Source organism: Brachybacterium vulturis, from assembly GCF_002407185.1.
Lineage (GTDB): Bacteria > Actinomycetota > Actinomycetes > Actinomycetales > Dermabacteraceae > Brachybacterium > Brachybacterium vulturis.
In genome coordinates this window covers 2611744-2669414 of the sequence record NZ_CP023563.1, presented here as the reverse complement: position 1 = coordinate 2669414, position 57671 = coordinate 2611744, and the positions used below count along the sequence as shown (strand labels likewise).

Sequence of the window (57671 nt, the reverse complement as noted above, 5' to 3'; positions counted from 1 at the left end):
CCGCCGCAGCCGAGGCCGCCGCGGTGCCGGAGACCGATGCGCGCCGACGCACGGCGACGGTGCGCGGGATCGAGCTGGGCAGGGCCCGGCCCGAGATCATCGTCCCGCTGGTCGGCTCCGAGACCGAGGAGCTGCTGGCCCAGGCCGACGCCGCGGTCAGCACCCCTGCCCGGATCCTGGAATGGCGGCTGGACCGCTTCCGGTCCGACCTCGAGGACATCGGCGAGCATCGCGAGGCGGTGCTGGCCGCTCTGCCCGCGCTGCGGGCGCGACTGGGCCCGGACCGGGCGCTGCTGGTGACCTTCCGCACCGCGGCCGAGGGCGGCGCCCGAGCGATCGCCGACCGCGACCTGGGGATCCTGCTCGAGTCCCTGATCGCGGTCCGCCGCGCCGGCACCCAGTCCCCGGTGGACCTGGTCGACATCGAGACCTCCCGAGCTCCGGCGACGGTCGCTCGCGTCATCTCCGCGGCCCACCGTCACGGCACGGTGGTCGTCGGCTCCTTCCACGACATGGAGACGACCCCGTCCGAGGCGGAGCTGGTGGAGATCCTGCGCGCCCAGCGCCGGCTCGGCGCGGATGTCCCGAAGATCGCGGTGACCCCCCGCGGCCCCCGCGACGTCCTCACCCTGCTCTCGGCCAGCCTGACCGCCGCCGAGGATCTCTCGGGTCCCCATATCGCGATCAGCATGGGCCCGCTGGGCGCGAGCAGCCGCGTCGCCGCCGAGACCTTCGCCAGCGCCGCCACCTTCGCGACGGTCGGGGAGGGGTCCGCGCCGGGCCAGCTGCGAGCGCAGGACGTCGCAGGGATGCTCGAGCTGCTGCGACCCTGATCCCGGCCCGGGGCCGGCGCGGCGGGGCACCGGGCCCGGACGCGGCTCAGCGGCTCTCGCCCGCCGGATCCCCCTCGGCCGCCGGGTCGTCGTCACCGGACGGGCCGGCGTTCGGAGCCCGGTGCTCGGGCTCGGGCTCGGGCTCGTGGGAGCCGGGCAGCTCCTCGGCCGCGGCGGCCTCGAAGACGCGGTCCTCGTAGCCCGCGGGGTCGAGGTCCTCCGCCGCCGCATCATCGGCGAGGTCGTCGCTGTCCGGAGCGATCACGGGGATCGTGCCGGTCTCCAGGGCGACGCGCTCACGCTCGCGCTTGCGGGTCCGGCGCACCAGACGCTTCAGCTGCGCGGCGGACATCGTCACCTGCCACTCGCTGTGGCCGGGCAGCGTCCAGCGCCGCCACGCCGCGACGCCGGCGAGCAGCGAGCCGACGGCCACGGCGATCAGCACCAGCGGAGAGGGCAGGCCCAGCGCCACCACCGTCCAGGTGAGGATCGCGGTGACCAGCGCACCGGTCGCGTACAGCGGGCCGCCCCCGAAGATCGCGGGGATCCGCCCCACCAGCACGTCGCGGATCACCCCGCCGCCCACCGCGCTGGTGATGCCGAGCAGGATCGCCGGCAGCACGTCCAGTCCGTAGCCGAGGGACTTCGCGGTGCCGGTGGCCGCCCACAGCCCCATCGCGGTGATGTCCAGCACGGACACCAGGTGCCGCCACCAGGCGCCGTCCGCGGCGATGACGAAGCTGAAGCCGGCCCCGCCCAGCGCACAGGCGAGGTACCACGGATCCGCGAACGCTGCGGGGACGCCGTAGTCGAGGACCAGGTCACGCACGATGCCGCCGCCGAGGCCGGCGATGATGCCGATGACCGCGAAACCGACCGCGTCGAAGTTCAGCCGGGAGGCCAGCGCACCGGCCGCGACCCCCATCACGAACACGCCCAGCAGGTCCATGAAGCGCAGCACGTCATTGGTGATCAGCAGTTCGAGAGGGTCCACCCCGATACGGTACGACCCCGGCCTCACCAGCGGGAACCATCGCGTGATGGCTCTTACGGGGCCGTACCATCGGTGCATGCCCCACGCCACCTCACCGCTGCGCCTCGGCCTCACCGGCGGCATCGGCTCCGGGAAGTCCACCGTCGCCGATCTCTGGCGCCGCGCCGGGCTTCGCGTGATCGACCTCGACGCCCACTCCCGCCGGGTCCTGGACGTGCCCGGGGACGGGGTCGAGGACGCCGTCGCCCGCTTCGGCGAGCAGTTCCGCACCCTCGGCGGCACCATCGACCGCGCCGCCCTGGCCCGTCTGGTGTTCGCCGACGGCGACGCGCGAGCGGACCTCGAACGCCTCGTCCTGTCCCGGGTCGACATCGCCGTCGCCGCCGAGGAGGCGGAGGCGGCCCGGGCAGGGGAGCGGGTGGTCGTCCACGACAGCCCCCTGCTGCTCGAGAAGCACCACGAGGCAGAGTATCGGGGGGTCGTCGCCGTGCTCGCCCGGCGCGAGGACCGCATCGACCGGGTGGTCCGGGACCGCGGCAAGGACCGCGCCTACGTCGAATCGATCATGGCCGCGCAGGTCACCGACCTCGAGCGGATCCGCCGCGCCGATCGTCTGGTGCTCAACACCGCCGATCGGGAGACGCTCGCCGCCCGCGCCCGCCATGCCCTGGACGGGATGCTCGCCGTGCTCGGGACCGGTCCCGGGGATCCTGGGGATTCTGCCCTGCGCTGACCACGCCGCACGGCTGTGTCGCCCGTCGGCCGGGGGTCGTAGGCTCGGAACATGCGTCCCGTCACCGATCTGGTCCGCGCCGAACATCCCTTCGAGGTCGTCTCCGAGTACAACCCCTCGGGCGATCAGCCGACCGCCATCGCCGACCTCACCCGGCGGATCAACGACGGGGAGCAGGATGTGGTGCTGCTGGGCGCCACCGGCACCGGCAAGTCCGCGACCACGGCCTGGCTGATCGAGCAGGTGCAGCGGCCCACCCTGATCATGGCGCACAACAAGACCCTCGCCGCCCAGCTCGCCAGCGAGTTCCGCGAGCTGCTGCCGCACAACGCGGTGGAGTACTTCGTCTCCTACTACGACTACTACCAGCCCGAGGCGTACGTCCCGCAGTCGGACACCTACATCGAGAAGGACTCCTCGATCAACGCCGAGGTGGAGCGGCTGCGCCACAGCGCCACCAACTCGTTGCTGACCCGGCGGGACGTGGTGGTGGTCTCCTCCGTCTCCTGCATCTACGGCCTGGGCACCCCGCAGGAGTACGTGGACCGGATGGTGCAGCTCAGCACCGGCCAGGAGCTGGACCGCGACGAGCTGCTGACCCGCTTCGTGGACATGCAGTACGACCGCAACGACGTGGCCTTCGAGCGCGGCACCTTCCGGGTGCGCGGTGACACCGTGGAGATCATCCCGATGTACGAGGAGCTCGCGATACGCATCGAGTTCTTCGGCGACGAGATCGATGCGATCTTCACCCTGCATCCGATGACGGGGGAGGTGATCCGGCAGGAGGAGCACATCCACATCTTCCCCGCGTCCCACTACGTGGCGGGCCCGGAGCGGCTCTCCCGCGCGATCGGCACCATCGAGATCGAGCTCGCCGAGCGGCTCGAGGAGCTCGAGCACCAGAACAAGCTGCTGGAGGCGCAGCGGCTGCGGATGCGCACCACCCACGACCTCGAGATGCTGCGCCAGATGGGTTCCACCAACGGGGTGGAGAACTACTCCCGTCATCTGGACGGACGCGAGCCCGGCACCGCACCGAACACGCTCATGGACTACTTCCCCGAGGACTTCCTGCTGGTCATCGACGAGTCGCATGTGACCGTCCCGCAGATCGGGGCGATGTACGAGGGGGACCGCTCCCGCAAGCGCACCCTGGTCGACTTCGGCTTCCGCCTGCCCTCGGCGCTGGACAACCGGCCGCTGACCTTCTCCGAGTTCACCGAGCGCACCGGCCAGACCGTCTACCTCTCCGCCACCCCGGCCGCCTACGAGTTGGGCCGGGCCGACGGCTACGTCGAGCAGATCATCCGCCCGACGGGCCTGGTCGATCCCGAGGTCGTCGTCAAGCCGGTCAAGGGCCAGATCGACGATCTGCGCGAGGAGATCGAGAAGCGGGTCCAGCGCGACGAGCGCGTGCTGGTCACCACGCTCACCAAGCGGATGGCCGAGGACCTCACCGACTTCCTGCTGGAGAACGGGGTGCGGGTGCAGTATCTGCACTCCGACGTGGACACGCTGCGCCGCATCGAGCTGCTGCGCTCGCTGCGCCTCGGCGAGTTCGACGTCCTGGTGGGGATCAACCTGCTGCGGGAGGGTCTGGACCTGCCCGAGGTCTCGCTGGTGGCGATCCTCGATGCGGACAAGGAGGGCTTCCTGCGCTCCCGCACCTCCCTCATCCAGACCATCGGCCGCGCCGCCCGCAACGTCTCCGGCCAGGTGCACATGTACGCCGACCGGATCACCGATTCGATGCAGTCCGCGATCGACGAGACCAACCGGCGCCGCGAGAAGCAGATCGCGTACAACGAGGAGAACGGGATCGACCCCACTCCGCTGCGCAAACGGATCGCGGACGTCACCGACATGCTGGCCCGCGAGGACATCGACACCGACACCCTGATGGCCACGGACTACCGCTCCGGCAAGGAGCGGGTGGCCGCCGACCGGGCGCGCTCGAACGCCGTCGATGCGGTCAAGGGCCGCAGCGTGGACCTGGGGGATGATCCGGTGGGCGCACTGACCGGGATGATCGACGAGATGACCGCGCAGATGCACCAGGCCGCCGAGACCCTCCAGTTCGAGGTCGCCGGTCGGCTGCGCGACGAGGTGCAGGAGCTGAAGAAGGAGCTGCGGGCGGTGCAGCGGTCGAGCTGACCGGCACCCGCATCGCGGCCGCCGGGATCACCGCCCCGGACCTCCCCGGCGAGAGCTCCCCGACGATAGACGCTGCTGCGTCAGGGCGGCTCTCAGAACGCCCATCGGGAACGGGCCGACGGTGACCTCGTCACCGCCGCTGCTGCCGGTGATCCAGGTGCCGGCGCGGTCCGAAGTGATCGTGAGCGCGTCGCCATCGGGATCCGTGAGCTCGGTCGCGGTCACGAGCTCGTTCTCGGGTCGGCTCATGGGTGCGTCTGAGGTCCGGAGGGGCGGGGCGGGAGGGGAGAGGGCGGCACCGACGCCGGTTCCGTGCGGATGCCATGTCGGTGGGGTGAGGCTGGCCATGTGTGTTGCCCTTCTGGCGGCAGTGCCGAGCTCTGCGTCGGCGCGAGGCGTCGAGCGGACGGACCAGGATCGTTCCGCCGGGCGTACCGGGCCCGGCCACGTTCTCGTGTCGTCTCCATTGCACGACGGCTCCCTCAAGTCGATCGGTGGTTACCGGCGAGGATCAGCGCAAGATTCGGCGCAGATCCTCCACACATGTCTTGAGGTGTTCGTCCGCGGCGCGGCAGCAGGGCGGGTTCGGAGCCCGCGCGGAGCGACCGCTGACGCGCCGCGGTACCGCCCGCGCAGCGCCCGGGTGGTGCCTCAGAGGATCTTGTCCAGGAACGACTGCGTGCGCGTCTCCTGCGGATGGTCGAAGACCGTCGCCGGGACCCCCTCCTCCACGATCCTGCCCTCGTCCATGAAGATCAGCCGGTCGCCGACCTCGCGGGCGAAGCCCATCTCGTGGGTGACGACCACCATGGTCATGCCCTCCAGGGCGAGATCCTTCATCACCGCGAGCACCTCGCCGACCAGCTCCGGGTCGAGGGCGGAGGTCGGCTCGTCGAACAGCATGATCTTCGGCTCCATCGCGAGCGCCCGGGCGATCGCCACCCGCTGCTGCTGGCCGCCGGAGAGCCGGCTCGGGTACTCCAGCTCCTTGTCCGACAGGCCGACCTTGCGGAGCAGGGCCCGGGCCCGCTCACGCGCCTTCTCCGTGCCGAGACGGCGCACCATCTGCGGGGCGAGCATGATGTTCTCGATCACGGTCTTGTGCGGGAAGAGGTTGAACTGCTGGAACACCATGCCGATCTCGGCACGCATGGTGTCGATCTTGAGCTTGGGGTCGGTCAGTCGGTGACCGTCCACCACCACCTCCCCGCTGGTGATCTCCTCCAGCCGATTCATGCAGCGCAGCAAGGTGCTCTTGCCCGACCCGGACGGTCCGATCACGCAGACCACCTCGCCGTCGTCGACGGACAGGTCGATGGAGGTGAGGACCTCGTTCGTCCCGAACGACTTGTGCAGGTCCTGGATGTCGATGATCATGCCCGGAGCTCCAGACGCTTCTCGGTCAGGCGCAGCACGCCGGACAGGGTCAGTGTGATCGCCAGATAGCAGATGGCCACGGCCGTGTAGATCTCCACCGCATTGAACTGGTTCGAGGCGATGGTCCGGGCCTGGAACAGCAGCTCGGGCACGAGGATCACCGACAGCAGGGAGGTGTCCTTGATGCTGATGATGAACTGGTTGCCCAGGGGCGGGATCATCCGCTTGAACGCCTGTGGCCAGATCACCTTGCGCATGGTGACGTGGTGGGTCATCCCCAGGGAGCGGCCCGCCTCCATCTGGCCCCTGTCGATGGACTGGACGGCACCGCGGACGATCTCGGCGATGTACGCGCCGGAATTGACGCCGATCACGATGATGCCGGCGAGCACGGACGGCAGCGTGTAGTGGATGATCAGCGGCAGGGCGAAGAACAACCAGATCGCCTGCACCAGCAGGGGGGTTCCGCGCACCACTTCGATGTAGGCGGTGGCGATCCAGTTGATCACCGTGAACCGGCTCAGTCGCGCGAGTCCGAAGATCGCGCCCAGCACGAACCCGATCACCAGTCCGACGACCGAGATCAGCAGCGTGAACAGCATGCCCACGCCGAGCTGGGGCAGGAAATCGAGGACGCCGATCCAGTCGAAGCTCAGCAGAGTCCTCATACGGCACTCACCTTCTCCTCCGGGTGGGCCGGACCGGCCCACCCGTTCATGTTGAGGTTCATCCGAGGAGGGTCAGCTGACCTGGGACTCGGCCAGCTCGTCCAGCCATTCCGGCTCGCTGCCGAACCACTCCTTGTAGATCTCGGTGTAGGTGCCGTCCTCGATCATGGCTGCGAGGGCCTCGTTCATCGCCGCGAGCAGCTCCTCGTTCCCCTGGGAGACGGCGAGGCCGTAGTTCTGGGCCTCGAGCAGCTCACCGACGATCTTCAGGCTGTCGCCGCCGGTGGTCTTGATGTAGTACTCCACGTTCGGGGCGTCGTACAGCACCGCGTCCGAACCGCCGCCCTCGACCGACAGGTACGCCTGGTCGAGCTGCTCGTAGGTGTTCGCGGTCGCGCCCTCGATGTTGTTCTCGATGTAGTCGGCGCTGGTGGACCCGAGCCGGGTGGCGATGGTCAGACCCTCGAGGTCCTCCACGCTGGTGATGCTGGTGTTGTCGACCGGGACGCCGATGCGCAGGCCGGACTGGTAGTACGGGCTGGTGAAGTCCACGACCTCGGCCCGATCCTCGGTGATGGTGATGCCGGCGATCGCGATGTCGAAGGTCCCGGTCTGCAGGCCGGGGATGATCCCGTCGAAGTTGGTGGTCTCCAGCTCGATCTCGAATCCTGCCCGGTCGGCGATCTCGTTGACGATGTCGATGTCGAAGCCGACGTACTCACCGTCCTCCTTGAACTCGAAGGGCACGAACGAGGTGTCGGTGGCGACGACGTAGGTGTCCTGCAGGCCGCCGCTGCTCTCCTCGGCCGAGCCGCCGCAGGCGGCCAGAGTGCCTGCCATCAGAAGTGTCGTCGATACTGCCGCAATGGTCTTGAATCGCTTGATCAGGTTCACGGAGAGCCTTCCTGGGGAGCCAGTTTCGTATCCGGAGTCGTCATTGAAACGCGAGATCATGAAATGCGCGTGCTGGTGACGCTATGGTGCGTGGTCTGGGGAGTCAATTATTCGACGCATATACCGCGAAGTGTTCTCCAACCGTGATGTGGCGACGTTTCGCACGACGGGGAGAGCGTGCCCCGCGTCCCCAGCGGCCATGGTGCGGTGATCGACCGCTCGAGGCTCAGGCAGCCCGCTCCACCACCGTTCGGCAGAGCTCGTCCACACAGTCGGCGAGTCGGAAGCCGGCTCCGCCGGTGGTGGCGGCGATGCGGTCGGGCCGTTCGCCGACGGGGCCCGGAGCGCGGGTCGTCCGCTGATCGTCATCGGCGGCGCGGCACCGCTGCAGGTTCCGGGGACGGCGCGCATCGCGCTGGATGGTCCGGAGCGCTGATCCGGAGTGCGGAGCCCCGGCTCATCCGGGCTCGCGCTCCCAGGATTCGATGGCCCCGGGAACGACCGCGAAGAGCGGATGAGGTTCGGGGCCGGCGAGGACGTGCTCGCGCTGCCAGCGCTCGGGGCTGCGGTGCTCGAGCTTTGCGAGCAGATGCCTCCATTCGAGGGCGAGCTGCCCGTCGGTGACAGGGATCTGCGCAGTTCCCGCTCCGTCGGCGGGGGAGGAGTCGATCCTCGAGTGATCGAAGCGGTATCCGCGCGCCGTGGCCTCCTCGGCCAGGACGGCGAGATAGGCACCGACGGCGGCGAGCGGATCGTTCTGCGCGCGGAAGCGCTCGAGCTGGGGGTGGGCGCGATAGCCGGTCGTGCGTCCGGCCAGGACGGCCTGGGCCAGCAGCGACTCCCGCCAGCAGCCGGTGAGCCCTTGACGGTCGAGGTGGCGGGGGTGCAATGACCACAGTCGCATCTGCCCATCGTGCCGCACGACCGGTCGCCGCAGGGCACGGTCCCTGCGAAGGTCACCCCTGAGCGCGACGATCGTCGGTGCGCGGCGGAGGCTGCGGCTCGATAGCGTCGGGCCCCGATCGTCCGTCGCACCCTCCGTCGAGGAGCACCCAGGTGTCCCGCTCTCCGCAGTCCCGGATCATCTCGCTCGCCACCAGCGCCGTCCTGGCGACCGGGGTCGGGATGATCCCGCTCCACCGCCTGCCGTACGCAGTGCGGGCCGTCTACGTCGTGCTGCCGGCCGCCGCCGGCGCCGGGGTCGTCCTCGCCGCCCTGCGACGCGTTCCGGCCCGGCCCGCCGAGGAGGGTTCCGCGCCGGCAGCCCCTCGCCGGACGAGGCGACGACAGGTCACCCGGGCCGCCCTCCCGCTCGTGGTCGGCGGGCTCATCGCAGGCGCCGGCGCCGCGAGCCTCGTCATCGATCGCGGGATCGAGAACTCGCTGCGACGTCGCGGCGTGCCGGCTCCTCGGGTGGCGATGGGCCTCGCCTCCGGGGCGCTTTCGCTCGTGATGGACGTGCTGTCGGATCGCGGTGAGGGCCCCGAGCCCGCACCGGAGGGGGCGGAGCCTACTTCTGCGCCGAGCGCTCGCTGATCTTCAGATCCAGGGGGAAGTCGATCGCGCTGCCGGGGAACAGCAGGCGCCCGGCCGCATCGGCCGCCTCGCGGATCGCCGTCGCCGCGGCCTCGGCCTGCTCTGCGGGGGCGTGGACGATCACCTCGTCGTGGAGGAAGAACGCCAGGTGCGCACGACGCGAGAACACCGGACCCGATGCCGCGGCCGCCACTGTCTCCGGCACCTCCTCGAAGCGTGCGAGCTGCAGCCGCAGCGCCGCCATCCAGGACAGCGCCCATTCGGCCGCCGTGCCCTGCACCACGAAGTTCCGGGTGAACCTGCCCCGCTCCCGGGCGGAGCGTCGCGCCGCCTCCTGCTGTCCGGCCGCTGCATCGACCTGGTTCGCGGCGCGCTGCGCCTGTGACCACGACTCCTCGAGCGCGGGGGAGGAGCGGCCCAGCCAGGTGGTCACGGTCCCGCCGCGCTCCCCGGTCGCGGCCGCCCCGTCGACCAGCGCCATCGCCGCAGGGAAGTTCCGGCGCAGCCGCGGCACCACCCGTCCGCTGTCCCCGGTGGTGCCTCCGTACAGGGCCCCGAGCACCCCGATCTTCGCCTCCTGCCGGGTCTGCACGATGCCGGCCTCGACGATCCCGGAGTAGAGATCCTTCCCGGCCCCGGCGGCGATCATCGCGGTGTCACCGGACATCGCCGCGAGCACCCGGGGCTCCAGCTGGGAGACGTCGGCGCTGATCAGGCGCCAGCCCGGATCGGCGCGCAGGGCCGGCCGCAGCTGCCGCGGGATCTGCAGCGCTCCACCGCCGCTGCTGGCCCAGCGCCCGGTCACCACCCCGCCCGGCACGTACACCGGCCGGTAGCGGCCCTCGTGCACCCATTCGTCCAGCCAGGTCCATCCGTTGGCGGTGAGCAGGCGCGACATCTTCTTATAGCGCAGCAGCGGCTCGATCGCCGGGTGCTGGTGCTGCTGCAGCTCCCACTGCGAGGTGGAGGGGACGTCGATCCCGGCGCGGTGCAGGGCGCGCAGCAGCTTCGGCGGGGAATCGAGCGGCACCAGCGGGTCATCGAGCGCGGCGCGCACCTCGGCGCCGGCGGCCACCATCCGTGACGGCGGCGTGCCGGGAGCAGGGCGCGGCCCGAGCGCGGCGGTGAGGATCCGATCGTGCTCGGTCACGTCCCACGGGATCCCGGCCGCCTGCAGTTCGGCGGCGATCAGCGCCCCGGCCGATTCGGCGGCGACCAGCAGCCGCAGGCGGGCAGGATCCTCGGCCCGGGAGAGCGCAGTGCGCTGCCGGGCGTGCTCGGCCAGCGTCTCCTCGAGGTCGGAGGGCACCGCGCCGGAGCGCGGGGACGTCGCCTCGAGGTCGAACAGCGTCGCGCCCGCATCCCGCACCGGCTCCGGAGGATCCAGCGGGGTGTCCCACACGTCCGCCGCACGCAGTGCCTGCGCGTCATGCACGAGCGCCGAGTGGCGGAGGATCCGGTGCACCAGCCGCAGATCGTGGCAGCGCTGGACCCTCACCCCGGCGGCGAGCAGTCGCGGAGACCAGGCCGCCGCATCGCTCCACACCCAGCGCGGGGAGTGCTCCGCCTCCCACCGGGCCACGAGCGCCGGGAGACCGTCGGCCCCGGTCTCCTCCTCGTCGAGCCGCCCGCCGTCCGCATCCAGCGCCACCAGGCGCATGCGCTCGCCGTCCCCGCGACCGAGGACGCACCACGTGGGCGTCGCCGGCGCGGGAGGCACCGGGGCGGACGGCGGGGGAGCGGTCACCAGCCCCGCTCGCGCCAGGCCGGCAGCGAGGCGCGCTCGGCGCCGAGGGTGGTGTCGTCACCGTGCCCGGGGTACACCCAGGTCTCGTCCCCGAGCCGGTCGAAGAGCCGCTGCTCGACGTCGTCGATCAGCTGCGTGAAGCGCTGGGGATCCCGGTTCGTGTTGCCCACCCCGCCCGGGAACAGGGAGTCGCCGGTGAAGAGGTGGTCGCCCTCGTTCCCGGCTCGCAGCAGCACCGCGATCGAGCCGGGGGTGTGGCCGCGCAGATGGATGATCTCGACCTGCTGCTCGCCGAACCCGAGCACATCGCCATGCGCCAGGGGCACGTCGATCCGCTCCGTGATCTCCTTGGCGTCGGCCTCGCCGGCGGCGGTGCGGGCGCCGGTGGCCGCGATCATCTCCGCGAGCGCGCCCACGTGGTCGTGATGGCTGTGCGTGGTGACGATGAGATCGAGTCCGTTGTGCTCCCCGCCCGCGGCGACCATGCGGCGCAGCGCGTCGGTGTCCGCGGCGGCGTCGATCAGCAGCTGCGCTCGGCTCGACCGGCAGGTCAGCAGGTAGGCGTTGTTGTTCATCGGCCCCACGGAGAGCTTGCGGATCTGCACGTGGCGCAGGTCCCGCACCATCGGCTCGTCGCCGGGCTCGACATGTCCGGTGTACTCGTGATCGCTCATGGACCCAGTATGTCGCCCACCTCTCCTCCGAACAACTGTTCGAAGGGCGGGTTCCGCCTCTAGGATGGCCCGGTGAGTGAATCCCTGGTCGTCCGTGGTGCGCGCGAGCACAACCTCAAGAACATCGACATCGACATCCCCCGCAACAAGCTGGTGGTGTTCTCCGGGCTGTCCGGTTCCGGGAAGAGCTCCCTGGCCTTCGACACCATCTTCGCCGAGGGGCAGCGCCGGTACGTGGAGTCGCTGTCCGCCTACGCCCGGCAGTTCCTGGGCCAGATGGACAAGCCCTCCGTCGACCTCATCGAGGGGCTCTCCCCGGCGGTCTCGATCGACCAGAAGTCGACCAACCGCAACCCGCGCTCCACCGTCGGCACCATCACCGAGATCTACGACTACCTGCGCCTGCTGTTCTCCCGCACCGGCGAGCAGCACTGCCCGATCTGCGGGGAGAAGGTCAGCTCCTCCTCTGCGGAGCAGATCGTCGACACCCTGCTCGGCGAGGAGCCCGGCACCCGCTTCCAGCTGCTGGCCCCCGTGGTCCAGGGACGCAAGGGCGAGCACGTGGACCTCCTCAGCTCACTGCGCTCACAGGGCTTCGCCCGGGCCCGGATCGATGGGAAGAACCGTCGGCTCGACGAGGAGATCACCCTCGACAAGAAGTTCAAGCACACCCTCGAGGTGGTCGTGGACCGGCTCGCCGCGAAGCCGGACTCCCGGCGCCGGCTCACCGACTCGGTGGAGACCGCGCTGCGGCTCGCCGAGGGGATCCTGCTGGTGGACTTCGTGGACCTGGACGAGGACGATCCGGGCCGCACCCGCCGCTTCTCCGAGAAGCGCGCCTGCCCGAACGATCATCCGCTGGCGATCGACGACATCGAGCCGCGCACCTTCTCCTTCAATGCCCCCTACGGCGCCTGCCCGGAGTGCACGGGCCTCGGTCAGCGGCTCGAGGTCGATCCCGAGCTGGTGATCCCCGACGAGGACCTGACGCTGGCCGAGGGGGCGATCGCCCCCTGGGCCATGGGTCACACGGACCGCCACCTGGAGGTGATGGCCGGCCTCGCCGAGGAGCTCAGCTTCTCCATGGACTCCCCGTGGCGAGCTCTGCCGCAGCGCGCCCAGGAGGCGCTGCTGCACGGCAAGGACCACCAGGTCCATGTGAAGTACCGCAACCGCTTCGGCCGCGAGCGCACCTACTCCACCGGCTTCGAGGGCGTCATGCACTTCCTCGAGCGTCGCCACAACGACACCGAATCGAACTGGGCCAAGGAGCGCTACGAGCAGTTCATGCGCGAGGTCCCGTGCCCCGCCTGCCAGGGCGCGCGGCTGCGCCCCGAGGTGCTCGCGGTCACCGTGGGCGGTCGCTCCATCGCCGAGGTCACCGAGATGTCGATCCGGGAGGCCTTCGCCTTCCACGAGGGCCTCGAGCTCGGGGAGCGGGAGGCGAAGATCGCCGACGAGGTGCTGCGGGAGATCCGCTCCCGACTCGGCTTCCTGCTCGACGTGGGGCTGGACTACCTCAATCTCGCGCGCGCCGCCGGCACCCTGTCCGGCGGCGAGGCCCAGCGCATCCGGCTCGCCACCCAGATCGGCTCCGGCCTGGTCGGTGTGCTGTACGTGCTCGACGAGCCCTCGATCGGCCTGCACCAGCGGGACAACGCCCGGCTCATCGGCACGCTCGAGCGCCTGCGCGACCTCGGCAACACCCTGATCGTGGTCGAGCACGACGAGGACACCCTGAACTCCGCCGACTGGGTGGTGGACATCGGCCCCCTGGCCGGCGAGGACGGCGGCCGGGTGGTCCATTCCGGCGCGGTCGCGGACCTCAAGCGCAACCCCGACAGCCTGACCGGCCGCTACCTCTCCGGCGAGCTGGAGATCCCGCTGCCGGCGGAGCGCCGGCCGGTCGACGAGGAGCGGATGCTCACCGTCGTCGGTCCCCGCGCGAACAACCTCGCCGGGCAGGACGTCTCCTTCCCTCTCGGGGTGCTCACCGCGATCACCGGGGTCTCCGGTTCCGGGAAGTCCTCGCTCGTCAACGACATCCTGTTCTCGGTGCTCGCCAAGGAGCTCAACCGGGCCCGCATCGTGCCCGGTCGCCACAAGCGGGTCACCGGGCTCGAGCACCTCGACAAGGTGGTGCACGTGGACCAGTCGCCCATCGGCCGCACCCCGCGCTCGAACCCCGCCACCTACACCGGGGTGTGGGACCGGGTGCGCACCCTGTTCGCCCAGACCAACGAGGCGAAGATCCGCGGCTACACCGCGGGGCGCTTCTCCTTCAACGTCAAGGGCGGCCGCTGCGAGGCCTGCTCCGGCGACGGCACGCTGAAGATCGAGATGAACTTCCTGCCGGACGTCTACGTCCAGTGCGAGGTCTGCCACGGCCAGCGGTACAACCGCGAGACCCTCGAGGTGACGTTCAAGGACAAGAACGTCGCCGAGGTGCTCGGCATGTCGATCGCCGAGGCGCTGGTGTTCTTCGACGCGGTCCCCGCGATCCGCCGCCAGATGCAGACCCTGGTCGACGTGGGCCTCGGCTACGTCAAGCTCGGCCAGTCCGCGACCACCCTCTCCGGCGGCGAGGCGCAGCGCGTCAAGCTCTCCTCCGAGCTGCACAAGCGCTCCAACGGCCGCACCATCTACGTGCTGGACGAACCCACCACGGGCCTCCACTTCGAGGACGTCCGCAAACTGCTGGAGGTGCTGAACGGGCTGGTGGACAAGGGCAACACGGTGCTCGTGATCGAGCACAACCTCGATGTCATCAAGACCGCCGACCACGTCATCGACCTCGGCCCCGAGGGCGGCTCGGGCGGCGGACGGATCGTCGCCAGCGGCACCCCCGAACAGGTCGCCGAGACGCCCGGCTCCTATACCGGCCACTTCCTCGCCCCGATGGTGACCACCGGACGAGCGGGACTGCCCGGGAAGAGGTGACCGGATGATGGCCGATCCCGCGACCTACCGCCCCGCCACCGGCACCATCCCCACCCGCCCGGGGGTGTACAGGTTCCGGGACGAGCACGGCCGCGTCATCTACGTGGGCAAGGCGAAGAACCTCCGCCAGCGCCTGGTGAACTACTTCCAGGATCTCGCCGTCCTGCACGAGCGGACCCGGCGGATGGTGACCACCGCCGCGAGCATCGAGTGGACCGTGGTGGGCACGGAGGTCGAGGCGCTCACCCTGGAGTACACCTGGATCAAGGAGTTCGATCCGCGGTTCAACGTCAAGTTCCGCGACGACAAGTCCTACCCGTACCTGGTGATCACGATGGGGGAGACGGTGCCGCGGGTGCACATCACCCGCCGGCCCCGCGCCAAGGGGGACCGCATCTTCGGGCCCTACCCGCAGGTGGGCGCGATCCGAGAGACCCTCGACCTGATGCTGCGGGTGTTCCCGATCCGCTCCTGCACCGCCGGGGTGTACCGCCGCGCCGAGCGTTCCGGGCGGCCCTGCCTGCTGGGCTTCATCGGCAAGTGCGCCGCCCCCTGCGTGGGGGACATCTCCGAGGACGAGCACCGGAAGCTGGCCGAGCAGTTCGCCGATTTCATGGCCGGCAACACCTCGACCTACATCCGCCGCATCGAACGGCAGATGAAGGCCGCGGCCGCCGCGATGGACTTCGAGACCGCCGCGAGCCTGCGCGATGACCTGCGCGCGCTGGAGAAGGTGATGGAGAAGAACTCCGTCGTGCTCTCGGACGCCACTGACGCCGATCTCATCGGCTTCGCCCAGGACGAGCTCGAGGCCTCCGTGCAGGTCTTCCACGTGCGCGGGGGCCGGATCCGCGGCCAGCGGGGATGGACCGCCGAGATCCTCGACGACTCCGCCGCCCCCGACCTCATCGAGCGCGCGCTGACCACCCTGTACTCCGACGGCATCGCCCCCAAGGAGGTGCTGGTCCCGGTGCTGCCGACGAACCGGGCGCAGGTCCAGGAGCTGATGGGGGCGCGAGTGGACCTGCGGGTCCCGCAGCGCGGCGAGAAGAAGGATCTGCTGCTCACCGTCGGGGAGAACGCGACCGAGGCGCTGCGCCTGCATCGCCTGAAGCGCACCGGCGACCTCACCGCCCGCACCAAGGCGCTCGAGGACCTGGGGGAGGCGCTCGACCTCGCCGAGCCGCCGCTGCGCATCGAGTGCTTCGACATCTCCCATTCCTCGGGCACCAACGTCGTGGGGTCGCAGGTGGTGTTCGAGGACGGCCTGCCCAAGAAGAGCGAGTACCGCCGCTACTCCGTCAGCGGGGAGGCCGCCCGCGACGACACCGCCTCGATGTACGACGTCATCAGCCGCCGCCTGAAGCATCATCTGGATCCGCCGGAGAAGTCCGACGAGGACAAGCGGCGCTTCGCCTACCCGCCCTCCCTGCTCCTGGTCGACGGCGGCCCGCCCCAGGTCGCCGCCGCCCAGCGCGCCATGGACGACCTCGGCATCACCGACATCGCCCTGGCCGGGATCGCCAAGCGCCTCGAGGAGATCTGGCTGCCCGGCGACGAGCACCCGGTGATCCTGCCGCGCACCAGCGAGGCGCTGTTCCTGGTGCAGCGGCTGCGGGACGAGGCCCACCGCTTCGCGATCGCCTACCACCGCTCCAAACGGGGCCGTGCCATGCAGGCCAGCGCCCTGGACGGCATCCCCGGGCTGGGGCCCGCCCGTCGACGCGCCCTGCTGGACCGCTTCGTGACCGTCTCCGCGATCCGGGAGGCGAGCGAGGAGCAGCTGGCCGAGGTCGACGGGATCGGGCCCGCGTTGGCGGCGCAGATCGCGCTCGCGCTACGATCCGACCAGGGGAGCGCAGCGGCGTCGGACGAGAACGCGGAAGCGGGCACCGTCATCGAGGACGCGGCGCTCGGCGTCGCCGTGGACACGGCGACCGGCGAGATCATCGACCGCTGACCATCCCTGGCCTGCTGCCCCTGTCCTGGAAGGAGCGCCCGTGACCGAGGACCGAACCCCCGGCCCGTGCACCGACACCCGTGGCGACGTCGTCATCATCACCGGCCTCGCCGGGGCCGGGCGCGAGACGGCCGCCCACGCCCTGGAGGACATGGGCTGGTACGTCGTCTACAACATCGCCCCGCAGCTGATCGGCACGCTGTACGACCTCCGCGCCACCGCCGTGGGCCGGGAGAACCGCTTCGCGGTGGTGGTCGACCCCCGCTCCGGTCCGTTCTTCAACGAGCTCGCCGACGTGGTGGCCGAACTGCGCAAGGCCGATCTGCGGCTGCGGCTGCTCTTCCTCACCGCCGATGAGTCGACCCTGGTGCGGCGCTTCGACTCGGTGCGGCGCCCCCACCCGCTGCAGGGGGAGGAGGGCGTGCTGGAGGGCATCCGCCGGGAGCGGGAGATGCTGGCCCCGTACCGCCGGATGGCGGATCTGGTGGTGGACACCTCCCCGCTGAACGTGCACCAGCTGACCATGAAGATGCGCACCGTCTTCGGCACCAGCGAGGAGCAGCAGCTGACGGTGACCATGCTGTCCTTCGGGTTCAAGTACGGGATCCCGCTGGAGGCCGACCACGTCAGCGACGTCCGCTTCATCCCCAACCCCTACTGGGTGCCCGAGCTGAGACCGAAGCGCGGCACGGATCCCGAGGTCGCCGACTTCGTGCTGGGGGACGCGAATGCGGGCGAGTTCGTGAGCCGCTATCTCGAGATGATCACGCCCGTGCTGCGCGGCTACAGCACCGAGAACAAGCACTTCACCACGCTTGCGGTGGGCTGCACCGGTGGCAAGCACCGCAGCGTCGCGGTCTCCGAGAAGATCGGCGACGAGCTGCGCAGGGCCGGGCACGCCGTCCGGATCCGTCACCGCGATCTGGGGCGAGAATGAGCATCGCGCCCCGTTCCGGCGGCTTCCGCCTGCGCAGCGCGGACCGCTCCGCCAGCGCCCGCCGCGGCCGCCGCGGCGACCCCCAGCGACCGCTGCGCGTGGTCGCGCTCGGCGGCGGGCACGGCCTCGCCGCGAACCTGCGCGCGCTGCGGCTGCTGGCCGATGACATCACCGCCGTGGTCACGGTCGCGGACAACGGCGGCTCCTCCGGCCGGATCCGCACCGAGATGCCGGTGCTGCCGCCCGGCGACCTGCGGATGGCGCTCGCCGCGCTGTGCGAGGACTCCGACTGGGGCTCGATCTGGGGTGACGTCATCCAGCACCGCTTCGCCACCGACGGCGAGCTGGACGGGCACGCGCTGGGCAATCTGCTGATCGTCGCGCTCTGGCAGATCCTCGAGGATCCCATCGAGGGCCTGGACCAGATGGCCGAGCTGCTCGGCGCGCGCGGCCGCGTGCTGCCGATGGCGCTGGAGCCCCTGGACATCGAGGCCCACGTGCGCGGGGCCGATGGCGAGCTGCGCACGGTCTCCGGGCAGTGGCAGGTGGCCACCGCCGAGGGCCGCGTCGAGGACGTGCGCCTGATCCCCGAGCGTCCGCGGGTGCCGCAGGACGTCATCGACGCCCTGGGCCGGGCCGACTGGATCATCGTCGGCCCCGGCTCCTGGTACACCTCCGTGCTCCCGCACCTGATGATCCCGGAGATCGCCGAGGCGATCCGCACCAGCCCGGCACGGGTCTGCATCACCACGAACCTCTCGGTGGGGGCGCAGGAGGCGGAGGGGATGACCAGCCAGGACATGCTCGAAGTGCTGGTCAACGCCTCGCAGGGATGCCGTTTCGACGCGCTGCTGGCGGACCCCACCACGCTCGAGGACGCCCTGGACCTCGCGGAGGATGCCCGCTCCCGCGGCATCAGGACGCTCCTGCGCCAGGTGAGCGTGGGGGACGGCACGCCCCATCACGACCCGGTGCGCCTCGCCGCCGCGTACCGTGATCTCTTCGACGATGCCTACGGCGACGTCGAACCCGAGCACGAGGGGACCGCGCTCGGGGCAGCGGGGGCCGCGGCGGCTCCCGCGACGACGAGGACCGAGGAGGACACGCATGGCTCTGACGGGTGAGGCGAAGGAGGAGCTGAGCCATCTCGAGGTGAGCCGCCCCTCCGCCCGCAAGGCCGAGGCGGCGGCGATGCTCCGCTTCGCCGGCGGACTGCACCTGGTGGCAGGGCGGGTGGTGGTCGAGGCGGAACTGGACTCCGCGGCGGTCGCGCGCCGTCTGCACGGGATCATCGCCGACATGTACGGGCACCGCGCCGATCTGGCCGTCCTCGCCCCGTCCGGGATCCGGCGCACCACGCGCTACATCGTCCGGGTCGAGCGGGAGGGCGGGATGCTCGCGCGGCAGACCGGTCTGCTGGACGCGCGCGGCCGCCCGGTGCGCGGGATGCCGCCGTTCGTGGTCGGCGGTGCCTCGGTCGACGCGGAGGCCGCCTGGCGCGGCGCCTTCCTCGCCCGCGGCACGCTCACCGAGCCCGGCCGCTCCTCGGCGCTGGAGCTGTCCTGCCCGGGACCCGAGGTGGCGCTGGCGATGGTGGGGGCCGCCCGCCGCCTGGGCGTCGCCTCGAAGGCCCGCGAGGCCCGCGGGACGGACCGGGTGGTGCTGCGCGACGGCGACGCGATCTCGATGCTGCTGGCGCGCATGGGGGCCCCGGAGACCGTGAAGATCTGGGAGGAGCGACGCACCCGGCGCGAGGTGAAGGCCACCGCCCACCGGCTGGCCAACTTCGACGACGCGAACCTGCGACGCTCCGCCCGGGCGGCGGTGGCCGCGGGACAGCGGGTCCAGCGCGCGCTGGAGATCCTCGGCGACGAGGTGCCCGAGCATCTCCAGGCCGCGGGCACCCTCCGCCTGGAGCACCGCCAGTCGAGTCTGGAGGAGCTCGGACGCCTGGCGGACCCGCCGCTGACGAAGGACGCCGTGGCGGGCCGGATCCGGCGCCTGCTGGCGACCGCGGACAAGCGCGCGGAGGAGCTCGGCGTGCCGGGGACCGACCAAGGGGTGGACGAGGAGCGGCTCCCGCCGTCACCGGACCCCGGTCATTGATAGGATCGTGGAGGCCGTCGGGTGAGTCCGGCGCCGTCCGAGCGTACGAGGGCGTGCGCGCCATATCAGTACCGGAATTTCGCAGCTGGGCTGTGAATCTAGGAGGAACCCTTGACAGTCAAGGTTGGTATCAACGGATTCGGCCGCATCGGCCGTAACTTCCTGCGCGCCGCTCTCGAGCAGAAGGCGGACATCCAGATCGTCGGTGTGAACGACCTCACCGACAACGCGACGCTCGCGAACCTCATCAAGTACGACTCCATCGGCGGCGTCCTGGCCCACGACGTCTCCTTCGACGACGACTCGATCACCGTCGGCCAGAGCTCCTTCAAGGCGTTCGCCGAGCGCGATCCGAAGAACATCCCGTGGGGCGAGATCGGCGCGGACGTCGTCATCGAGTCCACCGGCATCTTCACCGACGCCGAGAAGGCCAAGGCCCACATCGAGGCCGGTGCCAAGAAGGTCATCATCTCCGCTCCGGCGAAGAACGAGGACGCGACCTTCGTGATCGGTGTGAACGAGGGCGAGTACGACCCCGCGAAGCACGACATCATCTCCAACGCGTCCTGCACCACCAACAGCCTCGCGCCGGTGGCGAAGGTGCTGAACGACGAGTTCGGCATCGTCAAGGGTCTGATGACCACGATCCACGCCTACACCTCGGACCAGTCGCTCCAGGACGGCCCGCACAAGGACCCGCGCCGTGCCCGCGCCGCCGCCCTGAACATCATCCCGACCACCACCGGGGCGGCCAAGGCCGTGGCGCTGGTGCTCCCGGAGCTCAAGGGCAAGCTGGACGGCTACTCGCTGCGCGTCCCGGTCCCCACCGGCTCGATCACCGACCTCGTCTTCGAGGCCTCGCGCGAGGTCTCCGCCGAGGAGATCAACGCCGCGCTGAAGAAGGCCGCCGAGGGTCCGCTCAAGGGCGTCCTGCGCTACACCGAGGATCCGATCGTCTCCAAGGACATCGAGGGCGATCCGCACTCCTCGATCGTCGATGGGCAGCTGACCAAGGTCAACGGCAACATGGTCAAGGTGTTCACCTGGTACGACAACGAGTGGGGCTTCTCGAACCGTCTCGTCGAGCTCTCGCAGCTCGTCGGCAAGTCCCTCTGATCCCGGCGTCGTCGTAGGACGACCAGGACAGTTCCGGAGCCCGCCGGCCGCCGCCCGAGAGGTCGGTGCCCGGCGGGCTCCGCTCGTCCCCAGAGCCGTCGGGCCGCCGCGCGGCACGACGGCACGATCCTGAAGGAGCACCACAGTGCTGAAGACCATCGATTCGCTCGGCGAGCTGCGCGGCAAGCGCGTGCTCGTCCGGGCAGACCTCAACGTCCCGCTGGACGGGACCACCATCACCGATGACGGCCGCATCCTCGCCGCGCTGCCCACGCTGACGCGTCTGGTCGAGGCCGGGGCGCGGGTCGTCGTGCTCTCCCATCTCGGCCGCCCGAAGGGCGCCCCGGAGGAGAAGTACTCCCTGCAGCCCGTCGTCGGTCGCCTCGGCGAGCTGCTGGGCCAGGACGTCGCCTTCGCGACCGACACCGTCGGCCCCGCCGCACAGGACGTCGTGGCCGGCCTGGCCGACGGCGGCGTCGCCGTCCTGGAGAACCTGCGCTTCAACGCGGGGGAGACCTCGAAGGACGACGCCGAGCGGCTCGCCTTCGCCACGGAGCTGGCTGCGCTCGGCGATGCCTTCGTCTCCGACGGCTTCGGGGTCGTCCACCGCAAGCAGGCCTCCGTCTTCGAGCTCGCGACCCTGCTGCCCGCGGCCGCCGGCGAACTGGTGCGCAGCGAGGTCGAGTCCCTGCAGAAGGTCACCGACCGGCCCGAGCGCCCCTTCGTGGTGGTCCTCGGCGGGGCGAAGATCGCCGACAAGCTCGGCGTGATCGACTCCCTGCTGGGCAAGGCCGATCGGATCCTCATCGGCGGCGGCATGGCCTACACCTTCCAGAAGGCGAAGGGCTTCGAGGTGGGGCGGTCCCTGCTGGACGAGTCCAAGCTCGACGTGGTCCGCGAGTACATGGAGCGCGCCGAGCGCGACGGCGTCGAGCTGGTGCTCCCGGTGGACACCGTGGTGGCCCCCGAGTTCTCCGCCGACGCCGCACCGACCGTGGTCCCCGTCGAGGAGATGCCCGCCGACCAGGAGGGCATGGACATCGGCCCGGAGACGGCGACGCTGTTCGGCGAGAAGATCTCCGATGCGGCGACCGTGTTCTGGAACGGCCCCATGGGCGTGTTCGAGTTCGAGAACTTCGCCCAGGGCACCATCGCGGTCGCGGAGACCCTCTCGAAGGCTCCCGGCTTCACCGTGGTCGGCGGTGGCGACTCCGCCGCCGCGGTCCGCACCCTCGGATTCGACGAATCCCTCTTCTCGCACATCTCCACCGGCGGCGGCGCGAGCCTCGAGCTCATCGAGGGCAAGGACCTGCCGGGCATCTCCATCCTCGAGGAGGACACCGAATGACCACCCCCCGCACCCCGCTGATGGCGGGCAACTGGAAGATGAACCTCGACTGGAAGCAGGGCCTCGCCCTCGTCGAGGAGCTCGGCGACCAGCTCAAGGGCTTCGACACCGACAAGGTCGAGACCGTCGTGCTGCCGCCCTTCGTGGACATCCGCACCGTCCAGGTGGCCGTCGACGCCGGCAAGCTGCCGATCGCCTACGGCGCGCAGGACATCTCCGCGCACGAGTCCGGCGCCTTCACCGGTGAGGTCTCCGGGGCGATGCTGAAGGCGCTGGGCGCGACCTATGTCGCCGTGGGCCACTCCGAGCGCCGCCAGTACCACGGCGAGGACGAGCAGGTCACAGGCGCCAAGGTGAAGGCCGCCTTCGCCGCGGGCCTGACCCCGATCCTGTGCGTCGGCGAGCCGCTCGAGGAGCGCAAGGCCGGCAACCACGTCCCGTACACCCTCGCGCAGCTCACCGGCGGCATCGAGGGTCTGACCGCCGAGCAGGCGGAAAAGATCGTCATCGCCTACGAGCCGGTCTGGGCGATCGGCACCGGCGAGGTCGCCGGCGCGGACGATGCGCAGGAGGTCTGCCACGCCCTCCGCGAGGCGCTGCGTGAGCAGTACGGCGACGTCGTCGCCGATGCGGTGCGCGTCCTGTACGGCGGCAGCGTGAAGTCCTCCAACGTGGTCGAGCTGATGGGCAAGGCCGACGTCGACGGCGCACTCGTGGGCGGCGCCTCGCTGAAGGCCGAGGAGTTCGCCAAGATCGCCGGGTACCAGGGGTGACCGCAGCGGGCTGACGCGGCCCGAGAGTAAGCCGTCCCACGCGGGCCGGGTCCTGAGCGGACCCGGCCCGTGGCGTATGCTGGATCGGTCCGCCCGTCCCATCGGAAGGTGCTCGTCCACGTGGATCTGTCTCTGCTGAAGCTCGTCCTTCAGATCCTGCTGGCCGTCCTCGGCCTGCTCACCATCATGTTCGTCCTGCTGCACAAGGGGCGCGGCGGTGGTCTGTCCGACATGTTCGGTGGTGGCGTCTCCTCGTCCGCGAGCGCGTCAGGGGTCGCCGAGCGCAACCTCAACCGGCTCACCGTCGGGGTCGCCGTGTCGTGGGGCCTGTGCGCTGTGGGTCTGGGCATCGTGGAGAAGCTGCTCTGACTCCATCTCATACCTGAGGAAGGGCCGGTCACCGTGAGGTGACCGGCCCTTCGTCCTGCAGGGAGGCGCTCAGCTCGGGATCTGCGCCGCCGCCTCGTCCAGATACCAGGTGGTCGACTCCAGGCCGCGCACGGACGACGCCGGAACCCGCCACGGATCGATCTGCCCGTGGGCGTCGCGGACGGCGCCGGCCTTCTCCGCCCCGGCGACCAGCAGCGCCACGTGCCGGGCCGAGTTCAGCACCGGCCAGGTCAGCGAGATCCGCTCCGACGGCGGTTTGGGCGAGTCGGTCACCCCGGCCGCGCTGGTGCTGACCCGGCGCTGACCGGGGTGCTGCGGGAACAGCGAGGCGATGTGCCCATCGGGCCCCACCCCGAGCAGCAGCACGTCGAAGAATGCCTGGCCCCGGGTGCTGAACGGCTCGTCGCCGCCCATCTGGTCGAGCTGCTGCCCGTACCAGGCGGCGGCGTCGTCCAGCGACATGCCGTCGGCGGGGGAGGGCATCACGTGGACGTGGCGGGCGGGCAGTCCGGCCGTCGACTGGAGCGGTGCGAGCAGCGACTCGCGCACACCGACCTCGTTGCGCTCCGCGGAGTCGGGGTCCACGTAGCGCTCATCGCCCCACCACAGATGCAGCCGGCTGCAGTCGACGCCCGCTGCGAGCAGGGCCTCCGGCAGTGCGGCCGCGGTCCTGGTGCCCACCGTCCCGCCCGTGAGCACGAGATGGGCCTGCGGGCGCTCCGCGAGCGCGGCGGCCAGCTGCGCGGCGGTGGCCGAGGCGGCGGCCGCCGCGACCGCGTCGGCATCGGGCCCCACCACATCCTGCGGCGCGGGCTTCCCGGTGGCGAAGGTCGCGGCGTCACCGATGCTGCTGTAGGTGCTGGCGAGGACCTCGCCGTACACCTCGTCCGGATCCAGCCGGCGCAGCTCCTCCGTGACCAGCTCGGGCAGGGTGCGACGCGGCATCGTCACGTGCTGACCGGTGTCGTCCCCGGGGAGCTTCATGATGATCGAGTCGTCGTCCACCCGGCTGAGCTCGATGGTGCCGTCCTCGCGGACCAGGCGCACGCTGTGCACCCCCGCGCAGTCCGGCGCCCCCTCGCGCGGGGGCAGCACCTCGACGTCGACGCCGAGCGCGTGCTGGAGCCAGCCGGCCATCAGCGTCACCGAGGGGTTGTCGGCGGTGCCGCTGACCTGGATCTGCTGGGGAACGGCGACGGGTGGGACCTCGTAGGCGCTGGCGACGAGTCCGCGCCAGCGGGTCAGTCGGCTCCACGCCAGGTCGGAGTCTCCGCTGGCGTAGCCGCGGCGCAGTCGCTTCAGCGTCCCCAGCGGATCGGCGCAGGCCGCCGCGTCGGTGATCCGGCGCTGGGACATGGAGCCCAGCACGTCGTGGACGGGCGAGGACGGCGCGTTCTCCGGCCACCAGGTCACGATCGGAGCATCGGGCAGCAGCAGCGCCATCACCAGGGTGTCCAGCGATGACAGCACGTCACCGCGGGCACGCAGGATCACGACCTCCGCGGCGCCGGCATCGCGTCCCACCCGGATCTCGGCATCGAGACCGGAGCTGGCGGCCTCGGGCTCCGCATCGACCACGATCACCCGCGCGGGATGCTCGTGGCTGGCCGCGACGGCCGCCTCCAGGGGCTTCTCGACGTCGCCGGTGGCGATGATGATGAGGGTCAGGACCCGGCCGATGGTGTTCTCGCCGAAGGTCTCCCGCATCTCGATCATCTGCTTGTTGATCGTCGATGCGGTGGTGTCGGTCAGGGTGGTGATCACGGTCGCCTCCAGGTACGCCCGTCACGGGCGAGCATCTCGTGCGCGGTGTCGGGGCCCCAGGTGCCGGGGCGGTACGGGGACGGGTCGAGGTTCTGCTCCCAGTACTCGGTGATCGGGTCGAGGATCTTCCAGGAGAGCTCGACCTCCTTCTGCCGCGGGAACAGCGGCGGATCACCGAGCAGCATGTCGAGGATCAGGCGCTCGTAGGCCTCCGGCGACTCCTCGGTGAAGTTCATGCCGTAGGCGAAGTCCATGGTCACGTCACGCACCTCCATCTGGGTGCCGGGGACCTTGGAGCCGAAGCGCATCGTCACGCCCTCATCGGGCTGGACGCGGATCACGATCGCGTTCTGCCCGAGATCCGCGGTGTCCGTGGAGCGGAAGGGCAGGAACGGGGCGCGCTTGAAGACCACGGCGATCTCGGTGACCCGGCGGCCCAGGCGCTTTCCTGCGCGCAGGTAGAAGGGCACGCCCGCCCAGCGGCGGGTGGCGATGTCCAGCCGCATCGCGGCGAAGGTCTCGGTGGTGGAGTCGGCGGGGATCCCGTCCTCCTCGAGATAGGGACGCACCTCCTCGCCGCCCTGCCAGCCGCCCACGTACTGGCCGCGGGAGGTATGGGAGGCGAGGTCCTCGGGCAGCTCCACCGCGGAGAGGACCTTCTCCTTCTCGGCCCGCAGGTCCGAGGCGCGGAAGGTGACCGGCTCCTCCATCGCCGTCAGCGCGAGCAGCTGCAGCAGGTGGTTCTGGATCACATCGCGGGCGGTGCCGATGCCGTCGTAGTAGCCGGCCCGGGACCCGATGCCGATGTCCTCGGCCATCGTGATCTGCACATGGTCGACGAAGTTCGCGTTCCAGAGCGGCTCGTACAGCTGGTTCGAGAAGCGCAGCGCCAGGATGTTCTGCACCGTCTCCTTGCCCAGGTAGTGATCGATGCGGAAGACCTCCTCGGGGCGGAAGGCCTTCTCGACCACGTCGTTCAGCGCGCGCGCCGAGGCCAGGTCGTGCCCGAAGGGCTTCTCGATCACGGCGCGGCGCCAGGAGCCGTCGTCGGCGGTGTTGAGCCCGGAGTCCGCCAGCTGCGAGAGCACCGTGGGGAAGGCGTCCGGCGGGATCGAGAGGTAGAAGGCGTGGTTGCCACCGGTGCTGCGGGTGCGGTCCAGCTCGCCGACCACCTCGGTGAGCGTCTCGAAGGCGGCGGTGTCGTCGAAGGTGCCGGTGACGAAGCGGAGACCGCCGCGCAGCTGCTCGAAGACGCTCTCGTCGAAGGCGGTGCGGGAGTGCTCGGAGACGGACTTCCGGACGTAGTCGGCGAACTCGTCGTGGGACCAGTCGCGGCGGCCGAAGCCGACCAGGCCGAAGCTGGGCGGGAGCAGGCCGCGGTGGGTGAGGTCGTAGATCGCGGGCAGCAGCTTCTTGCGCGCGAGGTCGCCGGTGACGCCGAACATCACCATGGAGCTGGGGCCGGCGATGAGGGGGAGGCGGCGGTCCCGGGGGTCGCGCAGCGGATTCGGCGCGTCCGCCCCGGTGAGGAGGGTGGGGGAGTCGGTCACGATCGTCCTTTCTCGGACAGGAGCACGGGAGCACGGCCCGCCGCGGTGGGCGGGCCGTGCTCCTCGCGGGGTCAGGCGCGGACGGACTCGACCGACTCGGAGACGGTCTCGAGCAGCCCGTTCCAGGCCTTCTCGAACTTCTCGACGCCCTCGCGCTCGAGCACGGCGAAGACGTCGGCGAGGTCGACGCCGGCTTCGTCGAGGCGCTCGAGGACGGACTCGGCCGCGGTGGCGATCTCGGCGTTCAGCGGGGCCTTGGGCTCGGAGTGGTCGGCAGCGGCCTCGAGGGTCTTCTCCGGCATGGTGTTCACGCTCGGATCGGCGACCAGGTTGTCGACGTAGAGGGTGTCGGGGTAGTCGGGGTTCTTCACCCCGGTCGACGCCCAGAGCGGGCGCTGCACGTTGGCGCCCTTGGCCTTGAGCGCCTCGAACCGCTCGGAGGCGAAGACCTCCAGGTACTTGCCGAAGGCGACCTGGGCGTTGGCCAGGCCCGCCTGGCCGCGCAGTGCGAGGGCGTCCTCGCTGTCCAGCGCCTCCAGCCGGCCGTCGATCTCGGCGTCCACGCGGGAGACGAAGAACGAGCCGACCGAGTGGATCCTCGTGAGGTCCCTGCCCGCCTTCGCGGCCTGCTCGAGACCGGAGAGGTAGGCATCCATCACGGCGAGATAGCGCTCGATGGAGAAGATCAGGGTGACGTTCACGCTGACGCCCGCGGCGATCGTTGCGGTGATCGCGGGGAGCCCCGCCTCGGTGGCAGGGATCTTGACGAAGATGTTCTCGCGGCCCACGACCTCGAAGAGGTGCTCCGCCTGCGCGATGGTCTTCTCGGTCTCATGCGCCAGGCGCGGATCGACCTCGATGCTCACCCGGCCGTCGAGGCCGTGCGTGGAGGTGTGGAGATCGGCGAAGAGGTCGGCGGCGCGGCGCACGTCGTCGGTGGTGAGCACCTCGACGATCTCCTCGACGTCCTTGCCCTCGCCGGTGAGGCGGGCGATGTCCTCGTCGTACTCGGAGCGGCCGGAGATCGCGGCCTGGAAGATCGAGGGGTTCGTGGTCACACCGACGATGTTGCGCGTGTCGATGAGCTCCTGCAGGTTGCCCGTGTCCATCCGCTCGCGGGAGAGGTCGTCGAGCCAGATGGAGACTCCGGCGTCGGAGAGTGCCTGGGTGTGGGTGTTCTGAGCCATGATCGTTCCTTCCGGGCGCTGGGCGCCCTGTGTCGAACTGGTGTCGTCGGGGTCAACGTCCGCGAGGGCCCGATCCTTCCATGATGTGGCTCGGGGAACCCTGTCGCAATCGGACGGGCGGGGGAGGGGCGGCGGGGCAGGACCTCCGAGGTCCTGCCCCGCACGTGCTCACGCGCCGGAGGCGGCGAGCGACTCCTGCGCGGCCTCGACCACGGCCTCGGCGGTGAAGCCGAACTCGCGGAAGAGGGTCTTGGCGTCGGCGGAGGCGCCGTAGTGCTCGAGCGAGACCGCCCGGCCGTGGGTGCCCAGGAAGCGGTGCCACGGCATCGCGATCCCGGCCTCGACGCTCACGCGCGCGGTGACGGAGGCGGGGAGCACGGACTCCCGGTACGCCTCGTCCTGCTCGTCGAACCATTCCACGCACGGCATCGAGACCAGGCGGGCCGGGGTGCCGGCCGCCTCCAGCTGCGTCTGCGCCGCGGCGGCGTACTGCACCTCGGAGCCGGTGGCGATGAGGATGACCTTCGGCTCCGCCGAGGCCTCCTTCATGATGTAGCCGCCCTGGGCCAGGTTCTCGGCACCGGCGTGCTCGGTCCGGTCGAAGGTCGGCATCGCCTGGCGGGACAGGATCAGGCCCACGGGGCCGCTGTCGCGCTCCAGGATCGTCTTCCACGCCTGTGAGGTCTCGTTGGCGTCCGCCGGACGCACGACCGACAGGTTCGGGATCGCCCGGTAGGCGGCGAGGTGCTCGACGGGCTGGTGAGTGGGGCCGTCCTCGCCCAGACCGATGGAGTCGTGGGTCCACACGTAGGTGGCCGGGACCTTCATCAGCGAGGCGAGTCGGACCGCACCGCGCATGTAGTCGGCGAACTGGAAGAAGGTGCCGCCGTAGGGGCGGGTCAGGCCGTGCAGGGAGATGCCGGACAGGATCGAGCCCATCCCGTGCTCGCGGATGCCGAAGTGCAGCGTGCGGCCGTACTGGTCACCGGCGAACTCGGAGGAGCTGTGCTCCGCGGGCAGGAAGGAGGGCTCGCCCTTCATGGTGGTGTTGTTCGAGCCGGCGAGGTCGGCGGAACCGCCCCACAGCTCCGGCATCACCGCGGCGAGCTCGCCCAGCACCTTGCCGGAGGCGGCGCGGGTGGCGATGCCCTTCTCGTCCGTCTCGAAGCTCGGGAACGCCTCGGCGAAGCCCGCGGGCAGCTCGCGCGCCTGCAGACGGTCCAGGAGCGTCGCGGCCACGGTGTTCGCGGAGCGCCACGCCTGGTAGCCCGTGTCCCACTCGGCCCTCGCGGCCGCGGCGCGCTCGGCGAGGCCGCGGGTGTGGGCCAGCACGTCCTCGTCGACCTGGAACTGCTGCTCGACGTCGAAGCCGAGCACATCCTTGAGGCCCGCGACGCCCTCGGTGCCGAGCTTGGCGCCGTGGACGGTGTGGCTGCCGGCCAGCTCCGGGATGGGCCAGCCGATGATGGTGCGCAGGCGGATGAAGGTCGGCTTGTCGGTGACCTTCTGGCCCGCGAGGATCTCGGCCTTCAGCGCTGCGACGTCCTCGACGTACGCGGAGCCCTCGGCACCGCCGGACCTCCAGTCGACGGTGCGCACGTCCCAGCCGTAGGCCTCGTAGCGCGCGGCGGTGTCCTCGGTGAACGCGATCGAGGTGTCACCCTCGATGGAGATCTCGTTGTCGTCCCACAGCACGATGAGGTTGCCCAGCTGCTGGGTGCCGGCGATCGAGCTGGCCTCGCTGCTGACACCTTCCTGGAGATCGCCGTCGGAGACGATCACGTAGGTGAAGTGGTCGAAGGGGCTGGTGCCCGGTGCGGCGGACGGGTCGAGCAGGCCGCGCTCACGGCGCTGCGCCATCGCGAAGCCGACGGCGGAGGAGACGCCCTGGCCGAGGGGGCCGGTGGTGATCTCGACACCCCGGGTGAGGAAGTTCTCGGGATGGCCCGGGGTCTTCGAGCCCCAGGTGCGCAGCTCCTCGAGGTCCTGCTTCTCGAGACCGAAACCGCCGAGGTACAGCTGGATGTACTGGGTGAGGCTGGAGTGTCCGGCGGAGAGGACGAAGCGGTCGCGGCCGAGCCAGGTCGGATCGGTCGGATCGTGGCGCATCAGGTCCTGATAGAGCAGGTACGCGGCCGGGGCGAGGCTCACGGCGGTGCCGGGGTGACCGCTGCCGACCTTCTCCACGGCGTCCGCGGCGAGGACGCGGGCGGTGTCGACCGCCCGGGCGTCCAGATCGGTCCAGCCCTCGGGGGCCTTGAAGGTCTCTGTCATGTCGGGTGATTCCTTTCGGCGGAGTACGGCGCTGACGGCCGCTCGGTTCGACAGGCCTCGGCGGCAGGGCCTCGGCATGCGGTGGCGTGCGAGGTCCTGCGCGAGACGACGGGCCCACCTTAGTCCGGGCGGTGCCTCCGCGACTCCTCGGTCCAGCCGGTTGCCGGGAGCGGGTCCCCGTCCCCGGTCGTCCCCGGTCCCCGCGCCGCTCCTCAGGAGCGCCGTGCAGGGCGGACGGTGCCGGGTCTCACCCCGTGTCGGGGTGCCGGACCCCGCCCCCGCGGCCTAGACTGGCGGCGTTCACGCGACGACTGCGTCGCGCTCAGGAGGAAGGACGGTGGGCGGTGACCGCCACCCAGGGAGCGTCGGTACGGAACTCGGGCCGGGACGGTGGTCGGACGCCGCAGTCCGTGCGCTCCGTGGTCCTCAGCTACGTGGCGCTGACCAAGCCTCGGATCATCGAGCTGCTGCTGATCACCACCATCCCCACCATGTTCCTCGCCGCGGGCGGGTTCCCCTCGCTGTGGCTGATCCTGGCCACGATGGTCGGTGGCTACCTCGCCGCCGGCGGTGCCAACACCCTGAACATGTACCTCGAGCGCGACATCGACGCGAAGATGAAGCGCACCCGCAACCGGCCGATCCCCTCCGGGGCCGTCTCGCCGCGGGCCGCCCTGATCTTCGGGATCACGATCTCGATCGTCTCCGCGCTCTGGCTGGGCCTGCTGGTCAACTGGGTCTCGGCCGCCCTCGCGGTCGGTGCGATCCTGCTCTACGTCGTCTTCTACACGATGCTGCTCAAGCGCCGCACCAGCCAGAACATCGTCTGGGGCGGGGTCGCCGGCTGCATGCCGGTGCTGATCGGCTGGTCGGCGGTGACCGGGACCGTCTCCTGGACGGCCGTGCTGCTGTTCCTGGTCATCTTCTTCTGGACCCCGCCGCACTACTGGCCCCTGGCCGAGAAGTTCTCCACGGACTACGCCGCCGCCGGGGTGCCGATGCTGCCGGTGGTCGCGTCCCGCACGAACGTGGCCCGCCAGATGCTCATGCACACCGCGCTGATGGTCGCCTCCAGCCTCGCGATCATCCCGCTCGGCGCCACCGGCTGGGTGTACGGCGTCGCTGCCGTCGGCGCGGGCCTCTGGTTCGGCATCCTGGTGGTGCGCTACGCGCTGCGGGTGCGTCGCGGCCTGACCGGGAAGGCGCTGGGTCCGATGACCGTCTTCCACGGCTCCATCACCTACCTGACCGTCCTGTTCGTCGCCCTCGCGATCGATCCCTTCGTCACTCTGTGACCCCGGGCGGCACGCCGGATCCCGCCGCCGCGGGGCTGCGCCCCGGGGACCGCCGGATCCTCGAGCAGTACCTCAGCCATCTGCGGATCGAGCGCGGGCTATCCGCAAACACCCTCGCCGCCTATGAGCGGGACCTGCGCCGCTATCTCCGCGACCTGTCCCGGCAGGAGGTCGATCCGGCAGCGGTCGACCCGCGGCACCTCGGAGCCTGGCTGCAGGCGCTGCGCACCGGCGCCGACGGGGGCAGCGCGCTCTCGGCCGCCTCGGCCGCCCGATCACTGGCCGCGGTGCGCGGCCTGCACTCCTTCCTCGACGCCGAACGGGTCTCCACCACCGGGGACCCCTCGCGGCTGGTGCCGGCCCCGGCGCTGCCGCGGCGACTGCCGCATCCGCTCACCATCGACCAGGTCGAGGCGCTGATCGAGGCCGCGGGACGGCCCGGCACCGGCCGGGACGCCACCGCCCGGGCGCTGCGCGACCGGGCCCTGCTCGAGGTCCTCTACGGGCTCGGCGCCCGGATCTCGGAGGCCACCGGTCTCGACATCGACGACGTCGAGGTGGGGGAGCGCGCGGCCGTGCTGCGCGGCAAGGGGGACAGGCACCGCATCGTGCCCGTCGGTCGCTTCGCGCTCGAGGCGCTGGAGGCCTATCTGACCCGTGGCCGCCCGATCCTGGCCCCGCGCGGATCCGGCACGCCGGCGGTGTTCCTCGGCTCGCGCGGGACCCGGCTGACCCGGCAGGCGGCCTGGCAGGTGGTCCAGCGCGCCGCCGAGGCCGCGGAGCTGACCGCTCTGCCCGAGCCGATCAGCCCGCACACCCTGCGCCACTCCTATGCGACGCATCTGCTGCACGGGGGAGCGGATGTGCGGTCCGTGCAGGAGCTGCTCGGTCATGCATCGGTCACCACGACACAGCTGTACACGCAGGTCACAGTGGATTCGCTGCGCGAGACCCATGCGGGTGCCCACCCCCGGGCCCGGCGGGGGGCTTAGACTTGTCCGGCACGACGCCCCTGCCCGGCCCCACCGGCGGCGGACGTCCTGCGCGAGACGACGACAGCACGGCGCAGCTCCCGCTTCCCGGACCGGGACCGGACCCTTACCGGACCCATCGCGGAGCGCCCCGTGCCCGCCACAGACCACGACGCCGACGACAGGACACCGACGTGAGCCCGACCTCCTCCCAGCAGCTCGACATCGACCTCGGCCCGACCGGGCGCCCGATGCCGGAGCTCCCGGAGCCGGCCCCGCTCGACGGCCACGGCCCGGCCCGGATCATCTCGATGGTGAACCAGAAGGGCGGGGTCGGGAAGACGACCAGTGTCATCAATCTGGGTGCGGCACTGGCCGAGCTCGGCCGCAAGGTGCTCCTGGTGGACCTCGATCCCCAGGGCGCCCTCAGCGCGGGCACCGGCGTGAATCCCTACGAGCTCGACCTGACCGTCTACAACCTGCTCATGGAGCGCGGTCACGACGTGCACGGCGTCATCCAGGAGACGCACACCGAGAACCTCGACGTGCTCCCGGCCAACATCGACCTCTCCGCCGCGGAGGTCACCCTCGTCAACGAGGTCGCTCGCGAGATGGCCCTGGCCCGGGTGCTGCGCCCGGTGGCCGACGACTACGACGTCATCCTCATCGACTGCCAGCCGTCCCTGGGGCTGCTGACCGTGAACGCACTGGCCGCCAGCCACGGCGTGATCATCCCGCTGGAGGCCGAGTACTTCGCGCTGCGCGGCGTGGCGCTGCTGGTGGAGACCATCGAGAAGGTCCAGGACCGCATCAACCCGCGCCTCGAGCTCGACGGCATCCTCATCACCATGTTCGACCCGCGCACCCTGCACGCCCGCGAGGTGTGCCAGCGCGTCGTGGAGGCGTTCCCGGACCAGGTCCTCCACACCACCATCAACCGCACCGTGAAGTTCCCCGACGCCTCCGTGGCCGCGGAGCCGATCATCTCCTTCGCCACCTCGAACAAGGGCGCGGCGGCCTACCGCCAGCTGGCCCGGGAGCTCATCTCCCGCGGCGCCGCCGCCTGATGGCCGCGGATCGCTCCGGCCGCCCGGCCCGACGGCGCAGCGCCTTCACCCCGCCCCGTCACGTCCGTCTCCGCGACGGCGAGGGGAAGCCGGTCACGGCCGGCGCCGCCACTGCCGGCTCCTCGTCGGAGCCGCATCGGGACGACGGCGAGCGACTGCAGAAGGTGCTGGCCCGGGCCGGTCTCGGCTCGCGCCGTGCCTGCGAGGCGCTGATCTCCGGCGGCCGGGTGCGGGTGGACGGCGAGATCGTCCAGGAGCAGGGTGTCCGCGTGGATCCCGCCGCACAGGTGATCCACGTCGACGGCCGCCGGCTGCAGCTGGACACGTCCAAGCTGACCCTGGTGCTGAACAAGCCCAGGGCGGTGGTCTCGGCGATGAGCGACCCCGAGGGGCGGCGCGACCTCAGCGAGTTCACCGCCGGGCACCCGCAGCGGCTCTATCACGTGGGCCGGCTGGACTACGAGACCGAGGGTCTGCTGCTGCTGACCAACGACGGCGAGCTCGCCCACCGCCTCACCCATCCCAGCTTCGAGGTCGCCAAGACCTACGTGTGCCGCTTCGACGCCCCCGGCGGTCCGCCGCGCGGCCTGGTCAAGACGCTGCGCGAAGGGGTCCAGCTCGAGGACGGTCCGGCCCGCGCCGACCGCGCCCGGGTGCTGGCCCAGGACGGCCGTGAAGCGGTGGTCGAGGTGACGCTCCACGAGGGCCGCAACCGCATCGTGCGCCGCATGTTCGCCTCCCAGGGATTCGAGCTGACCGCCCTGATGCGCACCCGCATCGGACCGGTCCTGCTGGGCGATCTCCCCTCCGGCACCACCCGTGAGCTCACCGGTCGCGAGCTGGGCACCCTGATGGCCGAGGTGGGGCTGTGACGGCTCTGGTGCCGTCACCGGTGCGGATCATCGGCACCGGGCTGATCGGCGGCTCCCTCGGCCTGGCGCTGCGCCGGGCCGGGGTGGAGATCCAGGTGGAGGACGCCTCCCCGGGCACCGCGGCACTGGCCGTCGAGCTCGGGGTGGGGGAGCTGCCGGGCGCTGATGCCCCCGATCCTGCGCTGGTGCTGGTCGCGGCACCGCCCGACGTCGCTGCGGCGCTCGTCCAGCGGGCGCTGCGCAGCTGGCCGGAGGCCCTGGTCGCCGACGTCGCCAGCGTCAAGTCCACCGTGCTGGACGGACTGCGCTCGCGGGCGCGGGCCGAGGACCTGCCGCGGTACATCGGCGCCCACCCCATGGCCGGTCGTGAGGTCTCCGGCGTGATCGCCGCCCGCGCCGATCTGTTCCTGGGCCGTCCCTTCGTCATCGTCCCTCACCAGAGCACCGAGCCTCGTGCGGTGAACGCGCTGCGGGGCCTGGCCCTCGAGATCGGCTCGGTGCCCACCACGATGGATGCCGCCGCGCACGATATCGCCGTCGCCCAGGTCTCCCATGTGCCGCAGGTGATGTCGAGCCTGCTGGCCGCCACCCTGCTCGAGCCCAGCGAGCCCGCCCTGGGACTCGCCGGCCAGGGGCTGCGCGACACCACCCGCATCGCCGACTCCGATCCGCGGCTGTGGGTGGAGATCCTCGGCGCGAACGCGAGCGCGGTCGGGCAGGTGCTCGGCGTGGTCCGGGAACGGCTCGAGGACGTGCTGACGGCGCTCGGCACGCTCGCGGGGGACCCGGATCCGGGCACCGGTTCCCGTCGGGCCCTGGCCGACCTCGTCTCCGCGGGCAACCGCGGGGTGCGCCGCATCCCCGGCAAGCACGGCGGTGCGACCGACGCCTTCGCCACGGTCGTGGTGCTGGTCCCCGACCGTCCCGGAGAGCTCGCCCGGCTGCTCACGGAGATCGGGCAGATCGGCGTGAACCTCGAGGATCTCCGCCTCGAGCACGAGCTGGGACGTGACGTGGGCCTCGCGCACATCGCGATCGACGCCGCCCGTGAGGACCTGCTCACGCGGGAGCTCGCCGAACGCGGGTGGAGGGTCGCGGACGCCTGAGCGCCCCGTATCCTTGCCGGATGCACACCAGCGCGCCGCACGACCCCTCCGACCTCGCATCCACCCGCCCGGCCGAGGGCATCACCATCGCCATCGACGGCCCGGCCGGCTCCGGCAAGTCCACCGTGTCGCGACTGGTGGCCGATGCCCTCGACGGCGGGATCCTCGACACCGGCGCGATGTACCGGTCGGTGACCTGGTGGTGCCTGGACCAGGGCATCGACCTCGCCGACCGTGAGGCCGTCGCCCGCGCCGCCGAGGAGATCGACCTCGTCCAGGGCACGGATCCCGCAGGCGCCACGGTCGTGGTCGCCGGCACCGACATCACGGCCGAGATCCGCTCCGAGCGGATCTCCCAGCAGGTCAGCGCCGTCGCCACCAACACGCTGGTGCGCGCGATCCTGCAGCGTCGCCAGCGCGAGCTGTTCTTCGCCGCGGCCGCGGAGCGCGGCTTCTGCGTCGCCGAGGGACGTGACATCACCACCGTCGTCGCCCCCGACGCCCAGGTGCGGGTGCTGCTGACCGCCTCCGACGAGGAGCGCATGCGGCGCCGTGCCGCGGAGCTGGACCTCGAGGACTCCGAGGACACCCGGGCGCGGATGGCGGACCAGGTCCTGCGCCGCGACCGCGACGATGCCACCGTCTCCGAGTTCCGCACCGCCGCCGAGGGCGTCGAGACCGTGGACACCACCGGCCTCGGTGTCGAGGACGTCGTCGAACAGGTCCTGATGCTGGTCGCGGCCGCCGAATCCGACCAGGAGGAGGCCCTGCACGGCCGTCCCGAGCCGGCGGCCCGGGACCGTGCGGTCCTCTCCGACCGGGGGCCTCGCGCCGAGGGCACCGCTGGTCCCACCGATCAGGAGGTCGAGACCGCACTGCGGGCAGGCCTGTCCGCCTACGACCTCGACGAGGAGGACCTGGCGCTGCTCACCGGGCACGAGGAGGAGGGGCCGCGCCTCGCCGTCCAGCGCAATCTCCCCGTCGTCGCCGTCGTCGGCCGCCCGAACGTCGGAAAATCCACGCTGGTCAATCGGATCCTGGGCCGTCGCGAGGCGGTCGTGGAGGACCGTCCCGGGGTGACCCGCGACCGCGTGTTCTACGAGGCGGAATGGACCGGGAAGGACTTCTGGCTGGTCGATACCGGAGGCTGGGAGGAGCGGGTCCAGGGCATGGCCCACCGGGTCGCGGAGCAGGCCGAGTTCGCCGTCTCCCTCGCCGACGTGGTGATGTTCATCGTCGATGCGAACGTGGGCATCACGACCACCGACGAACAGCTGCTCAAGGTGCTCCGCAAGGCGAAGGTGCCGATCGTGCTGGTCGCCAACAAGGTCGACGACGAGCGCGGTGAGCTCGAGGCCGCGGCGCTGTGGAATCTCGGCCTGGGGGAGCCGCATGCGGTCTCCGCCCTGCACGGCCGTGGTTCCGGCGACCTGCTCGACACCGTGGTGGGCGCCATGCCCGAGGAGGGCCGCGGCGCCCCCGCGGATCACGGACCGCGCCGCGTCGCGCTCCTCGGCCGCCCGAACGTCGGGAAGTCCTCGCTGCTGAACCGGCTCGCCCGGGAGCAGCGCGTCGTGGTCGACGACATCGCCGGCACCACCCGGGACCCGGTCGACGAGAAGATCACCCTCGGCGGCAAGGAGTGGACCTTCGTGGACACCGCCGGGATCCGACGGCGAGTCCTCCAGGCCCAGGGCGCCGACTACTACGCCTCGCTGCGCACCCGGGCGGCCCTGGACCGGGCCGAGATCGCCGTGGTGCTGCTCGAGGCCTCCGAGCCGATCTCGACCCAGGACCTGAAGATCATCGACATGGTCCTGGAATCGGGTCGTGCCCTGGTGCTCGCCTTCAACAAGTGGGATCTGCTGGACGAGGAGCGGCACAAGGCGCTCGAACACGAGATCGAGCGTGATCTCGCGCATGTCGCCTGGGCGCCGCGCGTGAACATCTCCGCCCGGACCGGCCGGCACGCCGAGAAGCTGGTGCCCGCGCTCGAGACGGCGCTGGACTCCTGGGACCGGCGCATCCCCACCGGACGGCTCAACGCCTTCCTCGGCCAGCTGGTGGCCGCGCATCCGCATCCGCTGCGCGGCGGCAAGCAGTCCCGCATCCTGTTCGCGACGCAGGCACGCACCCGACCGCCGCGCTTCGTCATCTTCGCCAGCGGGTTCCTCGAGCACGGCTACCGCCGGTTCATCGAACGCCGCCTGCGCGAAGATTTCACCTTCACCGGCTCGCCCATCGTGATCGGCGTGCGGATCCGGGAGAAGCGCCGGCGCTGAGCACCGTGCGCCGCGCCACAGCGGGATGCCGGGGCGCGGCGCCGCGGCGGGACCACGTATCGTGGGCACCATGAGCAATCCCGGTGATCACGGCTCCTGGAACCCCCAGGGGCACGACGACCGCGCCCCGCACGGTGCGCAGAACGACGCGGGGCTGCCCCCGCAGGATCCGTGGGCGCAGCCGCCCGCCTCGCAGGACCCCTACGCACAGCCCTCGTCGCACTCCGCCTCGGATCCCTACGGTCAGCAGCCGTTCGCCGGGCAGGATCCCTTCGGACAGGGACAGCAGGGATGGTCGGCGGCACCCGGTTCCGGGCCCTCGGCCTCGGACCCCTACGGACAGCCCGGCGCTGCCGGCCCGGTGCCGCCGGGCCAGGTGCAGAGCCGTCTGGTGGTGGGTCTGCTGGGCATCTTCCTCGGTGGGTTCGGGGTGCACCGCTTCCTCCTGGGCTACACCACCATCGGCATCATCCAGATCCTCGTCACCGTCTTCACCTGCGGCATCGGGGCGTGGTGGGGCGTCATCGAGGGGATCATGGTGCTGGCCAGGTCGTCGGCCTTCGAGCGTGACGCCTACGGCCGTCCCCTGACCGACTGATGCTGCCCGTCTTCCCTCCACGACAAGGACACCCGCTGCGATGACCTCTCAGCCCGCCGGACCGCTCCCGGACCGGAGCTCGCTCCAGACCAGCGCGATCATCCTGATCGTCGTCGGGCTGCTGTGCGGCGGCATGATCCCGGCGATCTTCGGCATCATCGCGCTCGTGCAGATGGACAGCGACCCCACCACCGCGCAGAAGATGAACAAGGTCGGCTGGATCATCTTCTGGGTGATGCTGGCACTGATGGTGCTGATCGCCGTCGGCGCGCTGCTGGTCAACCTGCTGGTGATCGGCGTGGTGTCGCTGCCCGTCATCATGGGCGGCTGACCGCGGCCGCTGCAGGAGGAACCCCCATCGCCACCCCGGAATTCGTCCTCTCGCTGCGCGAGCACATCGGACACGAGCTGCTGTGGATGCCCGGTGTCACCGCGCTGGTGCTGGATCCCGCCCGCACGCGGATGCTCGCCGTCCGACGAGCCGATGACGGCGCCTGGACCCCGGTCACCGGGATCATCGACCCGGGGGAGGAGCCGGCACGTGCCGCCGTCCGCGAAGTCGCGGAAGAAGCCAAGGTCGCCTGCCATGCGCTGCGGCTGCTCGAGGTCCGCACATTGCCCCCGGTCACCTATCCGAACGGGGATCGTGCGCAGTACCTCGATCTGTGCTTCCGGTGCGAGGCGGACGGTGAGTCGATGCCGGTCCCGGCCGACGGGGAGAACACCGAGGCGCGCTGGTTCCCGGTCGGCGCGCCACCGCCGATGAACGAGCGTTTCACGAGACAGCTGTCGCTGGCCCTGGAGGATCACGTCGAGACCCGGTTCCGGCGATGAGGGGGCAGGCGCCGCTGCCCGGCACCCGGGTCCGGATCGCGCTGACCGACCGCCCCGGCGACCAGGCGGTGGTGCGGGTGATCGCCGTCCCGCGACGGGACCTGGCCCACGCCGGCCGGCTGAGCCCCGCCCTCGCCCCCTTCGCCGAGGCGCTGCTGGTGGATGTCTCGGTCGCAGGCACGACGCTGCTGCCCGGCGCGTGGGTGGAGCGGGAGGTGCTCGAGCGCGGCGCGCCCATCGCTCCCACCCCGGTGACGGCCGCGGATCTGCGCCCACCGGCCGTGATCGCGGGCACCACCGAGCAGGCCGCACTGTGCTGGGGAGAGACCGTCTGGCCGCTCGATCTCGGCGGTGTGGTCGCGATCCCCGACAGCTCCCGGGCGGGCCCGCATCCGCTGTCCCGGCTGCGACGGCTGGTGCTGGTGGCCTCCGGTCGTCGGGCGGAGATCGCGCTGACGCTGTGGCGCGACCCGGAGTTCGAGATCCCCTGGCAGGACGTGCGGATGCTGCCACGGGCCGCGGCCTGGTTCGAGCTGGCCCAGGTCCCGCCCGGGATGCGATACGCCGATGCCGAGCAGGCCCAGGGCGTCGGCCGCGCCCGGCAGCACAGCTGAGCGGACGATCCGCACCGGACGCGCCGCGACGGGGTTGGTGTGATCCAGGTCGCACGCGCTACGATCGAGCCTCGCCCCGACGTCCACGAGGAGGTCACCGTGGCCCCAGGACCGTTCTCCCGGCCGTCCCTCGACCGCCGCAGCTTCCTGCGCCTGAGCGCCGGCGTCGCGACGGTGGTGCCGTTGGCCGCACTCGCGGGCTGCGCCGGTGCCAACGCCGATCCGGGCGTGATCCGGATCGCCTTCCAGCAGTTCGGCTCGGGCACCGTCAAGGAGCAGTGGATCACCGACGCTGCCGCGGAGTTCTCCGCCGAGAACCCGGAGCTGACCGTCGAGCTCGTCCCCATCGTCGCGTCCGAAGGGGACTACTTCACCAAGAACGAGCTGCTGATGAGTTCGCCGCGCACCAGCCCCGATCTGGTGTACGAGGACTCCTTCATCCTGCTCTCGGACGTCGGGGCCGGATACCTCCGGCCGATGACCGAGCTGGCCACCGGCTATGAGCACTGGGGTGACGTCGCTGATGCCTCGAAGGTCGCAGTCACCGGAGAGGACGGCGAGATCTACGGGATGCCGATCACGACGGACACCCGCGCGATCTGGTTCCATCGCGGCGTGCTCGAGGAGGCAGGCCTGCCCGGGGACTGGCAGCCCAGCACCTGGGAGGACATCCTCGACGCGGCGCGCGCGATCCGTGACTCCGACAGCGACGCGACCCCGTTCTTCATGTTCTGCGGCACCCCGCAGGGCGAGAAGGCCTCCATGCAGGGTTTCGAGATGCTCCTGTACGGCACCTCCGCCGAGGGGTGGCTCTATGACCGCGAGACCCGGAAGTGGATCATCGGCTCGACGGGCTTCATCGACTCCCTGACGTTCGTCCGGACGATCTTCGAGGAGGACCTCACCCTGCCGCTGGCCCAGCACCTCGATCCGAACATCTCCGAGACGATCTACAACACGCTGCTGCCCGAGAAGAAGCTCGGCATGCTCATCGACGGCTCCTGGATCTCGCGGACCTGGGCCGAATCCGCGGCTCGGCCATGGCCCGAGTGGCCCGACGTGATGGGTCTGGCGGACATGCCCACCCAGGACGGGGGCGGGAACGGCACCGTGACGCTCGCAGGAGGCTGGGGACTGTCCATCCCCGAGTACGTCACCGACAAGGAGATCGCCTTCCGCTTCCTCGAGACGCTGGTCTCCACCGAGAACCTGGTGGACTACGCGATCGCTGACAACCACATCACCGTGCGCGACGACGTCGCGGCGGACGAGCGCTACCAGGGGTATTCCCCGGCAGTCGACTACTTCACGAGGATCCTGAAGACCGCCTACTACCGCCCGGCACTGCCGGCCTACCCGCAGGTGTCCTCGGCGATCCAGGTCGCGATGGAAGCCGTGATGACGGGCGACAGCCCGGAGTCGGCGGCCGCCGCCTACGACGCCACCGTCATCGACATCGTCGGCCGCGAGAGCGTGCAGGAGGCCGGCGCATGAGCACCAGCGCGCCCGTGGCGGAGCACGATCCGCCCTCCTCCGCCACGCGCCCGACGCCGCCTCGACGGGGGAGGCTGGGCAACCGCCTGACCGCCGGCCGGGCGGTGCCGATGGTTCCCGCGTTCCTGCTGCTGGCCGGGTTCATGCTGGGGCCGATCGTGTACTCCGTGTACCTCGCCTTCACCGACAAGGCGATCCGCGGGGAGGGTGCCGAGCAGACCGAGTTCGTCGGCTTCTCCAACTTCACCGACGCCTTCGCCGACGCGGACTTCTGGAACTCCGTGGTCCTCACCGTGATCTTCACGGTGATCTCCGCGCTGCTCGGTCAGAACATCATGGGCATGCTGCTGGCCCTGCTCATCGAACGCGCCCACCGGGTGATCACCTTCACGGTGACCGCCATCGTGATCGCCGCCTGGATCCTGCCGGAGGTGGTGGCCGGCTATCTGCTGTACACGTTCTTCTCCCCGGACGGATCGTTGAACGCGATCATCACGGCGATCGGGCTGCCACCGCAGCAGCTGCTGTTCAGCGCCCCGATCTTCGCCGTGTCCTTCGCGAACATCTGGCGCGGGACCGCCTTCTCGATGCTGGTGTACTCGGCCGCGCTGAGCTCCGTACCCAGCGATGTCTACGAGTCCGCGGCCCTGGACGGTGCCGGGCCGCTGCGCCGGTTCACCTCGGTGACGCTCCCGCTGCTGCGACCGGCGATCGCCACCAACCTGATGTTGACCACCCTGCAGACGCTCTCGGTCTTCGGATTGATCTTCATCATGACCGGGGGCGGGCCGGCCCGCCAGAGCCAGACCCTGCCGCTGTACACGTACGAGCAGGCGTTCTCCTACGGTCAGCTCGGCTACGGCACCGCCGTGGCCCTGCTGCTGCTCCTGATCGGGGCGGTGGCCTCCATGGCGTACCTGCGTCTGCTTCCGGAGGAGGACAAGCGATGACCGCGACCCCCGAGACCACCGGCACCGCGCCGGCGCCGGCCAGCGACGACCCACCACCGCGGCCGCGCCGCACCGGCCTGGGGCCGCGCGAGCGCAGCAGCACGATCGCCAGCACCGTGGCGATGGTGGTGATCGGCGCGAGCTTCATGGTGCCGCTGCTGTGGGTGGTGCTGGCCTCCTTCAACACCGAGGCGACCTTGTCGATCTCGTGGCCGGAGAACTGGTCCCTGGGCAACTACGCCGCGATCTGGAACATGGAGACCACCTTCCGGCCGCTGCTGAACTCAGTGATCCTGTGCGGTGGGGCGGCGGCGGTCACGATGGTCACCGCGGTGCTGTGCGCCTACCCGATGTCGCGATATCGGTTCCGCGCCAAGCGGCCGCTGCTGCTGGGCATCATCTTCTCCACGGGGCTGCCGATCACCGCGATCATGATTCCGGTGTACGCATTGTTCGTGCAGGTGAACCTCATCGACTCGATGTTCGGTGCGATTCTCTTCCTCGGCGCCAGCTCCCTGCCGTACGCGATCTTCCTGACCAAGGGCTTCATGGACGGGGTCCCCGTGGAGATCGAGGAGTCGGCCTGGACCGAGGGGGCCGGCGTGTACCGCGCGCTGTGGTCGGTCGTGCTGCCCCTGATGCGACCCGGCCTGGCCGTGGCGGCGATCTTCACCTTCGTGATGATGTGGGGCAACTTCTTCGTCCCGTTCATGTTGCTGCTGAGCCCGGACAAGCTGCCCGCCGCGGTGACGCTCTACACCTTCTCCTCCCAGTACGGCCAGGTCGCCTACGGTCAGCTGGCCGCGTTCTCGATCTTCTACTCATTGCCCGTGGTGGTGCTGTACCTGTTCCTCGGCCGCAGCCTGGGCCAGGGTTTCGCGGCGGCCGGTGGCGTCAAGGGGTGAGGCGCGCCAGGGCCCGAACGGAGCCTTGGCACCGGCCGGCTCAGCGGAAGACGATGGTCCGCGAGCCGTCCAGCAGCACCCGCGACTGGGCGAACCAGGCCACGGCCTGGCGCAGAGTCCGGATCTCGGCGTCCTGCCCGATCGCCATCAGCTCCTCGGGTGAGCGGGTGTGGTCCACCCGCAGCACCTCCTGCTCGATGATCGGCCCCTCGTCCAGATCGGTGGTGACGAAGTGGGCGGTCGCCCCGATCTGCTTCACCCCGCGCGCATGCGCCTGCCGGTAGGGGTTGGCGCCCTTGAAGCCGGGCAGGAAGGAGTGGTGGATGTTGATGCAGCGGCCGGCGAGCTCGGCGCACAGCTCCGGGGACAGGATCTGCATGTAGCGGGCCAGCACCACCAGCTCGATGTCGTGCTCCTCCACCGCCTCGCGCACCCGATCCTCGAAGGCGGCCTTCGCGCCTTCACCGCGGGTGGGCCGATGTTCGAAGGGCACGTCGTAGAAGCCGGCCAGCTTCTCCAGGGTGGGATGGTTCGCCAGGATCAGCGGGACCTCGATCGGCAGGTGACCGGACTCCATCCGGAACAGCAGATCGTTCACGCAGTGCAGGGTCGTCGAACCGAGGATCAGGGTGCGCACCGGGCGTCCCACCTCGTCGATCTGCAGCTCGAGGCCGAAACGCTCCACCGCCGGGCCCAGTGCGGCCTTCAGCTCCTGGGCCGCAGCGGGGGTCCTGACCTGCATCCGCAGGTAGTAGCGATGGGTGGTGCTGCTGACGAACTGTCGACTCTCGGTGATGTCGCCATCGACCTCGAGGATGGCGCCGGAGATCGCGTGGACGATGCCGGGGGACTCGGCGCAGACCACGGTGAGGACGAACTCATGACTGGTCCCGGAGGGGTCTGCGGAGTTCGGGGCGGGGGAGGAGAGAGCGTTCATGGAGCCATTCTAGGAACATGCGCCGACCCGCACCCGTCTGTTCATGAGCGGCGCGTCCAGCGGGAGAGGTCGCGCCGCGTCAGTCCCGGCCGCGCCGCCAGAGCGCCGAGGGCCACCAGATGATCTTCCCGAGGTCGAGGGCCAGAGCGGGCACCAGCAGCGTGCGCACCACGAAGGTGTCCAGCAGCACGCCGAAGGCCACGATGAAGGCGATCTGGGCGAGGAACAGGATCGGGATCACTCCGAGCGCGGCGAAGGTCGCCGCAAGCACCATGCCCGCCGAGGTGATGACGCCGCCGGTCACGGAGAGCCCGCGCACCACTCCCTCCCGGGTGCCGTGCGCCAGCGACTCCTCGCGCACCCTGGTCATCAGGAAGATGTTGTAGTCGATGCCGAGGGCCACCAGGAACACGAAGCCGAACAGGGGCACGGCCGGGTCGGCGCCGGGGAAGGCGAAGAGATGCTCGAACGCCAGCGCGGAGATCCCCATCGCGGTGCCGAAGGACAGCACGGTGGTGGCGATCAGCAGCACCGGGGCCAGGATCGAACGCAGCAGCAGCATCAGGATCAGCGTGATGACCACCAGCACCACCGGGATGATCAGGGCGCGGTCGTGGGCGGAGGCGTCGTTGGTGTCGATCGAGGTCGCGGTCACGCCGCCCACCAGCGCCTCGAGGTCCTCGGCGGCGAGGTCCGCACGCACCTCACGCACCGTCGCCGCGGCCGCCGCGGAGTCCGCGGCATCCGACAGCGTCGCCTGCACCAGCACGTCGCCGCCGACCACCGTCGGCTCCGGCGCCGGGGAGCCCCGGGGCCCCTGCGCCTGGATGCCCTCCTCGGTCACCGGTGCGGTGCCGGCGGGGGAGTCCTCGGTGGTGACCGCCACCGACTCGATGCCGTCCTGGAGGAGCAGCTGGTCGGTGACCTCCTGGAGGGAGGACTCGGCGGTGATGATCTGCACCGGGGAACCGGAACCGCCCGGGAAATGCTCGCCGAGTGCGGCCTGACCCTCGCGTGCGGACGAGGCGGTGAGCACGAGATCGGACTGGGGCACCCCGTCGGCCTCGAGCTGGGTGACGCCCAGGCAGCCGACCGCGAGCACCAACGCGGTGACGATCCAGAGCCGTCGCGGCCGCCGCCGCACGGCCAGCGCGATCCGTCCCCAGACCCCATGGGCGGCAGGGTCCGCGCCGGCGTCCGGCGCGTCGGGCGCGAAGTGCGGGCGGCGCGGCCAGAAGGCGACCCGACCGGTGGCGTACAGCACGGCGGGCAGGAAGGTCAGGGCGGCCGCCATCGCGAAGACGATCCCGATCGCCGCCACCGGTCCCAGCGTGCTGTTGGACTTCAGGTCCGACAGCAGCAGGCACAGCAGACCGGCGATGACTGTGCCGCCGGAGGCGAGCACCGGCTCGAACGTCCCCCGGAGCGCCGTGAGCGTCGCCCGTCCCCGCTCCTTCGTGTGCCGCAGCTCATCGCGGTACCGGGCGACGTACAGCAGGGAGTAGTCGGTGGCAGCCCCGATGACGAGGATGAACAGGATTCCCTGGGTCTGCCCCGACAGCAGCAGCACGTCGGCCGCGGCCAGATGCCAGATGGTCAGCAGCGCCGCGCACAGCGCGAACAGGCTCGTCGACAGCACGATCAGCGGCAGCAGCAGCGAGCGGTAGACGATCAGGAGGATCACCAGCACGGCGGCGAGTGCGACGCCCAGCAGCAGCCCGTCGATGCCGGCGAAGCCTTCGGCGAGGTCGGCGGAGAAGCCGGCCGGTCCGGTCACGTACGAGCTGAGCTCGTCGGGCAGGCCGGCGGTGAGCTCCGCCTCGACCTCCTCGACGGCGGCGCCGAGATCGGCGTCGGCGTCCAGCGGCACGAAGACCTGCACCGCGCGACCGTCCTCGGAGGGGATCGCGGGGGAGACGTCCCCGGCGACCGTGTCCAGCGCGGCGAGCGCCTCCGTGACCTCGGTGAGCGAGGCGAGGGTCTCGTCGTCCATCTCCTCCTCGGCGGTGACCACGACGATCGCAGGGATCGATTCGGAACCGGTGAAGTCCTGGACCCGCTGAGAGACCTCCGTGGCGTCCGCGGAATCCGGCAGATAGGCGGCGGGATCGTTCGAGGAGACTTCGTCGACGCGACCGAAGTACGGTCCGCCGATCCCGGCGGCGACCAGCCAGCCGAGGATCAGCAGGGCGGGCAGCAGCACTCTCAGCACCCTCGGGAACGAGGGACCTGTGCGTCGATGGGTGGGCCCGGAGGGGGCGGCCGACGGCGCCGGAGAGGTCATGATGCTCCTTCGAGATGGGCGGAGCGCCACGTTGCCTGCGGCGCCCGGGAACAGTGTCGCACAAGTCGTTAGCCTGGCGAGAGATACGCCGAGTGAGCTGATGCTCGCTAGGATCAGGGTCATGAGCTCGTCGCGCCGCGCCGAGGACGGTCGCGATCAGCCCGCCGCTCCTCCACCCCTGTTCAGCATCGGTTCCAGCGATCCGGGGCAGGAGCTGGTCGATCGCCGGGGCCTGGATGACCGGGACATCGCCCAGATCGATGCACTGATGGCCGCCCTGGCCCGCCTCCGGGACGCGGAGCAGGAGCTGACCGACGCCTCCCTGCGGTACATGCAGCTGGGGCGGACGGACATGCGCGCCCTGCACTTCCTCATCGTCTGCGAGAACACCGGCACCCTCGCCACCCCCGGCGCCATCACCCAGGCGCTGGGGATCTCGAGCGCCTCGACGACCAAGCTCCTGGACCGGCTCGAAGATGCCGGGCACGTCCGCCGCGCACGACACCCCTCGGATCGTCGGGCCCTGGTGATCACCATCGAGCCCTCCACCCGGAGCGAGGCGATGCGCACCGTGGGAACGGCCCAGGCGCGCCGCGTGGATGCAGTCCGACGCCTGCTGCCCGCCGAGCGCGAGATCGTGACCGGCTTCCTCGAGGACATGGCCGCGCAGATCTCTGTGGACGGCGTGGACTGGAGCGCCTGCGAGGACGCCGGATCCGAGAGCTGACAGAGCCCTCCTTACCGAGCGGTCGGGTCGGTGACCTGCGTGCGAGAGAGGTCCCGGAGCATCGCCGGGACCGGGCGCTTGACGGGGTGAGCACCTCCGGGTGAGAGTCAGCTCACCGGCACTTACTTGCCAGACGGGGTGATCTTCGCTATGCGGCCGGGCGTGACGAGCGAGGTCGCCCTGCATCGCGAAGGAGGTCCCTCATGGACACCACCATTTTCGAACAGCACGAGTCCGAGATCCGCGGCTACTGCCGCGCGTATCCCACGGTGTTCGCCTCCGCCTCCAACGCTCGCCAGATCGACGAGGCCGGGACCAGCTACATCGACTTCTTCGCCGGGGCCGGCGTGCTGAACTTCGGGCACAACAACCCGAAGATGAAGGAAGCACTGATCGATTTCATCCAGGCGGATGGTGTCGCCCACAGCCTGGATACGTACACCACCACGAAGCGGGACTTCATCGCCCGCTTCCACGAGGTGATCCTCGCCCCGCGCGGCATGGACCACAAGATGCAGTTCATGGGCCCCACGGGCTCCAACGCGATCGAGGCGGCGCTCAAGCTGGCCCGCCTGGCCACCGGGCGGCGCGAGATCGTCGCGTTCAGCCATGGCTTCCACGGCATGACCCTCGGATCCCTCGCGGCGACCGCGAACCAGGCCTTCCGCCAGTGGGCCGGCGTGCCGCTCACCGACGTGGTGCGCCTGCCTTTCGAGACCGCCCCCGGCGGCCGCACCGGGATCGCCGACTACGCCGCTGCACTGCGCGACCCCTCCAGCGGGGTCACCGCTCCCGCGGCCTTCCTCGTCGAGCCGGTCCAGGCCGAGGGCGGTGTCAACCTCGCCAGCCGCGAGTGGCTGCACGAGATCCAGGACCTCGCCCGCGAGGTCGGTGCACTGTTCATCGTCGACGACATCCAGGCCGCCGTCGGCCGCACCGGCGGGTACTTCTCCTTCGACGGGATGGACCTGGACCCGGACATCATCGCCCTGGCCAAGGGCCTCGGCGGCTTCGGCACCCCGATCGCGATGACCCTGAACAAGCCGGAGGTCGATGCCCACTGGTCCCCCGGCGCGCACACCGGCACCTTCCGCGGACAGGGGATGTCGTTCGTCGCGGGCACCGTGGCGCTGGACTACTTCACCGACGAGTCGTTCCTCGCCGACGTCCTCGCCAAGGGCGAACAGATGCGCGAGTCGCTCACGACCATCGCCGCCGCTCATCCGGAGCGGGACTGGGAGGTCCGCGGCCGGGGCATGATGCAGGCCCTGGACACCGGGGACGGCGCCTTCGCCAAGCGGGTCCAGCAGGAGTGCTTCGAGCGGGGCCTGCTGATCGGCCCCTGCGGCAGCGGGGGTCGGGTGATCAAGCTGATCCCGCCGCTGACGATCCCCGAGGAGGACCTCGAGCAGGGCCTGACCCTGCTGGGCCAGGCCATCGACGCCGCGGCGAAGGACCTCTGATGCGCCATCGGTCCGATATGACCTTCGCGCCCGAGGAGTACCAGCGGAGGATCGCGGAGCTGCGGCAGCGGATGGAGGAGCGGGAGCTGGACGCGGTGATCATCACCGATCCCGAGAACCTGATGTACCTCACGGACTATCAGACCACCGGGTACTCGTTCTTCCAGGCGCTGGTCGTGCCGCTGGCGGCGGACTCGGTGATGATCACCCGTGCGCTCGAGGAGTCCAATGTGATCGCCCGGACCTGGGTGGAGCACTCCCGGCCGTACCCCGACGACGGCGACGCGATCCTCGAGCTGGTCAGCACCCTGCGCGACCTGCGGCTGGGGGACTCCCGGGTGGGGTACGAGCGCAACAGCTACTACTTCCCCGCCTACCAGCAGGACCGCTTCCACGACGCCTTCGGCGAAGGGCTGGTGGACTGCTTCGGGATCGTCGAGGAGGGGCGGGTGCGCAAGTCCCCGGCCGAGATCGAGGTGATGCAGCTCGCCGCCTACGCCGGGGAGGCCGGGATGGCGGCCGGCCTGCACGCCGCGATGGCCGGCGCCACCGAGAACGATGTGGCCGCAGCCATCACCTCGGCGATGTTCCGGGCCGGCGGGGAGTTCCCGGCGGTCCTGCCCTATGTCGCCTCCGGGCCCCGTTCGATGATCGGCCATTCCACCTGGGAAGGGCGCATGATCAGGCCCGGAGAGCACGTGTTCCTCGAGGTCGGCGGCTGCTACCGCAGGTATCACACGGCCATGATGCGCACGGTGGTCAACGGGGCGCTGTCGGACTCGATGCACTCCGCCCAGGAGCTGATGAAGCAGACGCTGGCAGAGCTGCGGGCCCTGATGAAGCCGGGGGTGACCATCTCCGAGATCGCGGAGCTGACCCGCTCCCGCATCGAGAGCAACGACGTGGGGGCGAAGCTGGTCACCCGGGCCGGCTACTCGATCGGGATCGCCTTCCCGCCCTCCTGGGACGAGGGCTACATCGTCTCCCTGCTGGAGGGCGACGAACGCCCGCTCGAGGAGGGGATGACCTTCCACCTGCTGCCGTGGATGTGGGGGGTGGACGGGACCAAGACCGTGGGCATCTCCGACACCGTCCACATCACGAAGGACGGCTGCACGTCGTTCTTCACCCTGCCGGAGGACTTCACCGTCCACGAGAGCTCCGCGCGCTCCTTCCCCGCCGGCGCCGTCCTCACGCCCCGCTTCTGAGAGGAGCAGCCCCTATGACCACACTGACTGCCACCGATCCCACCACCGGACGCGTCGTGCGCGAGGTCCCCGCCGCGACCCCGGCGGAGATCACCGCGCTCATCGAGCGCTCCCAGTCCGCCTACGCCTCATGGAAGGAGACCACCCTGGCCGAGCGCGCGGAGGTGCTGCGCCGGGTCGCCACCTACCTGCGCGAGCACACCGAGGAGCTCGCACCGCTGATGACCCAGGAGATGGGCAAGCCCATCGGGGAGGCCCGCGGGGAGGTCGCGAAATCGGCGTGGGCCGCCGAGCACTACGCCGAGTTCGGTCCCGAGTACCTCGCCGACGAGCATCTGGCCTCCGACGCGACCTCGTCCTACGTCCAGTACCTGCCGCTGGGCCCGGTGCTGGGGATCCTGCCCTGGAACGCCCCGTTCTGGGTCGCGTTCCGCTTCTGCGCCCCCGCGCTGATGGCGGGGAACACCTGCATCATGAAGCACGACCCCCACGTGCCGGGCTGTGCCGCCGCGCTCGAGGAGGTGTTCCGCAAGGCCGGTGCCCCCGACGGCGTGTTCCAGGCCCTGCTGGCGCAGACCGAGGATGTCGAGCAGGTGATCCGTGACCCCCGCGTCCAGGCGGTCTCCTTCACCGGCTCCGACCGCGCCGGGGCGACGGTCGCCTCGATCGCTGCGAGCGAGATCAAGCCCGCGGTGCTCGAGCTCGGCGGCTCCGACCCCTGCATCGTGCTGGCGGACGCGGACCTCGCCAAGGCCGCGGAGGTCTCGGCGCTCTCGCGGATCATCAATGCCGGCCAGTCCTGCATCGCCGCCAAGCGGGTGATCGTGGAGCGCTCGGTGCACGACGAGTTCGTGGAGCTGCTCGCCGCGCAGCTGCGGGATCTGGTGGTCGGCGACCCCCGTGACCCGGCCACGAAGGTGGGGCCGATCGCCCGCGAGCAGCTGCGGGAGAACCTCCATCGACAGGTCACCACCAGCGTCGAGGCCGGCGCCACCCTGGTGCTCGGCGGCGAGATGCCGGCGGGGGAGGGCTTCTTCTATCCCGTCACGCTGCTGACCGGGGTCCAGCCGGGGATGGCGGCCTGCACCGAGGAGACCTTCGGGCCGATCGCCGTGGTGATGGCAGCGGACGACGCGGAACATGCTCTCGCCCTGGCCAACGACACCCCCTTTGGTCTCGGCGCCGCGATCTGGACCCAGACCGACCGGGGGATCGCGATGGCGCGCCGCATCGAGGCGGGACAGATCTCGGTCAACGGGATCGTGAAGTCCGATCCGCGCCTGCCCTCCGGAGGGATCAAGCGCTCCGGCTACGGCCGCGAGCTGGGCCCGCACGGCATCCGCGAGTTCACCAACGCCCAGCAGGTCTGGGTGGGGCCCGTGAAGGGCTGACCCGGCAAGTATCTTGACGTCAAGCTATTTAGGTGTAGAGTCATGGGTAAGGAAAGGCTCACCTAAGTAGGGAGATGACGGGCGATGACTCGCGTCCATGAATTGGCAGAATTTGTCCACGAAAGCCGCTACGACCAGCTCAGCGGGGCGGCGGCGGAGCAGCTGCGGATCCGGGTGCTGGACACGATCGGCGTTGCGATCGCGGCGCAGGCCGCCGCCCCGATGAGCGCGATCCGCTCCCTGTTGGCCGACCTCGGCGGGCGGGAGGATGCGACCTTCATCGGCGGCGGCCGCGGTCCGATCGATCGAGTGGCCTTCTACAACGGGGCCCTGAGCCGCTACCTCGACTTCATGGACTCCTATCTCGCCGCAGGGGAGACCAACCATCCCTCCGACAACCTGGGCGCCGTGCTGGCCGCCGCCGAGTCCGTCGATGCCTCCGGCGCGGACTTCCTCGTCGCGCTCGCGGTCTGCTACCAGGTGCAGACGCGGCTGTCCGATGTCGCTCCGGTGCGTGCTCGCGGATTCGACCACACCGTGCAGGGGGCGTACGCCGCTGCGGCGGGCGTCTCCCGCGCCCTCGGTCTCGACGTGGAGCAGACGCAGAATGCGATCTCGATCTCCGGTACCGCCAACAATGCCCTGCGCGTCACCCGGACGGGGGACCTCTCCCACTGGAAGGGGCTCGCCTACCCGAACACGGCGAAGGAGGCGACCTTCGCGGCGCTGCTGGCGCAGCGGGGCCTGACCGGTCCGGCAGAGGTGTTCGAGGGCAACAAGGGCCTGCAGGAGACCATCACCGGGCCGTTCGAGATCGACTGGTCGCGCGAGAACCTGGAGAAGGTGCGCGAGACGATCGTGAAGAAGCACAACTCCGAGATCCACTCCCAGACCGCGCTGGACGCCGCCCTCGAGGTGCGCCTCCAGGACGGATTCCTCGCCCGCGCCATCGACCGGGTGGACCTGAGGACCTTCGACGTGGCCCACTCCATCATCGGCGGCGGCGAGGAAGGGGACAAGCTCTCGATCCGCACCAAGGAGGAGGCCGACCACTCCCTGCCGTGGCTGATCGCCGTGGCGCTGCTGGACGGCCAGGTCGAGCCCGAGCAGTATCACCACGAGCGGATCATCGCCGACGACGTGCAGGACCTGATGCGCCGTGTCCACATCACCCCGGACGCCGGCTTCTCCGCCCGCTTCCCGCGCGAGATGGTCGCCGATCTGACGGTGACCCTCGCCGACGGCACCGTGCTGACCGCTTTCGAGACCGCCTACGAGGGCTTCCACACCGATCCGCTGGACTGGGACGGGGCACTGCGCAAATACCGCCGCCTCGCCCTGCCGGTCGTGGGGCCCGAGGTGACCGAGGAGATCGCGGGCATCGTCCACGAGCTCGAGCGCCATCCCGTACGGCACCTGACCGACGCGCTGTCCCGCGCCGGATCCACCCATGGAGAGGAACCATCATGAACACCCAGAGCAGCTCGGCCCACGACGTCAGCTTCGACATCGTGCCCCGTGCGCACCGCCCGCTGAAGCCTCGCACCCACGGGCTGACCGAGATCCGCGCCCCCTACTACTCCACCTTCGGCACCCGCCATCTGCAGGACGTCCTCGACGTCGCCGGGCAGTGGGTCGACGGCATCAAATGGGCGGGCGGCTCCTTCGCGCTGGTGCCCAAGGAGCAGGTGCGCGCCTTCAGCGACATCGCCCACGAGCACGGCGCCTATGTCTCCTCCGGCGGCTGGATCGAGACGGTGCTGCGCTATGGCGAGGACGCGGTGGATGCCTACCTCCGTGAGGCCAAGGAGGTCGGTTTCGACACCATCGAGATCTCCACCGGCTTCATCATGCTGCCCACCTCCGGACTGCTGCGGCTGGTCGAGAGGGTGACGGCGGCCGGGCTGAAGGCCAAGCCCGAGCTGGGCATCCAGATCGGTTCCGGCGGGGATTCCGGAGAGGCCGAGCTGGCCGCCGAGGGCGCCAAGGACGTCGGAGACCTGATCGAGCGCGCGCGCCGCACCCTCGAGGCAGGCGCCGACATCGTGATGATCGAGTCCGAGGGCATCACCGAGAACGTGACCGAGTGGAACACCGCGGCGGTGGCGTCGATCATCAATGGCGTCGGCTTGGAGAACGTCATGTTCGAGGCGGCGGACGGCCCTGTCTTCGAGTGGTACATCAAGCATTACGGCAATGAGGTCAACCTCTTCGTCGACCACTCGCAGATCCTGCAGCTGGAGGGCCTGCGACAGAACATCTGGGGCAACAAGAGCACCTGGGGCCGGGTGATCAACCCGATGTTCAGCTGATCGACGGGTGAGGACCAGTGCCCGCACCGTGCCGGGACCCGTCACGATCGGGTAGCCGGTCGGCGCCGGGCCGCGTCCCGCATTGCCGAGACGGCGCGGGCCCGCCAGTCAGGAGGACGTCGGCGGCTCCTCGGGGCTGGTCGACAGCTTTGCCACTGTGATCAGCAGCGCGGAATCCATGATCGCCACGAGCCGGTGCCGCGCCTGGGGGAGGACCAGCAGGCTGCCCTGTCTCGCCTCCCAGCAGTCGTCTCCGACCCACAGCTGGACCCGACCCTCGAGGACGTAGATCGTCGCTTCGTCGAGGTTCTCCCGCTCGCCGATCTCCGCGTCCTTGAGCAGGCCCATCACGGTCTGGCGCAGCACCTTCTCGTGCCCGCCGAAGACGGTCTCGGCCGCACGACGCCCACCGGCGCGCTGAGCGGCCTTGATCTGCTCGCGGGCCAGGGCCTCGATCGAGATCTTCCTCTTCATGACGCCATCGTCGCATGCCGGGGGTGATCCCGGTCTCGAAATGCGCACAGGGAGCACTCCTGCTCGACCTCCCCCTTCTCGGCGAGGGCGCCACGACATCCGGGCGCCCCGTCCACATGCTTGCCCCAACGCAAGAACCTTGCCACAGTGATCCACAGCACAGTGTGAGCGGAAGGGGTGGCGCCGATGGTGGTCCGCGCGCCGGCACGTCGCCGGACGTCGATACGCAGCAGCTCTGTGCTCCTGCACGCGGTGATGGCGGCGGCGGGGATGGTCATGGTGCTGTTCCTGCTGGCCCATATGTACGGGAACCTCAAGGTCTTCTCCGGCGCGGAGGCGTTCGACGGCTATGCCGCCCACCTGCGCACGCTGGGAGAGCCGTTCCTGCCACGTAGCGGGGCGCTGTGGATCCTCCGCATCATCCTGCTGCTCAGCGTGCTCGCCCACACGGGCGCGGCGTTCGTGCTCTGGCACCGCATGCGTGCCGCGACCGGCGGCCGCGGCAGCCGCCGCTACGTGACGAAGAAGGCTCCTCGCGGGGTCCAGCGGACGTACTCCTCGTTCACGATGCGCTGGGGCGGGATCGTGATCGGGCTCTTCGTGATCTATCACCTCCTGCACCTGACGGTGAATGTGATCGCCCCGGGCGGCGCCTCCGACAGCCCGTACCAGCGCATGGTGGGCGGATTCTCGATCTGGTGGGTGACCCTGACCTATCTGATCGCCCTGCTGGCACTCGGCGCGCATCTGCGGCACGGGGTCTGGAGCGCCTTCGCCTCCCTGGGCGTCAATACCGGCGTGCGGCGGCGACGGCACCTGAACCAGGTGGCGTACCTGGTCACAGGTGTGGTCATCCTGGGCTTCCTGCTGCCACCGCTGGCGATCCAGTTCGGGATGGTGACGTGATGAGTGCTCTGTTCACGGTGGGTGACCCTGTGGTCGACACCCAGGCCCCCGACGGGCCGATCCAGGGCCGCTGGGACGCGCGGCGCTTCGAGGCGAGCCTGATCAGCCCGGCGAACCGCCGCAGACGCTTCGTGATCGTCGTGGGCAGCGGCCTGGCCGGCGGCTCCGCCGGGGCGACCCTGGGCGAGGCCGGCTATCGAGTGGAGGTGTTCTGCTACCAGGACAGCCCGCGCCGTGCGCACTCGATCGCCGCCCAGGGCGGCATCAACGCCGCGAAGGACTATCGCAACGACGGCGACAGCATCCGCCGCCTCTACTACGACACCGTCAAGGGCGGCGACTACCGTGCACGCGAGTCGAACGTCTACCGCCTGGCCCAGGTCAGCGAGGCGATCATCGACCAGGCCGTGGCGCAGGGGGTGCCCTTCGCCCGCGAGTACGGAGGGCTGCTGAGCACCCGCTCCTTCGGCGGCGTGCAGGTCTCCCGGACCTTCTACGCCCGCGGGCAGACGGGCCAGCAGCTCCTGCTCGGCGCCTACCAGGCGCTGGAGCGGCAGATCGAGGCGGGCACCGTCGCGATGCACACCCGCCACGAGATGCTCGAGGTCATCGTCATCGAGGGCAGGGCCCGTGGCATCGTCGTGCGTGACATGGTCACCGGGGAGATCGAGACGCACCTGGCCGATGCGGTCGTGCTCGCCTCGGGAGGCTATGGCAACGTCTTCCACCTCTCGACCAATGCAATGGGCTGCAACGTCACCGCGACCTGGCGCGCCCACCGCAAGGGCGCCCTCTTCGCCAACCCCTGCTTTACCCAGATCCACCCCACCTGCATCCCGGTCAGCGGCGAGCACCAGTCGAAGCTGACCCTGATGAGCGAGTCACTGCGCAACGACGGACGGATCTGGGTCCCCGTCCAGAAGGAGGACGCGCGGGACCCGCGCGAGATCCCCGAATCGGAGCGCGATTACTACCTGGAGCGGCAGTACCCCGCCTTCGGGAACCTGGTGCCGCGCGACGTCGCCTCCCGCGCCGCGAAGAACCAGTGCGATGCGGGGCACGGGGTCGGGCCCGGCGGTCGCGGCGTCTACCTCGACTTCGCCGACGCGCTCGACCGGCTGGGCCGGCGCACCGTGGAGGACAGGTACGGGAACCTGTTCGACATGTACCAGAAGATCACCGGCGAGGATCCCTACCAGGTGCCGATGCGGATCTATCCGGCGATCCACTACACGATGGGCGGATTGTGGGTCGACTATGACCTGCAGAGCTCACTGCCGGGGCTCTTCGTCATCGGCGAGGCGAACTTCTCCGACCACGGCGCGAACCGCCTCGGCGCCAGCGCCCTCATGCAGGGCCTGGCCGACGGCTACTTCGTACTGCCCAACACCCTCACCGACTATCTCGCCTCCCACCCGCTGCCGCCCGAGATCGACGCCACCCATCCGGAGGCGCAACGAGCCGTGGAGGACGTGCGCGCCCGCATCGACGCACTGCTGGCGATCAAGGGCAGCCGCTCGGTGGACTCCTTCCACCGTGAGCTCGGGGCGATCCTGTGGGAGCACTGCGGGATGGAGCGCAGCGCGGAAGGCCTGCAGCGCGCGATCACCCAGATCCGCGCATTGCGGGAGGAGTACTGGAGCGATGTGCGGGTCACCGGCACGGGAGCGGAGTTGAACCAGACGCTGGAGCGGGCCGGGCGGGTCGCGGACTTCTTCGAGCTCGCCGAGCTCATGTGCATCGACGCGCTGCATCGCGAGGAATCCTGCGGTGCTCATTTCCGCACGGAGAGCCAGACCGAGGGCGGCGAGGCCCGGCGCATCGACGAGGACTTCACCTACGTGGCCGCCTGGGAGTTCACCGGGGACGACTCGCCGCCGAGGCTGCACCGGGAGCATCTCGAGTTCGAGCACGTCGAGCTGACGCAGAGGAGCTACACATGAGACTCACGCTGAACATCTGGCGCCAGGCGCACAGCGAAGCGACGGGCAGGATGGTCCCCTACCGGGTCGGGGACATCTCCCCGGAGATGTCCTTCCTGGAGGTGCTCGACGTGCTCAACGAGCAGCTCACCGCGGAGGGGGAGGACCCCGTCGCCTTCGACCATGACTGCCGCGAGGGCATCTGCGGGATGTGCGGCGTCGTCATCGACGGGATAGCCCATGGTCCCGAGTCGCTGACCACCACCTGCCAGCTGCACATGCGCCACTTCGAGAACGAGCAGGAGATCGACGTCGAGCCGTGGCGCGCCGGTGCCTTCCCGGTGCTCAAGGACCTCGTGGTCGACCGCAGCGCGCTGGACCGGATCGTCGCCTCCGGCGGCTTCATCACGGCGCAGACGGGGGCCGCCCCCGAGGCGAACTCCACGCCCGTGGCCCGAGAGGACGCTGATCGCGCCTTCGACGCCGCAGCCTGCATCAGCTGCGGAGCCTGCGTGGCCGCCTGCCCCAACGGCTCGGCATCGCTGTTCCTGGGGGCGAAGATCACCCATCTCGGTTCCCTGCCGCAGGGTCAGCCCGAACGCGACTCCCGCGCCGTGGCGATGAGCGAGCAGCATGATGCCGAGGGCTTCGGCGGCTGCACCCAGATCGGCGAATGCACGGCGGTGTGCCCCGCGGGCATCCCGCTGGACATGATCTCGCAGACCAGCTCCGATGTGCTCGGTGCGCTGTCCCGCGGGCACTTCTCCTGACCGGTGCTGGAGCGAAGCGACCACGTCAGCGACCGGGGCGGCTCCGACACGAACTCCGCGAACCACCCCACCCGAGTGATTCCCCCGGTAGCCTCGAAGCAGTGAGGAATCTTACATAGTCTCCCGAGTGTCGTACCTGCAGCAGGTCATCGTGCAGGGTCCGACGCGGATGCGCAGAGCAGCGTGAGGACGGTGCCGCCGGACCATCGGGCACCGATCCCACCGTCTCGGGATTCGCGACGAAGGGAGCCGCATGAACGCCCAGGACGCATCTCGAGATCGACCGCGAGGCGGGAAGATCGACGACTCCCTGATCGATGCCCTGATCGGG

The 57671-nt window shown here is 70.5% G+C and carries 50 protein-coding genes (2 of these 50 only partly in view); 36 read left to right on the top strand and 14 right to left on the bottom strand.

The features are described from left to right. Positions 1–833, top strand: the 3' portion of a protein-coding gene (gene aroD, locus CFK38_RS12010; protein WP_096803282.1) for a type I 3-dehydroquinate dehydratase. It extends 43 nt beyond the left edge of the window; the window shows 833 of its 876 coding nt (coding positions 44–876); its start codon lies beyond the left edge, outside the window; its stop codon occupies positions 831–833. 46 nt (positions 834–879) lie between these two features. Here the strand turns inward: aroD and CFK38_RS12005 are convergent, their stop codons facing one another. Beyond that, positions 880–1827, bottom strand: a complete 948-nt coding sequence (locus CFK38_RS12005) for a trimeric intracellular cation channel family protein (RefSeq protein ID WP_157773483.1) — start codon at positions 1825–1827, stop codon at positions 880–882. Between the two features lie 76 nt (positions 1828–1903). On the opposite strand from CFK38_RS12005, the gene coaE reads away from it, so the two are divergent. Together coaE and uvrB are read left to right on the top strand one after the other, a co-directional pair. Continuing rightward, positions 1904–2560 (top strand): dephospho-CoA kinase, encoded by a 657-nt coding sequence (gene coaE / locus CFK38_RS12000; RefSeq protein WP_096803280.1) that lies wholly within the window; start codon positions 1904–1906, stop codon positions 2558–2560. Between the two features lie 51 nt (positions 2561–2611). After that, positions 2612–4717: an excinuclease ABC subunit UvrB gene (gene uvrB, locus CFK38_RS11995; RefSeq protein ID WP_096803279.1), complete on the top strand. Its 2106-nt coding sequence runs from the start codon at positions 2612–2614 to the stop codon at positions 4715–4717. Positions 4718–5368: 651 nt separating this feature from the next. On the opposite strand, the gene CFK38_RS11985 is transcribed toward uvrB, so the two are convergent. From CFK38_RS11985 to CFK38_RS11970, 4 genes are all read right to left on the bottom strand, one after another. Next, complete coding sequence (locus CFK38_RS11985; RefSeq protein ID WP_275542280.1) at positions 5369–6094, bottom strand: amino acid ABC transporter ATP-binding protein; 726 nt, start codon at positions 6092–6094, stop codon at positions 5369–5371. Next, a complete protein-coding gene (locus tag CFK38_RS11980; protein WP_096803277.1) occupies positions 6091–6762 on the bottom strand; it encodes an amino acid ABC transporter permease in 672 nt (223 codons plus the stop codon). Before CFK38_RS11980 ends, CFK38_RS11985 begins: the two co-directional genes overlap by 4 nt. 72 nt (positions 6763–6834) lie before the next feature. After that, positions 6835–7602 (bottom strand): transporter substrate-binding domain-containing protein, encoded by a 768-nt coding sequence (locus tag CFK38_RS11975; protein WP_096803276.1) that lies wholly within the window; start codon positions 7600–7602, stop codon positions 6835–6837. A 511-nt stretch (positions 7603–8113) separates the two neighbouring features. Beyond that, entirely contained in the window at positions 8114–8560 is a 447-nt protein-coding gene (locus CFK38_RS11970) for a pyrimidine dimer DNA glycosylase/endonuclease V (RefSeq protein ID WP_096803275.1), read from the bottom strand. 152 nt (positions 8561–8712) lie between these two features. On the opposite strand from CFK38_RS11970, the gene CFK38_RS11965 reads away from it, so the two are divergent. Further along, the gene (locus CFK38_RS11965) at positions 8713–9192 is read left to right on the top strand and encodes a hypothetical protein (protein WP_096803274.1); all 480 of its coding nucleotides are present in this window, start codon (positions 8713–8715) and stop codon (positions 9190–9192) included. Here the strand turns inward: CFK38_RS11965 and CFK38_RS11960 are convergent. Both CFK38_RS11960 and CFK38_RS11955 read right to left on the bottom strand, forming a co-directional pair. Then, entirely contained in the window at positions 9167–10852 is a 1686-nt protein-coding gene (locus CFK38_RS11960) for a bifunctional 3'-5' exonuclease/DNA polymerase (RefSeq protein ID WP_096803273.1), read from the bottom strand. The genes CFK38_RS11965 and CFK38_RS11960 overlap by 26 nt on opposite strands. Positions 10853–10935: 83 nt before the next feature. After that, on the bottom strand, positions 10936–11613 hold the full coding sequence (locus tag CFK38_RS11955) for an MBL fold metallo-hydrolase (protein WP_096803272.1): 678 nt from the start codon (positions 11611–11613) through the stop codon (positions 10936–10938). Positions 11614–11685: 72 nt separating this feature from the next. On the opposite strand from CFK38_RS11955, the gene uvrA reads away from it, so the two are divergent. The 9 genes from uvrA to secG all read left to right on the top strand — a co-directional run bounded on the left by uvrA (position 11686) and on the right by secG (position 23162). Beyond that, entirely contained in the window at positions 11686–14553 is a 2868-nt protein-coding gene (gene uvrA / locus CFK38_RS11950; protein WP_096803271.1) for an excinuclease ABC subunit UvrA, read from the top strand. A gap of 7 nt (positions 14554–14560) precedes the next feature. Beyond that, complete coding sequence (gene uvrC / locus CFK38_RS11945) at positions 14561–16513, top strand: excinuclease ABC subunit UvrC (RefSeq protein ID WP_096804339.1); 1953 nt, start codon at positions 14561–14563, stop codon at positions 16511–16513. Positions 16514–16553: 40 nt separating this feature from the next. Then, positions 16554–17450, top strand: coding sequence for an RNase adapter RapZ (gene rapZ, locus CFK38_RS11940; RefSeq protein WP_096803270.1), 897 nt, complete (start codon positions 16554–16556; stop codon positions 17448–17450). Further along, positions 17447–18574 carry a gluconeogenesis factor YvcK family protein gene (locus CFK38_RS11935; protein ID WP_245851023.1) on the top strand — a complete coding sequence of 376 codons (1128 nt, stop codon included), beginning with the start codon at positions 17447–17449 and terminating at the stop codon, positions 18572–18574. The genes rapZ and CFK38_RS11935 overlap by 4 nt, the downstream gene beginning before the upstream one ends. Then, the gene (gene whiA, locus CFK38_RS11930) at positions 18558–19556 is read left to right on the top strand and encodes a DNA-binding protein WhiA (RefSeq protein ID WP_096803269.1); all 999 of its coding nucleotides are present in this window, start codon (positions 18558–18560) and stop codon (positions 19554–19556) included. The genes CFK38_RS11935 and whiA overlap by 17 nt, the downstream gene beginning before the upstream one ends. 111 nt (positions 19557–19667) lie before the next feature. Next, positions 19668–20672 (top strand): type I glyceraldehyde-3-phosphate dehydrogenase, encoded by a 1005-nt coding sequence (gap, locus tag CFK38_RS11925; protein WP_096803268.1) that lies wholly within the window; start codon positions 19668–19670, stop codon positions 20670–20672. Between the two features lie 145 nt (positions 20673–20817). Further along, positions 20818–22020, top strand: a complete 1203-nt coding sequence (locus CFK38_RS11920) for a phosphoglycerate kinase (protein WP_096803267.1) — start codon at positions 20818–20820, stop codon at positions 22018–22020. Further along, positions 22017–22793 (top strand): triose-phosphate isomerase, encoded by a 777-nt coding sequence (tpiA, locus tag CFK38_RS11915; protein ID WP_096803266.1) that lies wholly within the window; start codon positions 22017–22019, stop codon positions 22791–22793. Before CFK38_RS11920 ends, tpiA begins: the two co-directional genes overlap by 4 nt. Positions 22794–22919: 126 nt before the next feature. Further along, complete coding sequence (secG, locus tag CFK38_RS11910) at positions 22920–23162, top strand: preprotein translocase subunit SecG (protein ID WP_157773579.1); 243 nt, start codon at positions 22920–22922, stop codon at positions 23160–23162. 69 nt (positions 23163–23231) lie between these two features. On the opposite strand, the gene pgl is transcribed toward secG, so the two are convergent. The 4 genes from pgl to tkt all read right to left on the bottom strand — a co-directional run bounded on the left by pgl (position 23232) and on the right by tkt (position 29958). Next, positions 23232–24947 (bottom strand): 6-phosphogluconolactonase, encoded by a 1716-nt coding sequence (gene pgl, locus CFK38_RS11905; protein ID WP_096803264.1) that lies wholly within the window; start codon positions 24945–24947, stop codon positions 23232–23234. After that, positions 24944–26398 (bottom strand): glucose-6-phosphate dehydrogenase, encoded by a 1455-nt coding sequence (gene zwf, locus CFK38_RS11900; protein ID WP_245851301.1) that lies wholly within the window; start codon positions 26396–26398, stop codon positions 24944–24946. The genes pgl and zwf overlap by 4 nt, the downstream gene beginning before the upstream one ends. Before the next feature lie 170 nt (positions 26399–26568). Next, positions 26569–27684 carry a transaldolase gene (tal, locus tag CFK38_RS11895; protein WP_096803262.1) on the bottom strand — a complete coding sequence of 372 codons (1116 nt, stop codon included), beginning with the start codon at positions 27682–27684 and terminating at the stop codon, positions 26569–26571. Positions 27685–27852: 168 nt separating this feature from the next. Beyond that, the gene (gene tkt / locus CFK38_RS11890; RefSeq protein ID WP_096803261.1) at positions 27853–29958 is read right to left on the bottom strand and encodes a transketolase; all 2106 of its coding nucleotides are present in this window, start codon (positions 29956–29958) and stop codon (positions 27853–27855) included. A gap of 344 nt (positions 29959–30302) precedes the next feature. On the opposite strand from tkt, the gene CFK38_RS11885 reads away from it, so the two are divergent. From CFK38_RS11885 to CFK38_RS11825, 13 genes are all read left to right on the top strand, one after another. Next, positions 30303–31253, top strand: coding sequence for a heme o synthase (locus tag CFK38_RS11885; protein ID WP_096803260.1), 951 nt, complete (start codon positions 30303–30305; stop codon positions 31251–31253). Beyond that, complete coding sequence (locus CFK38_RS11880; RefSeq protein ID WP_096803259.1) at positions 31250–32245, top strand: tyrosine recombinase; 996 nt, start codon at positions 31250–31252, stop codon at positions 32243–32245. Before CFK38_RS11885 ends, CFK38_RS11880 begins: the two co-directional genes overlap by 4 nt. Before the next feature lie 173 nt (positions 32246–32418). Further along, positions 32419–33291 (top strand): ParA family protein, encoded by an 873-nt coding sequence (locus tag CFK38_RS11875; protein WP_096803258.1) that lies wholly within the window; start codon positions 32419–32421, stop codon positions 33289–33291. Continuing rightward, positions 33291–34163 (top strand): pseudouridine synthase, encoded by an 873-nt coding sequence (locus CFK38_RS11870; protein WP_096803257.1) that lies wholly within the window; start codon positions 33291–33293, stop codon positions 34161–34163. The genes CFK38_RS11875 and CFK38_RS11870 overlap by 1 nt, the downstream gene beginning before the upstream one ends. Continuing rightward, entirely contained in the window at positions 34160–35269 is a 1110-nt protein-coding gene (locus CFK38_RS11865; RefSeq protein WP_096803256.1) for a prephenate dehydrogenase, read from the top strand. The genes CFK38_RS11870 and CFK38_RS11865 overlap by 4 nt, the downstream gene beginning before the upstream one ends. Before the next feature lie 20 nt (positions 35270–35289). Continuing rightward, on the top strand, positions 35290–37551 hold the full coding sequence (der, locus tag CFK38_RS11860; protein WP_096803255.1) for a bifunctional cytidylate kinase/GTPase Der: 2262 nt from the start codon (positions 35290–35292) through the stop codon (positions 37549–37551). A 70-nt stretch (positions 37552–37621) separates the two neighbouring features. Beyond that, positions 37622–38149 (top strand): TM2 domain-containing protein, encoded by a 528-nt coding sequence (locus CFK38_RS11855; RefSeq protein ID WP_096804338.1) that lies wholly within the window; start codon positions 37622–37624, stop codon positions 38147–38149. Positions 38150–38189: 40 nt separating this feature from the next. Further along, a complete protein-coding gene (locus tag CFK38_RS11850; protein ID WP_096803254.1) occupies positions 38190–38480 on the top strand; it encodes a hypothetical protein in 291 nt (96 codons plus the stop codon). A gap of 86 nt (positions 38481–38566) precedes the next feature. Continuing rightward, positions 38567–38983: an NUDIX domain-containing protein gene (locus CFK38_RS11845; RefSeq protein WP_096803253.1), complete on the top strand. Its 417-nt coding sequence runs from the start codon at positions 38567–38569 to the stop codon at positions 38981–38983. Then, entirely contained in the window at positions 38980–39597 is a 618-nt protein-coding gene (locus CFK38_RS11840; protein WP_096803252.1) for a hypothetical protein, read from the top strand. The genes CFK38_RS11845 and CFK38_RS11840 overlap by 4 nt, the downstream gene beginning before the upstream one ends. Before the next feature lie 99 nt (positions 39598–39696). Next, a complete protein-coding gene (locus tag CFK38_RS11835; protein WP_096804337.1) occupies positions 39697–41091 on the top strand; it encodes an extracellular solute-binding protein in 1395 nt (464 codons plus the stop codon). Then, complete coding sequence (locus CFK38_RS11830; RefSeq protein WP_096803251.1) at positions 41088–42041, top strand: carbohydrate ABC transporter permease; 954 nt, start codon at positions 41088–41090, stop codon at positions 42039–42041. The genes CFK38_RS11835 and CFK38_RS11830 overlap by 4 nt, the downstream gene beginning before the upstream one ends. Beyond that, positions 42038–42946, top strand: a complete 909-nt coding sequence (locus CFK38_RS11825; RefSeq protein WP_096803250.1) for a carbohydrate ABC transporter permease — start codon at positions 42038–42040, stop codon at positions 42944–42946. The genes CFK38_RS11830 and CFK38_RS11825 overlap by 4 nt, the downstream gene beginning before the upstream one ends. A gap of 40 nt (positions 42947–42986) precedes the next feature. On the opposite strand, the gene CFK38_RS11820 is transcribed toward CFK38_RS11825, so the two are convergent. Together CFK38_RS11820 and CFK38_RS11815 are read right to left on the bottom strand one after the other, a co-directional pair. Beyond that, on the bottom strand, positions 42987–43883 hold the full coding sequence (locus tag CFK38_RS11820; RefSeq protein WP_096803249.1) for a formyltetrahydrofolate deformylase: 897 nt from the start codon (positions 43881–43883) through the stop codon (positions 42987–42989). 79 nt (positions 43884–43962) lie between these two features. Beyond that, complete coding sequence (locus CFK38_RS11815) at positions 43963–46167, bottom strand: MMPL family transporter (RefSeq protein ID WP_096803248.1); 2205 nt, start codon at positions 46165–46167, stop codon at positions 43963–43965. 121 nt (positions 46168–46288) lie between these two features. Between CFK38_RS11815 and CFK38_RS11810 the strand changes: the two genes are divergently transcribed. The 6 genes from CFK38_RS11810 to CFK38_RS11785 all read left to right on the top strand — a co-directional run bounded on the left by CFK38_RS11810 (position 46289) and on the right by CFK38_RS11785 (position 53268). After that, positions 46289–46894 (top strand): MarR family winged helix-turn-helix transcriptional regulator, encoded by a 606-nt coding sequence (locus CFK38_RS11810; protein ID WP_096803247.1) that lies wholly within the window; start codon positions 46289–46291, stop codon positions 46892–46894. A 203-nt stretch (positions 46895–47097) separates the two neighbouring features. Then, positions 47098–48357, top strand: coding sequence for an aspartate aminotransferase family protein (locus CFK38_RS11805; protein ID WP_096803246.1), 1260 nt, complete (start codon positions 47098–47100; stop codon positions 48355–48357). After that, complete coding sequence (gene doeA, locus CFK38_RS11800; protein WP_096803245.1) at positions 48357–49565, top strand: ectoine hydrolase; 1209 nt, start codon at positions 48357–48359, stop codon at positions 49563–49565. Before CFK38_RS11805 ends, doeA begins: the two co-directional genes overlap by 1 nt. Before the next feature lie 14 nt (positions 49566–49579). Beyond that, on the top strand, positions 49580–50956 hold the full coding sequence (locus tag CFK38_RS11795) for an NAD-dependent succinate-semialdehyde dehydrogenase (protein ID WP_096803244.1): 1377 nt from the start codon (positions 49580–49582) through the stop codon (positions 50954–50956). 84 nt (positions 50957–51040) lie between these two features. Next, positions 51041–52426 (top strand): MmgE/PrpD family protein, encoded by a 1386-nt coding sequence (locus tag CFK38_RS11790; protein ID WP_096803243.1) that lies wholly within the window; start codon positions 51041–51043, stop codon positions 52424–52426. After that, complete coding sequence (locus tag CFK38_RS11785) at positions 52423–53268, top strand: phosphosulfolactate synthase (protein ID WP_096803242.1); 846 nt, start codon at positions 52423–52425, stop codon at positions 53266–53268. The genes CFK38_RS11790 and CFK38_RS11785 overlap by 4 nt, the downstream gene beginning before the upstream one ends. Before the next feature lie 108 nt (positions 53269–53376). On the opposite strand, the gene CFK38_RS11780 is transcribed toward CFK38_RS11785, so the two are convergent. After that, the gene (locus CFK38_RS11780) at positions 53377–53742 is read right to left on the bottom strand and encodes a cupin domain-containing protein (RefSeq protein WP_096803241.1); all 366 of its coding nucleotides are present in this window, start codon (positions 53740–53742) and stop codon (positions 53377–53379) included. 237 nt (positions 53743–53979) lie between these two features. On the opposite strand from CFK38_RS11780, the gene CFK38_RS11775 reads away from it, so the two are divergent. The 4 genes from CFK38_RS11775 to CFK38_RS11760 form a co-directional block, all read left to right on the top strand. Beyond that, a complete protein-coding gene (locus tag CFK38_RS11775) occupies positions 53980–54648 on the top strand; it encodes a succinate dehydrogenase cytochrome b subunit (RefSeq protein WP_218192313.1) in 669 nt (222 codons plus the stop codon). After that, on the top strand, positions 54648–56591 hold the full coding sequence (locus CFK38_RS11770; RefSeq protein WP_096803239.1) for a fumarate reductase/succinate dehydrogenase flavoprotein subunit: 1944 nt from the start codon (positions 54648–54650) through the stop codon (positions 56589–56591). The genes CFK38_RS11775 and CFK38_RS11770 overlap by 1 nt, the downstream gene beginning before the upstream one ends. Then, positions 56588–57340: a succinate dehydrogenase/fumarate reductase iron-sulfur subunit gene (locus CFK38_RS11765; RefSeq protein ID WP_096803238.1), complete on the top strand. Its 753-nt coding sequence runs from the start codon at positions 56588–56590 to the stop codon at positions 57338–57340. The genes CFK38_RS11770 and CFK38_RS11765 overlap by 4 nt, the downstream gene beginning before the upstream one ends. 253 nt (positions 57341–57593) lie before the next feature. Next, positions 57594–57671 carry the 5' portion of a nitrate reductase subunit alpha gene (locus tag CFK38_RS11760; RefSeq protein ID WP_096803237.1) on the top strand. The gene runs 3675 nt beyond the window's last position, so the window shows 78 of its 3753 coding nt (coding positions 1–78); the start codon lies at positions 57594–57596; its stop codon lies off the right edge, out of view.

Excerpts from the sequence above, each read along its gene's own strand:
- coaE (WP_096803280.1), top strand. The coding sequence starts at position 1,904 with ATGCCCCACGCCACCTCACCGCTGCGCCTCGGCCTCACCGGCGGCATC.
- uvrB (WP_096803279.1), top strand. The coding sequence starts at position 2,612 with ATGCGTCCCGTCACCGATCTGGTCCGCGCCGAACATCCCTTCGAGGTC.
- CFK38_RS11985 (WP_275542280.1), bottom strand. The coding sequence starts at position 6,094 with ATGATCATCGACATCCAGGACCTGCACAAGTCGTTCGGGACGAACGAG.
- CFK38_RS11980 (WP_096803277.1), bottom strand. The coding sequence starts at position 6,762 with ATGAGGACTCTGCTGAGCTTCGACTGGATCGGCGTCCTCGATTTCCTG.
- CFK38_RS11975 (WP_096803276.1), bottom strand. The coding sequence starts at position 7,602 with ATGGCAGGCACTCTGGCCGCCTGCGGCGGCTCGGCCGAGGAGAGCAGC.
- CFK38_RS11970 (WP_096803275.1), bottom strand. The coding sequence starts at position 8,560 with ATGCGACTGTGGTCATTGCACCCCCGCCACCTCGACCGTCAAGGGCTC.
- CFK38_RS11960 (WP_096803273.1), bottom strand. The coding sequence starts at position 10,852 with ATGCGCCTGGTGGCGCTGGATGCGGACGGCGGGCGGCTCGACGAGGAG.
- CFK38_RS11955 (WP_096803272.1), bottom strand. The coding sequence starts at position 11,613 with ATGAGCGATCACGAGTACACCGGACATGTCGAGCCCGGCGACGAGCCG.
- uvrC (WP_096804339.1), top strand. The coding sequence starts at position 14,561 with ATGGCCGATCCCGCGACCTACCGCCCCGCCACCGGCACCATCCCCACC.
- CFK38_RS11935 (WP_245851023.1), top strand. The coding sequence starts at position 17,447 with ATGAGCATCGCGCCCCGTTCCGGCGGCTTCCGCCTGCGCAGCGCGGAC.
- whiA (WP_096803269.1), top strand. The coding sequence starts at position 18,558 with ATGGCTCTGACGGGTGAGGCGAAGGAGGAGCTGAGCCATCTCGAGGTG.
- tpiA (WP_096803266.1), top strand. The coding sequence starts at position 22,017 with ATGACCACCCCCCGCACCCCGCTGATGGCGGGCAACTGGAAGATGAAC.
- zwf (WP_245851301.1), bottom strand. The coding sequence starts at position 26,398 with ATGGTGATGTTCGGCGTCACCGGCGACCTCGCGCGCAAGAAGCTGCTG.
- tal (WP_096803262.1), bottom strand. The coding sequence starts at position 27,684 with ATGGCTCAGAACACCCACACCCAGGCACTCTCCGACGCCGGAGTCTCC.
- tkt (WP_096803261.1), bottom strand. The coding sequence starts at position 29,958 with ATGACAGAGACCTTCAAGGCCCCCGAGGGCTGGACCGATCTGGACGCC.
- CFK38_RS11870 (WP_096803257.1), top strand. The coding sequence starts at position 33,291 with ATGGCCGCGGATCGCTCCGGCCGCCCGGCCCGACGGCGCAGCGCCTTC.
- der (WP_096803255.1), top strand. The coding sequence starts at position 35,290 with ATGCACACCAGCGCGCCGCACGACCCCTCCGACCTCGCATCCACCCGC.
- CFK38_RS11855 (WP_096804338.1), top strand. The coding sequence starts at position 37,622 with ATGAGCAATCCCGGTGATCACGGCTCCTGGAACCCCCAGGGGCACGAC.
- CFK38_RS11850 (WP_096803254.1), top strand. The coding sequence starts at position 38,190 with ATGACCTCTCAGCCCGCCGGACCGCTCCCGGACCGGAGCTCGCTCCAG.
- CFK38_RS11845 (WP_096803253.1), top strand. The coding sequence starts at position 38,567 with ATGCCCGGTGTCACCGCGCTGGTGCTGGATCCCGCCCGCACGCGGATG.
- CFK38_RS11840 (WP_096803252.1), top strand. The coding sequence starts at position 38,980 with ATGAGGGGGCAGGCGCCGCTGCCCGGCACCCGGGTCCGGATCGCGCTG.
- CFK38_RS11830 (WP_096803251.1), top strand. The coding sequence starts at position 41,088 with ATGAGCACCAGCGCGCCCGTGGCGGAGCACGATCCGCCCTCCTCCGCC.
- CFK38_RS11825 (WP_096803250.1), top strand. The coding sequence starts at position 42,038 with ATGACCGCGACCCCCGAGACCACCGGCACCGCGCCGGCGCCGGCCAGC.
- CFK38_RS11820 (WP_096803249.1), bottom strand. The coding sequence starts at position 43,883 with ATGAACGCTCTCTCCTCCCCCGCCCCGAACTCCGCAGACCCCTCCGGG.
- CFK38_RS11815 (WP_096803248.1), bottom strand. The coding sequence starts at position 46,167 with ATGACCTCTCCGGCGCCGTCGGCCGCCCCCTCCGGGCCCACCCATCGA.
- CFK38_RS11810 (WP_096803247.1), top strand. The coding sequence starts at position 46,289 with ATGAGCTCGTCGCGCCGCGCCGAGGACGGTCGCGATCAGCCCGCCGCT.
- CFK38_RS11805 (WP_096803246.1), top strand. The coding sequence starts at position 47,098 with ATGGACACCACCATTTTCGAACAGCACGAGTCCGAGATCCGCGGCTAC.
- doeA (WP_096803245.1), top strand. The coding sequence starts at position 48,357 with ATGCGCCATCGGTCCGATATGACCTTCGCGCCCGAGGAGTACCAGCGG.
- CFK38_RS11795 (WP_096803244.1), top strand. The coding sequence starts at position 49,580 with ATGACCACACTGACTGCCACCGATCCCACCACCGGACGCGTCGTGCGC.
- CFK38_RS11790 (WP_096803243.1), top strand. The coding sequence starts at position 51,041 with ATGACTCGCGTCCATGAATTGGCAGAATTTGTCCACGAAAGCCGCTAC.
- CFK38_RS11785 (WP_096803242.1), top strand. The coding sequence starts at position 52,423 with ATGAACACCCAGAGCAGCTCGGCCCACGACGTCAGCTTCGACATCGTG.
- CFK38_RS11780 (WP_096803241.1), bottom strand. The coding sequence starts at position 53,742 with ATGAAGAGGAAGATCTCGATCGAGGCCCTGGCCCGCGAGCAGATCAAG.
- CFK38_RS11770 (WP_096803239.1), top strand. The coding sequence starts at position 54,648 with ATGAGTGCTCTGTTCACGGTGGGTGACCCTGTGGTCGACACCCAGGCC.
- CFK38_RS11765 (WP_096803238.1), top strand. The coding sequence starts at position 56,588 with ATGAGACTCACGCTGAACATCTGGCGCCAGGCGCACAGCGAAGCGACG.